The 57,671-nt window shown below is 41.0% G+C and carries 49 protein-coding genes (1 of these 49 only partly in view); 22 read left to right on the forward strand and 27 right to left on the reverse strand.

Translation table 11 applies throughout. The annotated features are described in order from the left end of the window. Together PHAL_RS0100415 and PHAL_RS0100420 are read left to right on the forward strand one after the other, a co-directional pair. Window positions 1-1,116: the 3' portion of a PepSY-associated TM helix domain-containing protein gene (locus PHAL_RS0100415; protein ID WP_016706417.1), read on the forward strand. The gene continues 492 nt to the left of window position 1, outside the view; only the last 1,116 of its 1,608 coding nucleotides appear in the window; its start codon lies off the left edge, out of view; it ends in the stop codon at window positions 1,114-1,116. Further along, a complete protein-coding gene (locus PHAL_RS0100420; protein ID WP_029215951.1) occupies window positions 1,116-1,451 on the forward strand; it encodes a DUF3325 domain-containing protein in 336 nt (111 codons plus the stop codon). Before PHAL_RS0100415 ends, PHAL_RS0100420 begins: the two co-directional genes overlap by 1 nt. A 253-nt stretch (window positions 1,452-1,704) precedes the next feature. On the opposite strand, the gene PHAL_RS0100425 is transcribed toward PHAL_RS0100420, so the two are convergent. Beyond that, window positions 1,705-2,241 (reverse strand): lipocalin family protein, encoded by a 537-nt coding sequence (locus PHAL_RS0100425; RefSeq protein WP_016706419.1) that lies wholly within the window; start codon window positions 2,239-2,241, stop codon window positions 1,705-1,707. A 122-nt stretch (window positions 2,242-2,363) separates the two neighbouring features. Between PHAL_RS0100425 and PHAL_RS0100430 the strand changes: the two genes are divergently transcribed. The 3 genes from PHAL_RS0100430 (at window position 2,364) to PHAL_RS0100440 (ending at window position 3,779) form a co-directional block, all read left to right on the forward strand. Beyond that, on the forward strand, window positions 2,364-2,813 hold the full coding sequence (locus tag PHAL_RS0100430; protein ID WP_016706420.1) for a YaiI/YqxD family protein: 450 nt from the start codon (window positions 2,364-2,366) through the stop codon (window positions 2,811-2,813). Next, window positions 2,813-3,340 (forward strand): DUF6942 family protein, encoded by a 528-nt coding sequence (locus tag PHAL_RS0100435; RefSeq protein ID WP_016706421.1) that lies wholly within the window; start codon window positions 2,813-2,815, stop codon window positions 3,338-3,340. The genes PHAL_RS0100430 and PHAL_RS0100435 overlap by 1 nt, the downstream gene beginning before the upstream one ends. A 70-nt stretch (window positions 3,341-3,410) precedes the next feature. Continuing rightward, on the forward strand, window positions 3,411-3,779 hold the full coding sequence (locus PHAL_RS0100440; protein WP_016706422.1) for a response regulator: 369 nt from the start codon (window positions 3,411-3,413) through the stop codon (window positions 3,777-3,779). Between the two features lie 17 nt (window positions 3,780-3,796). On the opposite strand, the gene PHAL_RS0100445 is transcribed toward PHAL_RS0100440, so the two are convergent. The 4 genes from PHAL_RS0100445 to PHAL_RS23515 all read right to left on the reverse strand — a co-directional run bounded on the left by PHAL_RS0100445 (window position 3,797) and on the right by PHAL_RS23515 (window position 9,085). Continuing rightward, entirely contained in the window at window positions 3,797-5,107 is a 1,311-nt protein-coding gene (locus PHAL_RS0100445; RefSeq protein ID WP_232321808.1) for a BamA/TamA family outer membrane protein, read from the reverse strand. 954 nt (window positions 5,108-6,061) lie between these two features. Beyond that, on the reverse strand, window positions 6,062-7,450 hold the full coding sequence (locus tag PHAL_RS0100455) for a HipA domain-containing protein (RefSeq protein ID WP_016706425.1): 1,389 nt from the start codon (window positions 7,448-7,450) through the stop codon (window positions 6,062-6,064). Beyond that, entirely contained in the window at window positions 7,434-7,754 is a 321-nt protein-coding gene (locus tag PHAL_RS0100460; RefSeq protein ID WP_029215953.1) for a helix-turn-helix domain-containing protein, read from the reverse strand. Before PHAL_RS0100460 ends, PHAL_RS0100455 begins: the two co-directional genes overlap by 17 nt. 620 nt (window positions 7,755-8,374) lie before the next feature. Next, entirely contained in the window at window positions 8,375-9,085 is a 711-nt protein-coding gene (locus PHAL_RS23515; protein WP_138973908.1) for a hypothetical protein, read from the reverse strand. Window positions 9,086-9,714: 629 nt separating this feature from the next. On the opposite strand from PHAL_RS23515, the gene PHAL_RS0100470 reads away from it, so the two are divergent. After that, window positions 9,715-12,867, forward strand: coding sequence for a DUF3427 domain-containing protein (locus PHAL_RS0100470; RefSeq protein ID WP_016706428.1), 3,153 nt, complete (start codon window positions 9,715-9,717; stop codon window positions 12,865-12,867). Between the two features lie 117 nt (window positions 12,868-12,984). Here PHAL_RS0100470 and PHAL_RS23520 read toward each other — a convergent pair whose 3' ends face one another. From PHAL_RS23520 to PHAL_RS0100490, 5 genes are all read right to left on the reverse strand, one after another. Further along, window positions 12,985-14,085 (reverse strand): DUF262 domain-containing protein, encoded by a 1,101-nt coding sequence (locus tag PHAL_RS23520; protein ID WP_016706429.1) that lies wholly within the window; start codon window positions 14,083-14,085, stop codon window positions 12,985-12,987. A 7-nt stretch (window positions 14,086-14,092) separates the two neighbouring features. Next, the gene (locus tag PHAL_RS0100480; protein WP_016706430.1) at window positions 14,093-14,725 is read right to left on the reverse strand and encodes a hypothetical protein; all 633 of its coding nucleotides are present in this window, start codon (window positions 14,723-14,725) and stop codon (window positions 14,093-14,095) included. 359 nt (window positions 14,726-15,084) lie between these two features. Continuing rightward, window positions 15,085-15,363 (reverse strand): hypothetical protein, encoded by a 279-nt coding sequence (locus tag PHAL_RS24070; protein ID WP_138973909.1) that lies wholly within the window; start codon window positions 15,361-15,363, stop codon window positions 15,085-15,087. Between the two features lie 132 nt (window positions 15,364-15,495). Further along, window positions 15,496-16,593, reverse strand: coding sequence for an HNH endonuclease (locus PHAL_RS0100485; protein ID WP_016706431.1), 1,098 nt, complete (start codon window positions 16,591-16,593; stop codon window positions 15,496-15,498). After that, entirely contained in the window at window positions 16,590-17,189 is a 600-nt protein-coding gene (locus PHAL_RS0100490) for a class I SAM-dependent methyltransferase (protein WP_016706432.1), read from the reverse strand. Before PHAL_RS0100490 ends, PHAL_RS0100485 begins: the two co-directional genes overlap by 4 nt. Before the next feature lie 649 nt (window positions 17,190-17,838). Here PHAL_RS0100490 and PHAL_RS0100495 point away from each other — a divergent pair. Both PHAL_RS0100495 and PHAL_RS0100500 read left to right on the forward strand, forming a co-directional pair. Further along, window positions 17,839-18,138 carry a helix-turn-helix domain-containing protein gene (locus PHAL_RS0100495; RefSeq protein WP_016706433.1) on the forward strand — a complete coding sequence of 100 codons (300 nt, stop codon included), beginning with the start codon at window positions 17,839-17,841 and terminating at the stop codon, window positions 18,136-18,138. Further along, on the forward strand, window positions 18,128-19,333 hold the full coding sequence (locus PHAL_RS0100500; RefSeq protein WP_016706434.1) for a type II toxin-antitoxin system HipA family toxin: 1,206 nt from the start codon (window positions 18,128-18,130) through the stop codon (window positions 19,331-19,333). The genes PHAL_RS0100495 and PHAL_RS0100500 overlap by 11 nt, the downstream gene beginning before the upstream one ends. A 243-nt stretch (window positions 19,334-19,576) precedes the next feature. Here the strand turns inward: PHAL_RS0100500 and hepT are convergent, their stop codons facing one another. Beyond that, entirely contained in the window at window positions 19,577-20,356 is a 780-nt protein-coding gene (gene hepT, locus PHAL_RS24450) for a type VII toxin-antitoxin system HepT family RNase toxin (RefSeq protein ID WP_016706435.1), read from the reverse strand. A 380-nt stretch (window positions 20,357-20,736) separates the two neighbouring features. On the opposite strand from hepT, the gene abiEi reads away from it, so the two are divergent. From abiEi to PHAL_RS0100535, 5 genes are all read left to right on the forward strand, one after another. Next, the gene (gene abiEi / locus PHAL_RS0100515) at window positions 20,737-21,261 is read left to right on the forward strand and encodes a type IV toxin-antitoxin system AbiEi family antitoxin (RefSeq protein ID WP_016706436.1); all 525 of its coding nucleotides are present in this window, start codon (window positions 20,737-20,739) and stop codon (window positions 21,259-21,261) included. After that, window positions 21,262-22,152 (forward strand): nucleotidyl transferase AbiEii/AbiGii toxin family protein, encoded by an 891-nt coding sequence (locus tag PHAL_RS0100520; protein ID WP_016706437.1) that lies wholly within the window; start codon window positions 21,262-21,264, stop codon window positions 22,150-22,152. 1,203 nt (window positions 22,153-23,355) lie between these two features. After that, a complete protein-coding gene (locus PHAL_RS0100525) occupies window positions 23,356-24,588 on the forward strand; it encodes an EAL domain-containing response regulator (RefSeq protein ID WP_016706438.1) in 1,233 nt (410 codons plus the stop codon). Beyond that, the gene (locus PHAL_RS0100530; protein ID WP_016706439.1) at window positions 24,585-26,204 is read left to right on the forward strand and encodes a response regulator; all 1,620 of its coding nucleotides are present in this window, start codon (window positions 24,585-24,587) and stop codon (window positions 26,202-26,204) included. Before PHAL_RS0100525 ends, PHAL_RS0100530 begins: the two co-directional genes overlap by 4 nt. Then, complete coding sequence (locus PHAL_RS0100535) at window positions 26,201-30,205, forward strand: ATP-binding protein (protein WP_016706440.1); 4,005 nt, start codon at window positions 26,201-26,203, stop codon at window positions 30,203-30,205. The genes PHAL_RS0100530 and PHAL_RS0100535 overlap by 4 nt, the downstream gene beginning before the upstream one ends. Before the next feature lie 95 nt (window positions 30,206-30,300). Here the strand turns inward: PHAL_RS0100535 and PHAL_RS0100540 are convergent, their stop codons facing one another. Further along, window positions 30,301-31,674, reverse strand: a complete 1,374-nt coding sequence (locus PHAL_RS0100540) for a GAF domain-containing sensor histidine kinase (protein WP_016706441.1) — start codon at window positions 31,672-31,674, stop codon at window positions 30,301-30,303. Window positions 31,675-32,021: 347 nt separating this feature from the next. Here PHAL_RS0100540 and PHAL_RS0100550 point away from each other — a divergent pair, with 347 nt between their 5' ends. Further along, entirely contained in the window at window positions 32,022-32,852 is an 831-nt protein-coding gene (locus PHAL_RS0100550; protein WP_085999738.1) for a tetratricopeptide repeat protein, read from the forward strand. A gap of 15 nt (window positions 32,853-32,867) precedes the next feature. Here PHAL_RS0100550 and PHAL_RS0100555 read toward each other — a convergent pair whose 3' ends face one another. The 5 genes from PHAL_RS0100555 to PHAL_RS0100580 all read right to left on the reverse strand — a co-directional run bounded on the left by PHAL_RS0100555 (window position 32,868) and on the right by PHAL_RS0100580 (window position 37,039). Further along, entirely contained in the window at window positions 32,868-33,188 is a 321-nt protein-coding gene (locus tag PHAL_RS0100555; protein WP_016706444.1) for a hypothetical protein, read from the reverse strand. A gap of 19 nt (window positions 33,189-33,207) precedes the next feature. Beyond that, entirely contained in the window at window positions 33,208-33,984 is a 777-nt protein-coding gene (locus tag PHAL_RS0100560) for a nuclear transport factor 2 family protein (protein ID WP_016706445.1), read from the reverse strand. 62 nt (window positions 33,985-34,046) lie between these two features. After that, window positions 34,047-34,787 (reverse strand): ferredoxin--NADP reductase, encoded by a 741-nt coding sequence (locus PHAL_RS0100565; RefSeq protein WP_016706446.1) that lies wholly within the window; start codon window positions 34,785-34,787, stop codon window positions 34,047-34,049. 318 nt (window positions 34,788-35,105) lie between these two features. Then, a complete protein-coding gene (gene deoD / locus PHAL_RS0100575; protein ID WP_016706448.1) occupies window positions 35,106-35,807 on the reverse strand; it encodes a purine-nucleoside phosphorylase in 702 nt (233 codons plus the stop codon). Next, a complete protein-coding gene (locus PHAL_RS0100580; protein WP_016706449.1) occupies window positions 35,807-37,039 on the reverse strand; it encodes a phosphopentomutase in 1,233 nt (410 codons plus the stop codon). The genes deoD and PHAL_RS0100580 overlap by 1 nt, the downstream gene beginning before the upstream one ends. 191 nt (window positions 37,040-37,230) lie before the next feature. On the opposite strand from PHAL_RS0100580, the gene udk reads away from it, so the two are divergent. The 3 genes from udk (at window position 37,231) to PHAL_RS0100595 (ending at window position 40,015) form a co-directional block, all read left to right on the forward strand. Further along, a complete protein-coding gene (gene udk, locus PHAL_RS0100585) occupies window positions 37,231-37,860 on the forward strand; it encodes a uridine kinase (RefSeq protein ID WP_016706450.1) in 630 nt (209 codons plus the stop codon). A 19-nt stretch (window positions 37,861-37,879) separates the two neighbouring features. Further along, the gene (locus tag PHAL_RS0100590; protein ID WP_016706451.1) at window positions 37,880-39,103 is read left to right on the forward strand and encodes a NupC/NupG family nucleoside CNT transporter; all 1,224 of its coding nucleotides are present in this window, start codon (window positions 37,880-37,882) and stop codon (window positions 39,101-39,103) included. A gap of 195 nt (window positions 39,104-39,298) precedes the next feature. After that, entirely contained in the window at window positions 39,299-40,015 is a 717-nt protein-coding gene (locus PHAL_RS0100595) for a substrate-binding periplasmic protein (RefSeq protein WP_016706452.1), read from the forward strand. Between the two features lie 12 nt (window positions 40,016-40,027). Here the strand turns inward: PHAL_RS0100595 and PHAL_RS0100600 are convergent, their stop codons facing one another. Next, window positions 40,028-40,726 carry a substrate-binding periplasmic protein gene (locus tag PHAL_RS0100600; protein ID WP_016706453.1) on the reverse strand — a complete coding sequence of 233 codons (699 nt, stop codon included), beginning with the start codon at window positions 40,724-40,726 and terminating at the stop codon, window positions 40,028-40,030. A 168-nt stretch (window positions 40,727-40,894) separates the two neighbouring features. Beyond that, the gene (locus PHAL_RS0100605) at window positions 40,895-41,104 is read right to left on the reverse strand and encodes a cold-shock protein (protein WP_016706454.1); all 210 of its coding nucleotides are present in this window, start codon (window positions 41,102-41,104) and stop codon (window positions 40,895-40,897) included. Between the two features lie 549 nt (window positions 41,105-41,653). Here PHAL_RS0100605 and PHAL_RS0100615 point away from each other — a divergent pair. Next, window positions 41,654-43,819, forward strand: a complete 2,166-nt coding sequence (locus PHAL_RS0100615) for a M3 family metallopeptidase (RefSeq protein ID WP_016706455.1) — start codon at window positions 41,654-41,656, stop codon at window positions 43,817-43,819. Between the two features lie 97 nt (window positions 43,820-43,916). On the opposite strand, the gene PHAL_RS0100620 is transcribed toward PHAL_RS0100615, so the two are convergent. From PHAL_RS0100620 to PHAL_RS0100645, 6 genes are all read right to left on the reverse strand, one after another. Beyond that, window positions 43,917-44,630, reverse strand: coding sequence for a M15 family metallopeptidase (locus PHAL_RS0100620; RefSeq protein ID WP_016706456.1), 714 nt, complete (start codon window positions 44,628-44,630; stop codon window positions 43,917-43,919). An 82-nt stretch (window positions 44,631-44,712) separates the two neighbouring features. Next, a complete protein-coding gene (locus PHAL_RS0100625; RefSeq protein WP_016706457.1) occupies window positions 44,713-45,774 on the reverse strand; it encodes a hemin-degrading factor in 1,062 nt (353 codons plus the stop codon). A 40-nt stretch (window positions 45,775-45,814) separates the two neighbouring features. Further along, entirely contained in the window at window positions 45,815-47,914 is a 2,100-nt protein-coding gene (locus tag PHAL_RS0100630) for a TonB-dependent receptor domain-containing protein (protein ID WP_016706458.1), read from the reverse strand. 121 nt (window positions 47,915-48,035) lie between these two features. Then, window positions 48,036-48,449, reverse strand: a complete 414-nt coding sequence (locus PHAL_RS0100635; RefSeq protein ID WP_016706459.1) for a biopolymer transporter ExbD — start codon at window positions 48,447-48,449, stop codon at window positions 48,036-48,038. Next, entirely contained in the window at window positions 48,442-48,987 is a 546-nt protein-coding gene (locus PHAL_RS0100640) for a MotA/TolQ/ExbB proton channel family protein (protein ID WP_016706460.1), read from the reverse strand. Before PHAL_RS0100640 ends, PHAL_RS0100635 begins: the two co-directional genes overlap by 8 nt. Window positions 48,988-49,011: 24 nt before the next feature. After that, window positions 49,012-49,665 (reverse strand): energy transducer TonB, encoded by a 654-nt coding sequence (locus tag PHAL_RS0100645; protein WP_158217497.1) that lies wholly within the window; start codon window positions 49,663-49,665, stop codon window positions 49,012-49,014. A gap of 145 nt (window positions 49,666-49,810) precedes the next feature. Between PHAL_RS0100645 and PHAL_RS0100650 the strand changes: the two genes are divergently transcribed. Genes PHAL_RS0100650 through PHAL_RS0100660 form a run of 3 tightly spaced genes read left to right on the forward strand, consistent with a single transcriptional unit; the run spans window position 49,811 to window position 52,590 of the window. After that, window positions 49,811-50,737 (forward strand): heme/hemin ABC transporter substrate-binding protein, encoded by a 927-nt coding sequence (locus tag PHAL_RS0100650; protein WP_016706462.1) that lies wholly within the window; start codon window positions 49,811-49,813, stop codon window positions 50,735-50,737. A gap of 2 nt (window positions 50,738-50,739) precedes the next feature. After that, entirely contained in the window at window positions 50,740-51,792 is a 1,053-nt protein-coding gene (locus PHAL_RS0100655) for a FecCD family ABC transporter permease (protein WP_016706463.1), read from the forward strand. Window positions 51,793-51,795: 3 nt separating this feature from the next. Further along, complete coding sequence (locus PHAL_RS0100660) at window positions 51,796-52,590, forward strand: heme ABC transporter ATP-binding protein (RefSeq protein WP_016706464.1); 795 nt, start codon at window positions 51,796-51,798, stop codon at window positions 52,588-52,590. A 72-nt stretch (window positions 52,591-52,662) separates the two neighbouring features. Here PHAL_RS0100660 and PHAL_RS23710 read toward each other — a convergent pair whose 3' ends face one another. Then, a complete protein-coding gene (locus tag PHAL_RS23710) occupies window positions 52,663-52,986 on the reverse strand; it encodes an energy transducer TonB (RefSeq protein ID WP_158217498.1) in 324 nt (107 codons plus the stop codon). 251 nt (window positions 52,987-53,237) lie between these two features. Between PHAL_RS23710 and PHAL_RS0100670 the strand changes: the two genes are divergently transcribed. Then, window positions 53,238-54,428 carry an acyltransferase family protein gene (locus tag PHAL_RS0100670; RefSeq protein ID WP_016706466.1) on the forward strand — a complete coding sequence of 397 codons (1,191 nt, stop codon included), beginning with the start codon at window positions 53,238-53,240 and terminating at the stop codon, window positions 54,426-54,428. A gap of 6 nt (window positions 54,429-54,434) precedes the next feature. On the opposite strand, the gene PHAL_RS0100675 is transcribed toward PHAL_RS0100670, so the two are convergent. Beyond that, a complete protein-coding gene (locus PHAL_RS0100675; RefSeq protein ID WP_016706467.1) occupies window positions 54,435-57,299 on the reverse strand; it encodes an FAD-binding and (Fe-S)-binding domain-containing protein in 2,865 nt (954 codons plus the stop codon). Window positions 57,300-57,671: the final 372 nt, after the last annotated feature.

Here is a 57,671-nt window from a genome sequence, read left to right on the forward strand (position 1 = left end):
GCGCTTATCTCGGGCGTGGTGATCCACAAACGTATTTTTAAGGATATGTTTAGCTTTCGTGCTAATAAAGGCAGCCGCAGTTGGTTAGATGGTCATAATGTATCCTCAGTTTTAGCGCTACCTTTTCATCTTATGATCACCTATACCGGATTGATAACACTAATATTTATGTTATTTCCATACCCTGCAATGACCGCCTACGAAGACGGTGTGCGCGGTTTATTCAATGACGTACTGCCAACCAATGTGCGCAGTAAAAGCAGTCCAGAGAGTGCGCCACTGACTGATATTGAGGGCGTTTTAGATCACGTTTATACTAACTGGCCTAATGCTGATTTAACGCAAATATCTATTCGTGACCCAAACAAAGCCTCAGCAACAATCACTGTGCGCGCTTCTACCGGCACACAGCTACGGGATCAAACTCCCACTTTATTATTCAATGGGGTTGATGGTAGCTTAATTGCAAAAAGTGCTGCCCAGCTGAGTAATACAGAAGTGTTTTACGATTCAATGACTGCACTGCACACAGGGCGTTTAGCCAACCCGCTACTGCGTTGGTTATACTTTTTATGTGGCATCGCCGGCTGCGTCATGATCGCAAGCGGCTGTATAATGTGGGCAAAACGTATTCGCAAGCGGATGAAAAAACAACAAACCGCATCGTTCGGTGTAAAGCTCGTTGAAGCTTTAAATCTCGCCACGTTAATGGGCCTACCACTAGCGACTTGCGCTTTCTTTATTGCCAATCGACTGATACCAATTAACACCGTAGAACGCGCTGATAAAGAGATTCTAGCGTTCTTTTTGACCTGGCTTGCTGTTGCGTTATTTGCCTTATTTAAACGCACCAAAGCGCAATGGCGACAACTTGCTTGGCTCAATGCTGTTGCCTGTATTGCGGTGGTACTCATCAATGCACTGACAACCGACGGTAATATAATCAGCTATTTTCAAAACGGCCAATGGGCACTGTTTAGCTTTGACTTATTATGTATCGTATTTGCTGGGTTATTTGTGGTTCAGGCCAAAAAAATACCTACTCAAATCCAGATTAATACACAGATGCAGGGTTCAAGGCGCTCAGCAAAAACTAAGTTACAGGAGCAATCATGATGCATGAGTTACTGCAATTTAGCCTATGTTTACTGGCATTTAATTGTTTTGCTTTAGCAAAGTTCAATCATTATCGAGAGGTATTTAAAACTCGCCCAAATGAAAAACAGAGTAAACAATTTTTACTTGCGGCTTGGATCAGTATTTTACTAAGTTTAGTATTGAGTGTGGCCCAACATAGCGGTTACGGTGCCTTGTTATTTTGTGGTTATATTGCTGTAAGCCTCTTAATTTTAATGATTTTTTATAGCTTCAAAGCATCATGGGTAAAAGTGATGAGTATGCTAAATATCAGCGTAATCATACTGAGTGGGCTATTTTTAAGCGTTTTTTAAGCTTAGTTAGTAAAATTATGATCTGAGCATAAAAAAAGGCAAACTAAATTAGTTTGCCTGCATAGCCAGTAATCTGGTTATAAAAAGTAGGGGGATACACATGTCTACAAATAGCTTAGGGCAGTTGCTACTCAAGCTATGTAGGTATCTTACTCATTTCATGTGTCATATTTATTACTGCAGCAATTTTTTATACACAAAGATTAATTAGCTGCAGTAACAACCACACAACATCTATAAAAATAATTTACAATCAATTGGTTGGGCTTTGCTTTACCATAATTAATTGTTCAGTATTAAATCCGCGTTGTTGTGCTGCGGCTTTAAAATCAGCTATACGTTGTTCACTCACTTGAGGTGTACGTGCTAACAACCACAAGTAATCTGTGTTATAACCAGACACATACGCGTACTGATAATCTTGCTGATCTAACCCAAACACCACATACGAGCTATAAAACGGCCCAAAAAACGACACTTTCAAATGCCCTTCATTATTACTGGCAACAAATTGTGCTTTACCTTGCGCCTCACTCCATTCATTATCTTGTGCATTAAAACCACGGTTTAATACCGTTACACTGCCATCTTCATTAATAACGTAATTTGCGGTGACGTTTTCTAAGCCGCGCTCAAAAGAGTGATCTAAACGAGCAATTTCATACCACTTTCCTTGATATTGCTCGAGTGAAAATGGGCTTACAGGGCTAACTTGCTCTGGCATACCAGTACACCCGCTCAACAAACTGCCAACAAATAAAGCAAAGCCAATAAAATAATGATTTTTCATAGTCGCATCCTTAATAGTTGATCTTTAGTTTACGTAATAACCAGCAAAAAAGTTCACTAAATACTAGTGGTTATAAAAGGCATAGGTTAGGATCATCTTTTTACTAACTAAGTGAGCTAATAATGAAGATATGGGTTGATGCCGATGCCTGCCCGGTGGTGATCAAAGAGATTTTATTTCGCGCCGCAGAGCGTACGCACACTGAGACCATTTTAGTTGCTAACCATGCAATGCGCATCCCACCCTCTAAATATATTAGCCGTTTGCAAGTATCATCAGGATTTGATGTTGCCGATAACGAAATAGTAAAACGCATAGCCGCCAATGATTTAGTGATCACCGGTGATATTCCGCTGGCCTCTGAAGTAATTGATAACGGCGCTCAAGCACTCAACCCGCGCGGCGAGTTGTATACCAGTGAAAACATTCGTTCATTGCTTAATGTACGTGACTTTATGGATACCATGCGCTCAAGTGGCGTTGAAATGGGGGGCGGTCCTCCACCATTAAGTCAAAGCGATCGCCAAAACTTCGCAAATAACTTAGATCGCATTTTAGCGAAAAATAAATAATGACAGAGCAATTTATAGGCTTTGGCGAGCAACCTTTCAAAGTCGCAGTTTACATTGCTAATACGCCGCCTATGGCAGAATATAACGACCTTTGTACCTTATCTCCGCTCGCCACAGGTCAGATCAACACAATCAACCAAGCATGCGGTAATGGCTGGCGTAAAGTCTTTAACGTGTATGCAAAAGTGCTGTTTGCGCTACCAAGTGAGTTTTATCAATTTGCAAAACTCGCCCCCACTTGGCAGCAATATCGTGATACTCACTTATTGCAAAGCAATAGCCAAACGGCTCTATTATTTAGCCCACCGCAACTGATAAATTCCACCACATTGCATATTATCGCTGGGCGGACCTATGCCAAAGCATTAATAAGCCAAGGGTTATTAACAGCACAATTGCAGTGGTTAGATGAAGAGTTTGCAATAGATAGAGCAAATAAATTAATTGTGTGCCCCTACTTTGACTATCGCCAACTGAGCAATATAAAAATAGCTCGGCTTAGCCAATTAGTTGCCGAGTGTTTTTAATAATATGGCGCAGTAACACTTTGTTAGCTAAGCTTAAAAAAGTTAACAAAGCTAGGATGATCTCCACACTATGAAAATACTCGTCGTTGACGATATGCCATTAATGCGCCATGTATTGATTAATATGCTCAGAACACTTAACTTTCCAGATCTAGTCGAAGCCACAGACGGCCTTCAGGCACTAACCTTCTTAAAAAACCAACATTTCGACTTGGTGATCACCGATTTACACATGCCCAAAATGGATGGGAAAACCTTACTCAACCGAATTCGTGATGATCAAGAGTTAACGGCGCTCCCCGTACTTATGGTAACCTGCGAAGACAATTCCGCAGCAATCAAAGAAATTATTGCCGCAAAAGTGACCGGTTTTATTATCAAACCCTTTAATTTAAACGTGTTAGATAACCAACTAAAAAAAGTTTTAAAGCAACAGTGAGCTCATCCACGCAGCCCTTAAAAAGGATGATCAATCATCACCCACATATTTGTGCCTTCGTCTGATACCGCTAAATCAGTTCGCACGACTAAACCTGCTAACATAGCTCGCAAACCAACACCGTAATCAAATTTAATGTCTTCGGTCAGCGTGCCAATATCATACTCAGGCGCAACTCGGCCAGCTTCAGCAAATGCTACCAATTGAAACCAATCTAGCTTTAAAAACTTCAGCCATTGTACATCTTCAATAGGATTATATTTAAGTGTGTGGCGATATTCTGCTGTGGTATAAATGGCTGCCTTGTCGTGAAAACGGTAAAAATCGTACCCTTTCATTCTTTTAAAGCCACCTAACGTAGCCCCTTCGTTATATGGTGCTGCATCGGTAATTACGGTTGAGCCATCGGCATTATTAAGCACATTCCAGCTAGGTGAATAGGCGGTCCAAAAGTTGACAGCTAATACCCGCTGGTGTGCATATTCAGTCTCGCCAAAAGAAAAGAACTTACTGGCGCTAAATTGCCATAAATTCCAATCATATTCTTCATCGCCCCAAGGTGATGACGTAGTGTAAGACACATACTGACGACTACCAAAACTGGGGTTAGTAGCAAAATCGGTATTGTCATACAACAAACCAAACTCCACCGCTGACATATCACCACTGAGCTGCTGCGATTCAAACTCAAAACTCTGAAAACGACTAAAGTAACGCGTGGTGGCAACCATCGCCCCTGACGTTAGCGGATTCCACTCTTTACCACCCGAAGGTTCAGAGACCAACATCCCGTTCTTTAACCTGTAATCAATTATGCCACTGTCTTTAGTGGCACCAAATGGCAGCGCATATTCAAGCTTCATATCAACCCAATTAGAATCGCCATCTGCTTCTAAATATTGCTCATTGCTTGATTCATTACTGCCAGGTGTTATTCCATCAGGGGCAACAGGTTGGCGAGCGCCGGTATAGGCACGTTGATCAGGAAAGTACGCAAACAAGCCATTGGCACTCAAATACCATCGTTCACTATTATTGATCCGGTAATTAAACACCCCAGCCCAAAAACCATGGCTTACATCCCCTTTAAATGCAGTAGCACCAATACTCATTTGATCTTGATGCCAACCTTTAAGCATTCCCCCTACCCCCAAATTAAAGCCCATGGTTTCGGTGCTAAAAAAGTACGGTAATATGAGGTTCTCTTGCACTTTATCGGGGGTTTCTTCACGGTTAACACTCGATTTAACTAGGCTGACATCAGCATGAGCCAATCCCATGGAACCGCTTAACAATAATAAAGCCACAACATTCAGTTTGTTTGCCACTGTAATTTTCCCTATCCCAGATCATCACTTTGGGTTGATTTTTATTCACCCAATTAAAGATACCAGCTAGTTACTAAACTGCAAAGTTGCTACTTATTGAATTACTTAAATATTGCTTAAATCATCATCGCACTGAAGCTAAGATAATAGCCACGTCTGAAAGCGCTGGACTGTTGCAGTCACCAACCACGGGGAGGTAAGGTTCGGGCTGCGGGATACGAGCGGCGAGCAAACCTTAGCTCTTCCTTGTAGGTCGTCATTTATGGCGACAATGTCTAATATTGAAAATTGACGCGCTAAAGCACAACCTACATTAAAAACTTTGTGTTTTCTTCTAAAGCGCAGCGCCTCATAAACTCTGTGGTGAATAAATTACTTAAGACCATTTTTGCACAAAGAGCAGTGAATGAGGGTAAATGAGAAGCCAAAAAGCTTCGGGTGACGAGCCACGAGCTGCGGGCTACTGATTAACCCTAGCTCCTAGTCACTTTCCTAACACCTAGCGACTTTAACCTTTTACCTACTCCACCGTAGGCGTTAAGCTTGCTGACGCATTTTACTTGATCACACCTGTAGGTCGTCATTTATGGCGACAATATCTAATATTGAAAATAGACGCGCTAAAGCACGACCTACTACTAGAACCGAGCAGCGGGCTTATTCCACGTAGGAACCAGCTTTAGCTGTGATTGTTTTAAAGTCTATTTTACCACCTAGCACACCGAGCGCTGTGCTACACCGAGTAGTTAATAGCGCGGGCGACTGGTCGCGAGCGGCAGGCTATGGATTTAGCCTAGTTCCTAGTCACTTTCCTAACACCTAGCGACTTTTTGCACAAAGAGCAGTGAATGAGGGTAAATGAGAAGCCAAAAAGCTGCGGGTGACGAGCGACGGGTTACAGATTAAACCTAGCCCCTAGAACCTTTTATTGCCTTTTACTTACAACGAATAAACTTAAATAAACGCTTTCATACTTGGTAACAGCTCAACCTGCTCACTCAGTTCGCCAGCTGCTTTATTAATAATATTAATACATAAACCAATGTGTTCTAGTTCACTATTAGACAAGTTATTTGCAATAGCAGTCGCTTTGGCCATATTTATTGCCCCTAATACTGACTGAATTGTTTGGCTCATCAGTAGCTGCATACGCGCAAGAGAAATATCAAACTCATCAGCAAAATCAGCTAACATATAAGCCGTTATTTCATTACTAAAATTACCCGCGCCTTGTGAATTATAGTCACCTAGCGACATTGCATAATTCCTTGAAATAGCTGGCTGTGAACCACCTTTTGCACAATCAATGCTCGTCTGTTCAATAATCGCTTCAATATTTACCAAATCGTAAAACGGTGCGAGCTCTAAGCCACTTTTACCAACAAAAAAACTAATGTTTTTGCCGTGAGCATCGTAATTACGCACTAAAATATTAAATGTCATCCAACGAATAAGTTGCGCCTGATACGCTTGCACATTCGCGGTTTCAATATTAAACAGCTTAGGAAAAGAAACACCATCTCGAATATAAATACCATCACCTTCATCACCGTGCTGGCGCTCGTATTTGTAAGAAGGCGGCAAATTAGTCGCTTGGCACCCATCAATAACATGACGACGTAAAACTCGGTTTTGCTCTTTAACAACACGCCTATCAAAACGATCAATAACAAAGGTTCGCACTTCACCATAGCTACGCAATTCAACGTCTGGCACATCAAGTCCTGCGCCTCTTGCCAGTAACATAGTAAATAACTCATTTACGGCAATGAAAGGCGCAGCACCCGTTTCAAACTTAAATATTTTATTAGAGCATAACAGGCCTTCACCAAACCCTAATCTTCCATCGATTTCGAGTAGATTAAGCTTATCTTGAACCCCAGCAACAGAGAGCCTCGTTCGTCCATCCCACAGTGTAATGGCCTCGCCTGCTTGCTTAAAACGGCTAAGCTTTTGACTTAACTCCTCATTAGTTATTTCGCGAAAAGAGGTTTGCTTTACAGCACTATTACTTGCCTTAAACGACAAAGCACCTGACGTCTCTTCCCCAATTACCTTTATTAAACCAAAAGTATTATTCTTAGAAATGGTCGTGCTACTGATGATCTCTTCAAGGCCTTTGCCTTCCGGCAATAAATTTTGCAAATAATTACGCACTGCACGAGAGTCAAAATCGCCATTGAGTGGCAAATGAGGTGAAACAGCAAAACCCTCGTTGCTCCAATTAGCCTCATAAGTAAATGAAATTTCATTTTCAGAGCCTACTGCTAATGTAATCTCAGCCACCTTTTGCGATTGACCGATAAACACATCTAAACTATTTAGGTTAGTACCACTGTTCATCGCTCACCTCTTCATTGCTGTGAGCTATATCATCACTAACAAGGCTAAACGACAACCCTAAATACTCCATAACTTTAAGTACATTATGCAGTTGCACGGTTACATCACCTTTTTCTATTTTTATTAAGGTTGGCTTAGAAATAGCAAGCGCTTGTGATACATCCATTAATGTCAGCTTCATTCCTGTGCGTTTTGCAGTAATGGCTTTAGCCAGCTGCATAGGCGAAAATGGCTTAGAAAGCTCAGGCATTTCAGTACGCTTAACAACTCTTCCGAGTGTTTTTTTGCTAAGGGTGTCACTCATATTTGGTCAACTATAATTTACTTATACAACCGATTTTAGGACACCTAAAGCAAAAGTCAACAATACTTTACTTTTAGATTAAAGCATAAATTAACCAGACCATAAGAAAGTTATATTTTACTTATGGATAGTTGAAATTTAATTAAACCCCATAAGTAAACTTAAATTGACTAGATAATAATAAAGCTGGCGAGTTGAAGTAGCAACGGGTGACGAGTCGCGAGCTATGGGCTGCGGAATAATCCTAGTATTTCCTTGTAGGTCGTCATTTATGGCGACAATGTCTAATGTTGAAAATTGACGCGCTAAAGCACGACCTACTTTCGAGGTACGGGCTTCGGCAATAACCCTAGCACCTAGTCACTTCCCTAGAGCCTAGCACCTTTTATATACCGTAGGCGTTAAGCTTGCTGACGCAAAAAGCGCAGCTTTTATATTGTAGGCGGGAGTTTACCTCGCGCTCTGGTTTTTAGTTGCAGATTTTGAGGGTGTCGCGTTGGCGACGGCAACCAAGGGGCGCTCTTTACTAATTTAAAGCGCCTAATAAGCTCTTTGAAAACTCGGCGCACTAAGTGTTTTACAAGCTCTGAGCGTGCAACTTGCTGTCATGCAAACCACGTTTAATCTTTAAACCAACGATAAAAACCAAACACAGCCAAAAATGCAACACAACCAACAATCACAAGTTGCCATATTTTATAGTTATGAGTTTTCTCTTGCTCAGGAGCGTGCGCAGTCAAACGGGTGTCTACTTTTGACACAGGGGTTAATGTCATAGAATGAGTAAGCAGCTTCGCTGGATTAGCATCCGCCTGAGGCATCACTACCTTAACGGGTTCAACATGCGTGCTTACTTTGTTTTGCGCATGCCACTGGTCTTCAAATTTAGTACGCTGCTCAGCTCGGTTTTCACTGCACCAAACAAAGTCAGTTTGTTGCAATTCATTAGCACGACAACGCTGAGGGTATTGGTAAAAATTGCTCCAGGCGAGCCGTTTCCGATCACTGTCATATGTTTTACTATAGACCGTTGAATCATGTACTTTTTTATTTAATAAATCATTTGCTGATGAATGAGAATAGCGAGGTGATGCAGAACTACTCCCTCGGCGCTTCGGGTTTTTACAATAACGCCCTAATTCTTTAAAGAGCTCAGTGGCACGCTGGCGTAACCGCTCACCTTCTCTTGCGCTATAGCTTGATCTCATTCTGTCACGAATATTTTCTCGCTCAGCCTCAATACGCTCACATTGTGCTTGTGAATATTGCTCTGCGGCCAATACGTCACAGCTCAGAATCCAGCAGATAGCCAATAAAATCCTTTTAATCATGTTTGCATCACTGTTGTTAAATTAGGGTTAGCGTACCATTTTTTATACTAACGGCAAGGTTTTCAATCAAAGAAGCCGATGCTTATTATTTGCCTCATGCAATGAAGCGAATAATAGCTTTAATTGCCTCATTTTGGACTTTGCGAGTTTGCGTATATCAAGCTGCGGGCTACTGATTAACCCTAGCTCCTAGTCACTTCCCTAGAGCCTAGCACCTTTACCACAGTAGGCGTTAAGCTTGCTGACGCGAAAAGCGTAGCTTTTAAATTGTAGCCAGGAGTTTATCTCGCGCTCTATTTTAAATTCCAATTTCTAGATATGTCGCGTTGGCGACGGCAACCAAAGAGAAGTAACCGCCGACTTCTCTTTGGAATCTCTCGGCGCCCCGAGCATTTTGCTACTTCCTCAAAGCCCAAATTGATATGAACGTAAACGCCGTGTAAGGCACATCCTTGTGCCAGTCACGGCTCTGATTGCATCCATGCAATCAATTACTCATCAATTGAGGTTTTTCGGGCAAAATGACGGGGAAATTATCTTCGCAGCTGCCTTCAATTCAACAGTAACTTAATGCTTGTTTACATTGCATTTTTTAGTAAACTGAATGCTCGCAAACAGGGAGCGATTTAATGCAGCAAATTGGTATTTACGAGCAGTTAATTACACAAGTAATCAAGCAGAACTTAAATCGTGATCAATTTTATGTCGGTGAGCGTCAACTAGAATCGGCTGAGGCTGCAACGTGGCTTTCGCGCTTTTTAGGTAAGCTGGTTGAACATGCAATTGATGCAATCCCTAATTCAGACGAGCGTTTGCAAGAGCAAATTAACCTCGCAAACAACCTTGTACTGTGGCTTAAAGATCATATTCGCGATGACGAGCTGATCAACGAAAACCTCATCGATAGCCAAGGGCGTATTCTCACCGCGTTGTTTAATACCCAAAACCCTATTGCGGCAAACCTTAAAGATTACTCCAAAGATATATTCCCGCTAACAGGACTTACCCAAAGTGAATTATTTAGCGGCGCGAATGCGGGCATATCGCTCGAAACTGAGCTAAAGCGCGAGATTAAATCGGCTGATACAATTTACTGGCTTGTCTCATTTATAAAATGGACAGGGCTACGCATATTTAAAAATGAGCTTGAAGCCTTTACTAAAAGCGGTAATAAACTCAAAGTGATTACTACCTCGTACATGGGCGCAACGGATGCGAAAGCCGTGGAGTTTTTAGCAAGCCTACCAAATACAGAAGTAAAGCTAAGCTACAATAATCAGCAAGAGCGCTTACACGCAAAGTCATACTTGTTTATGCGTAATACGGGGTTTCATACTGGTTATATTGGCTCGTCTAATTTATCGCATTCGGCGCTTACCAGTGGCCTTGAGTGGAATTTAAAAATTACCGCACAAGAGATCCCGCATATTATAGCCAAAACCAAAAGCACTTTTGAAACCTACTGGGAATCAAAAGACTTCGAGCTGTTTACAGGCGCAATTGAGTGTAAAGAAAAGCTCATAAATTCACTTAACGAGCAACGCGGTAACGGCCAAGCAAGTAACCAGTTTTATTTTGATATAACCCCTAAAACCCATCAGCTCGCTATTTTAGAAAAACTAAGCGTAGAGCGTAGCGTCCATAACCGCTTTAAAAATTTAGTGGTCGCCGCAACGGGCACAGGTAAAACCATAATATCAGCGTTCGACTTTAAAACCGTTTACGATAAAAACCCAAACGCCCATTTTTTGTTTGTAGCCCACCGTGAAGAAATACTCAAACAAGCGCAAAGTGCTTACCGTGGTGTGCTCAAAAATAACGACTTTGGCGAGTTGTGGGTGGGTAACTACAAACCACAACGTTACAACCAATTATTTGCGTCAATCCAAACACTGAATAGCCAAATTGAATCGCTCAACTTAACAAGTGATTACTACGACTACATTGTGATAGATGAAGTGCATCACGTAAGCGCCGCCAGTTATCGCGCTATTTTAAATCACTTTTCGCCCACAATATTACTTGGCTTAACCGCTACACCAGAGCGCCAAGATGGGGCTAATATACTCGATGACTTTTGCGGTGTAATCGCCGCGGAAATTCGCTTGCCAGAGGCAATAAATCAGCGCCATTTATGCCCGTTTCAATACTTTGGATTAGATGACGACACCGACTTAAGCCAAATAACATGGCGTGGTGGCCGTTACGATATAAGCGAGCTAAGTAACCTCTATACAGGGGAGAACAACCGCGCTAATAAGATTATATCCAGCCTTGCAGATATAGTAACTAACGTTCAAGCAATTAAAGCGTTGGCATTTTGCGTAGGCCAAAAACACGCAGAGTTTATGGCCTCTAAGTTTAACTTAGCGGGTATAAACGCCGATGTGCTAACTAGCAAAAACACTAATGAACGCGCGCTCAAACAGCAAGCACTGCGCCAAGGCGAAATACAAATACTCTGCGTGGTTGATATTTTTAACGAAGGTGTCGATATTCCAGAGGTCGATACCCTGCTATTTTTACGCCCAACAGAAAGCCTAACGCTGTTTTTACAGCAACTAGGCCGTGGCCTGCGCCTGCCAGATAATAGCCAAAAGCAGTGCTGCACCGTACTCGACTTTGTAGGCAATGCCCGCCCAGAATACGATTTTTCCAGTAAATTCCGCGCACTCATTGGTAAAAGTAATCAGCCAATAAAAACCGAGATTGAAAACAACTTCCCGCATTTACCACTGGGTTGTCGTATAGAGCTACAAAAGCGCACACAGCAAACAATATTAAAAAATATTCAGCACGCTATAAACACTAAACGCCGTTTACAGCAGCTTATAAATAGCTATTCGCAACATACCAATGACGCGCTTACGCTAAGCAATTTTTTACGTATAAACCCACAAGTCACGCTTGAAGATATATACAAACCAAAAGCCGGTAGGCTCGGCGGCTGGCACTGGCTTAAAGGTGATGAAATTCTAGCAGAGCAAGCCGACATTTACGCCGCATATTACCGCGCAATCAACACCCAGTTACTGAGCTGCGACTCGCTCAGCTACTTATGCTTTTTACGTGATTTATGTAACAACAACTTTAGCTTTACCCCAACTCCACAAAACCACCAGTACGCGCTTATGGCGCATTACAACTTTTGGGATAGCACAGGCACGAGTTTAGGTTTTAAAACGCTTGAGCAAAGCTTACAAGCTCTTAAACACAAAGAGTTACAGCAGGAGCTTGCACAAGTGATTTCGCTGTTAATAAACCGCATTCATCAACAAGAAAGCGATTTAGCGTGCCTACCAAACCACGCTATAAAATTACACAGTCGCTACACACGCCAGCAAATACTCGCCGCGTTTGGCGCACACTCGTTTGATAAAAAATCGACCGCCCGCGAAGGCGTTTTAGAATTTAAAAATCAAAACCTAGAGCTACTATTCGTCACGCTCAACAAATGCGAAAAAACCTATTCCCCCACAACGCTATATCACGATTATGCAATCAGCCCCACCCTGTTTCATTGGCAAACGCAAAACAGCGCCCGCCCTGAACACGGCCGTGGCCTTAGTTATATTGAACACCAGCAAACAGGCAAAACCATCCTGTTATTTGTACGCGAACAAGGCAAAGACGAAAACGGCCGAACCATGGGGTTTGTAAACTACGGCGAGGTTAAATACCAAAGCCACAACGGCAGCCAGCCGATGAATATAACGTGGGAATTAACCAACCCCATGCCAAGCGAAATGTGGCACGAGGCTGGAAAATTAGCGGTTGGATGAAGTTCTTATACTTATAACAAAACAGTAAATTAAATTACTTCTCCACTACAAAGGAGTAAATTGCCAGGTTAGAATCAAAAACGCTAACTGACTATTTTATTATCCCGACAAAGGTAGTTATGTATTTATTTTAGTTTCATCTAGAAACTGCTTAACTAGTTTTCCACGATGATTTCTAGCGCTTTTTTCATTGATAGCTTCTTTCGCATATTCAAAATATTTTTTCTCATCTTCAGTCATTGCATCAGTTTCAATGCCAGCAAAATACTTTTTACTTTTTAATTCTAGAGTTTCTAATTTTCTTTTTAACTCAATAAGGTCAAATTGCTCAGCGCGAATTCCTGAGAATTCAATAAGTAAAGTGAAAGCGTTGGCTTTTGAAAACCAATAACTTCCTTTTCGAAAATCAATAGCATTGAACATATTTATACTATTCTTTAAAGATTCTTCTACCGAATGTTGCCTATCAAAGTTCGAATTGAACGTTTCAATATATTCTGAAACCTTAGTATTTCGATTAAAATATTCTGATTCAACCAATGTCGTGATTAGTGTCATCACAAATTGAAGGTTATTCATTCTTTTAATATCATTCTCTGAAAAAACACTTGAATGTGTAAAAAACTCTAAAAACTTAGCTCTATCTCTATCTTCAATGATTGTATCTGTTTCGTCACTTGTAGGATTGAAGTCTTCATCAATAAGCTGTTTGCAAAACACTACAAACTCGCTGTCACCGTATTGAGCATTTAATTTCTCTACTGCATTCAATGAGTATTCAGTGTTGTTAATGCGCATGAAAATATCTTTTATGATTTCCATATCAACGTTCTTTAAATCACGCACTGAAACAAAGTAATTTAAGAACAATTTTTTTTCATCGGTAGAAAGTTCTGAAAAAGACTTAACTTTATTTTGTTTTTTAAAGTCACCAACACCTTTTATGTAGTCAACAAGAGTAGACAAGCGTTGTTGCCCATCCACAACGATTTCTGATGACGTAATATTAGTTACATCCATTTCAGAGCTTGCAATATACACTTCTGGAAATGGATAGTTTTTTAATACTGTTTCAATAAAATGAAATTTATGCTGTTTTTTCCAAACTAACTTCCTTTGGAAGTCAGGGGATAATGTTAGTGAGTTTGATTCAACTTTATTGTATAGCTCAATAATTTTGACGTTTGTCGAGGGGATACTTTCTAATAAATCATTCATAATATTTTTACGCTATTAAGTTAAGAGCAAGGGTATGCACGTTATTTCTATGATATTTTTCAAAAAAATACCAAGACTTAAATATGCCTATATTAACATCTCTGTTGTACTTAAGTGATAAAGCAGTCTTAACTTCATCTATTTCGGCAGTTATCACATAACTATCAGGTAAAAACTTTGGATTCAGCCAACCTTTTAGAATGTATTTCGAGAAACTGTTCCTATTTTTGTATGCTGTTGAATAGCAGTCTGTATGATCATAAAGATTCACTAATTGTTCATCAAATAACTGGCTTGAAACTATTGCCACGTCTAAATCTGATTTGTTCACTTCTCTGTCAAGATCATAATCTTGGTCGAAGAGTTTAAATTCATATAATCCAGGAAGATCTTTATTAGGCTTTATACTAAAACCTAACTTCCCAGAACCAACGACTGCAATATCTCTTATATGAACATTTAAACTATCTGCAATCATTTTTTTAAATTTGAATTCTTCATACTCGTCATAATATAAATCAAAAAAGTAACAGCCCCCGTCAATTAAATGTTTTTGAACAACTTCATCAGGACTTTTTGTTTGACAATCTAGCTTAAACTGTTTTAACTCATCAACTTCTGTTTTTTTTTCTTTATTCATATAAAATTAAGCTTTTGTTTATCATAAATTTATAGCAGCTAAACTTTCCCAAATTCGGTGTTTTATAACATTCCAAAACAGCATATATAATCTACTCGAATAATTTCTTTATAGTAAACATCTAAAAAATCTAGAAATAATTCACTATCATTTAGCTATAATGCTTTGATTTATAGGTTTTATTAAACCTATAAAACTAATTAGTGTAAGTTTTTATTCCTTTCTGTAAATTGTGTAAGCTCATATGGAACCTATTTAAATCTTAAGCATTTATATTAAGCGCGTAATGAGATTCGATAGTGTCACTTTTTGCATCAGCGCATATAACTCAAATTCGCAAGGCAAACTCCCACCTGCATTCATAACCACCAATCTACCAATATACTCCAACTCCCCGTGATCACACCTGAAACTGAGTTAATGATGAGTAATTTACAGCATGGATGCTGTAAAAAGCGTAGTTTGGCCATGGATGGCCTATCTACGCTGGTTACGTTCACATTATTAACGATGTTGAAGATCAAGTGTGATCCTCGGGGCGCCGTGGGGTTCCAAGGGGCGGTCGGCGGCAGCCGCCCCTTGGTTGCCATCGCCAACGCGATAAAACCTCGAATAGAGGTTTTTAATCCCTTTCCCATAACAGAACCATGTAATTAAATACATTGACGCGCTAAAGCACGACCTAAAATTTAAAAGCGCGATATAAAATCGAGCCTACGGCACGACCTACAATTTAAAAGCTGCGCTTTTCGCGCGAGTAAGCTTCATGCTTACGCGTCATACCTCGGCTTACCTTCCGCCACTAAACTAAGCTCGGCATTGCTATTAAGATATAAACCCACATCAGCGGCGTGTTCAAAGCTGTCTTTTGCTAACCACAACTTAGCGCTGTTCGCCTGTGCCACCTGATACGCCCAATCACTTACCGAGCGTGATTTATCTGCATCACAATTAAAATAATCACTGAGTTCACGGGTTATGTGCTGGCTATTCAAAACCAAGTTTTGTTCTTGCCAGCGTTCGCGGTGCAACTGCGCGGCTAAAAAGTCGCGTTTGCTGTTATTACACGTGCTGTGCGCGGCCACAAAGTTGTGGCCTAAATCATTCGCGTAGCGGGCAAACGGAATAAAGTGATCAACTTCGGTTTTGTTATTCAACGGCTTTTGGCAATAAAAACAATTACCATGTTGCAGCTCGATTAATACAGGTTTGGCTTTGCTCAGGGCGTTACGGTCAAAGCCAAATAAAAAATCATGCAGTTGGCTTTGCGGACCGATTAACGCTTGGTTATGTTTAATACTCTGAATTTTTTGCAGCCACGCATTTTTAGCCAAATACACCACCAAATCATAAAAGCGCCGAAAACAGCTAGCGATGCCAGCATTGAGGGTAATGTATTTAGTGCTATTGGTATGCGGGTATAAAAAGCATTCGGCTTGTTTTGCGAGTATTTGTAAGCGCCACAACGGGCCAGTTTTAAGTGTGGCCATCGCAGCGTTAAAAGTTGGCTTATAGAGCACGCTTTGTTTTAATGCGCGTAAGTTACGAATATTGTTTTGCTGGCACTCATATAACACCGAAATCACTTTAGATTGCGCACCTGTATTTTGCTTCAATAACGCACTTTCGCCTGTTTGCTCTGAGGCAAACGGCACCGCGTGATGCCAATAAAGCTCAATAAGCTTGTCAGCCAAGGTAGCTAAATCTATTTTCAGCTCTGCTTGATCTGATATCAGCGGCCGTTCTACACATACATCAGCCAGTGCATGCAGCAACGCAAACTTATATGTTGCACTGAAATCTCCTTCCACCAGCATACGCTGAATGTAGGCGATAAAGTCGAGTTGCTGCTGCATTGCACCAATCATAAAATCGGCACAGCTTTAATTAAGGCATTGAGCCACACTTCACTTTCACGCTCAGGGCGCTGGTCGACCGTTTGCCAGTGCTTTAGTATTTTAAGCTCAGTGTGATGGGTAATAAGCGCGGTTAAGCCCGCTTCATTTAAATCAGTAAATTCGCGACCATTATGTACCCGCTCAGTGTCGCCATATTTAAACGACACATACAAAACCCCGTTTGCTTTAAGCGCGTGTTGTAGGTTTAAAAATACCTGCGGGAGTTCATTTTTTGGCACGTGCAATAAACTGGCACAACACCAAATACCATCGTATTGATTACTGTAATCAAGCTGCTGAAAGGTTTTAACTTCGACTGGTTGTTGTAAGTGAGTGCTTGCAATTTTTGCAAGTTCTGCACTTGCGTCAAAGGCACTTACTGTAAAGCCTTGTTGTTTAAAATACGCAGCATCGCGGGCAGAGCCGCAGCCAGCATCTAAAATATGGCCATGTTTAGGAATAAGCGGTAAAAACTCACTATAAAGCGCCGACATATCAACATGAAGCGTTGAGTCGCTAAAGCTTTGTGCGTTTTGATTGTAGTAACTGAGTGTTTTATTTGACACTAAATCTACCGCTCCATGGTTAATTAATAATACTTAACTACTAGCTTGTTAAGCGTTGATTAAGTTTATCCCTAAGCTAACATGAAAATGTATTAAAAACATAGGGTTTTCCGATGAGTACCAAGTACATAGCTGCTAATTAGCTAAAATTAAGAATTTAGTCTTGGTTATATTTATTCAACGAAGGTGCTAGGTGTGTAAAGGTACTAGGAGCTAGCGAAGTGACTAGGTTCTAGGATTATTGCCGAAGCCCGTCGCCCAAAGTCGCCACGTCGCTTTTGTCTTCTCATTTACCCTCATTGTCTGCTCTTTGTGCAAAATGGTTTTATTAATGTTTTCTCGGTGTAGCGCAGCTTCGGTGAGCTCTGTGGTAAAATTGGTTTTAAAACAATCACAATAAAGACCGCGTCAGCAAGCTTAACGCCTACGGTGATAAAGACGCTAGGGGCTAGGGTGAATCCGCAGCCCGCGGCACGTAGCTCATTGCCCGAAGCATGTTTATATGTCGCGAGGTAAACTCGCTGCTACCACTTTTAGAGAGCTCTGCTCATTTACTCTCATTCTCTGCTCTTTTTAAATCACCTTGCAAATACATCAAATACCGCTAAACTAATCATTAACAACCTAATGACTGCGTAGGTAATCATTTATGAGATCTGAACAAGCATTAAAACTGGCACAGCGGTTGGGTGACCTAATCCGCCAGCACCGCACTTTGCATTACACTCAGAGCACTTTTGCCAAGATGATTGGTGTGTCGCGCTCAACTGTACAAAAGCTTGAACAAGGTGAAGTTGTTAAAAGCGATATATTGCTTGAAGCATTAGTCGTTTTGCAACTACAAGGGTCGCTGCTCGATGAAATAAACGAGCTGGCCGCTGATGTTGGTGGGTACAATGCACGGCAACGTAAAGCTCATAAAGCGCAGGTGATTAACGATGACTTCTGAATGCTATGTATTTATAGATGGGCTAGAAAGCACACCCGTGATCTGTGGCTTTTTTAAGTTAGATACTAAAACTGGTCGTGGTGAGTTTAACTATGGTAAAAGTTATCTTACTCGCACTGATGCCTTTGCACTTGACCCAATCCATCTACCTTTACAACCAGGTATAGTCAGCTATAGCGCAAATAAAGGTGTATTTGGGGTGCTAAGTGATGCTGGTGCTGATTCGTGGGGGCGTAAGCTCATTTTATCGCTGCATAATACCAAACCACAAAACGAGTTGGAGTTTTTACTTGCAGGCTCTGGTTATGGTGTTGGCGCACTAGTATTTAGTTTATCGCGTAGTGCATCGAAGCATAAAACCAATAAAAACACCTTGGCTGACTTAGCTTTGCTGGATCAAGCAAAAGATGATCTTTTAGCTAATAAAGCTATTTCAAATGAGGCTAAAAAGGCCTTTGAGTTTGGCCAAAGTATGGGCGGCGCACGGCCCAAAACCTCAGTGCAAATTGGCAATAAACTTTATTTAGCAAAATTTAATCGTCATGATGATTTATTCAATTTAGTACGCGCTGAACACGCAGCTATGTGTATGGCTAAAGAATTAGGCATTCGCACTGCGAATACTCAAATTCATGAAACAGAAAACGGTGATGTACTCCTTGTGGAGCGCTTTGATGTAAGCGCGGGCTTACCTACTCATCACTTTTTAAGCGCTAATAGCTTACTACAAAAATCTAAAGTGGCTATGAGTGATTTAGCGACTTATTATTCGTATGGTGAATTGGCTGAGTTTATTCGTCACCATACTGGTGAATTTGCCAATGATGCAACTGAGCTTTACAAACGAATGGTGTTTAATGTGATGATTGGCAATACTGACGATCACAGCCGTAATCATGCGTTTTTGTACCATTTTGCAAATAAAACTTGGCGTATGAGCCCAGCTTACGACATCACCCCAATCAATAACTCAAAACAACATGGTATTGGGCTTGGAGATGATGGCCGATACGCCAGTATCGATAATTTGTTATCACAAGCAAAACGCTTTGGTTTAACGAGGACAAAAGCGACAAAAATAATCAGCCAAATAAAAGACTACACGCGACAATGGCCAAGCCACTTTAAGCACTTTGCTGATATTAGCGATATAGATATACAACGCTTAGAAAGTGTTATACCAGATATAGAATAGAAAGGCGCTAGGTTATAGGGTTAATTCGTAGCCCGTAGCTTTTGTCTTCTCATTTACCCTCATTCTCTGCTCATTGTGCAAATTGTTTTTAAGTGATTTATTCACCACAGAGGTTATGAGACGCTGCGCTGATGAGGTGAAAGGTTCAAGGAAAGGTACTAGATTCTAGGATTATCACGTAGCTCGTCGCTCGAAACCCGTAGTACAACGCCCGAAACTCGATTCCCGCAGCATCTTATCATTTCAATTGGCTAATTCGGCAATGGCCCGTAAGCTAAACTCATGCATAGTTACATAATGTTGTTTTTTGATAATCGTTTTTACTATGTCTTGATCTATATTCAAATAATCATGCACAAGAGCGTTGCGCAAACCAATTATTTTACGCCATGAAAGTAACTCTGTATCTGTTAATGCACCGAGTTGCGTTAACTCACTAAATGTTTGATATGCGTTACTGCTGGTACTGCTTTTATGCTTTTTAAGCCAATGTTTTGCCAAACCAATACTGACTTCGGTCATCAACTGTAACAAACGCTCTGCGGCACGATAGTCTCTATTATTAAGTTGTTCTATTTGGCTTAATTCATTGAGTTCTTGCATATATTCGTCGATATGCCGGGTTACTTCACTAATGCCATTCTTACTCGCTATCGCCTCAAACTCAAATTGGCTATAAATACGCTGCTGCTCTTTCATTGCTCTCAAACTATTTTTGCCTAAAATGGCATGCCCGTATTCGACTACATTGAATGCAAGGTAACTTGGGATCAAGTTTATATCAACAATTGAAATAAGCTGTCCATTCAAGCTAAGTGCATTGCTAATTTCAAGCTCGAGTTCTTTTGGTCGAAGCCGCTTATCAAATGAACTTAACTCAAAGTTTTTAAAAGCGATAGCAAGATCTATATCGCTATGGGGTTGCGCCGTGCCTTTGGCGTGGGAGCCGTATAACCAAACAACATCAATATCGCTATTTTGCTGCAAATATTTAATTATTTTTTGAAAAATATCAGTTCCCACAATACAAAACCATTAATAAAACGCAGGGATAATCATAACCTATCAGTTTTACAGTGAACACAAAAACTGATAATTCACTTTTTGGTTTAAAGCAGTCACAGGCAAGAGAAAGGCGCTAGGTTCTAGGAAAGTGACTAGGTACTAGGATTGCTCCGTAGCTCGGTTCCAGTAGTAGGTCGTGCTTTAGCGCGTCTATTTTCAATGATAGGTATTGTCGCCATAAATGACGACCTACAAGTGTGCTCAAGTAAAACGCGCCAGCAATGGGTGATATAAGGTGACAATACAAGTCAAACTAGAGTTAATCTAAACTCTAGTTTGCTTCAATTAAACTTGAGGTCTACAATTAATAACATAAAAGGTATTAAATTGTAGACCAAATGAATAAATCAGACACATTACTAGCAGTATTTGCTAACTCTGTAAAAGCAGGTGGCGGTATTCATACCAGTGCAGAACTGGCTTTTATGATGGCTATAAAACCCACACCAGCATTTACTAAGTTTTTAACTGATAATGTTAATAAAGGGCTGTTAAGAAGAGTCTGCAATGGTATTTTTGAAAGCACGCTTACGCCACCCGACCCAACCACCGCCATTTATAAAATAGTTAAAAAGCTACGTGGCGATGTTTTAAATTACATTAGTTTGGAAAGCCAACTCAGCTACACGGGCGATATTTCGCAAATATTATTTGATAGGTTAACGGTAATAACGAAAGGCCGTAGTGGTACTTTTTATACTCCGTATGGCGTTATTGAACTCACCCATACAAAAAAGCCAATTGATAAATTTTCGAAAAATCTATATTTCGATAAAAGCATCAATATGTATAGAGCAAATACACTACAAGCTATTGCAGATCTAAAAGCCTGTAATCGCAACGTACACATGCTGGAGAACTAAATGCTAACAGAATATATACGCCAAATCATAGCTGCGAATCCAGAGTACGCTGGCGTCACGCCAGTGATTGAAAAAGAAATTCTTCATCACGACATTATGGCTGCAATGGTAAAACAAGGTGTTATGCCTTCGCTTACTTTTATAGGTGGCACTTCACTTCGTTTGTGCCATAACAGTTCTAGGTTATCTGAAGACTTAGACTTTAATGGAGGGCACAACTTCAAGCCGAGCGACTTCAATGGTTTAGAAGTTGAAATTCAAAAATATATACAAAATAAATATGAGGTGCAGGTATGGGTAAATAAACCAGCCGAAGATAATCAAGCTAATACTTCGTCTTGGAAAATAAGTATCGAAAAAGAAAGTAATCGTCCTGATCTTCCCAGGCAAAAAATGCATATAGTTATTTGTGCTATCCCGTCATTTGATATCGAAAAAAGACCATTAATAAATCATTATAATATTGTCGTGCCAACAGAAGGTTTACTGATCCCTGTACAATCATTAACGGAAACTCTCGCGGACAAGTTTATTGCTTTAGCCTACCGTGCTAGGCGAATTAAACCTCGCGACGTATGGGATATAGTATGGATAAAACAAAGGGGTGTTGCAGTGTCCAGCCAACTTATCAATAAAAAGCTTGTGGCAAGGGGGAAAACCAACGAAGACTTTATTGAGGCACTGACTATTCAATTAGACAAGCTAAAGCATGACAATGAGGTACGTAAAGACTTCAATATAGAAATGGGCCGTTTCATTCCAAATCAAATTAAAGAAAGAACTATCGATAACCCTGATTATTGGCTATATGTGCAATCAGAAATTAACACTATGTCACTCGCTATTATTAATAAGAATATTAAAAAAAGTAAGTTTGATATGGGGCATTAATCTTAAGGTTCACAAAAAAACACCTGTAAGGTAATGTTTTGTAGACTAAAAGAAGCTAGGTTTTAGGAAAGTGACTAGGCGCTAGGATTAATTCGTACCTCGTCGCCGCAGCGTTTTTCTTCACTTTGTTTTAAGCGATCTATTCACAAAGAGGTCAAGAGACGCTGCGCTGATGAGGAAAACACAAAGGCGCTAATCTAGGTCGTGCTTTAGCGCGTCTATTTTCAATGGTAGATATTGTCGCCATAAATGACGACCTACAAAGAAATGCCAGGATTATTCCACAGCCTGTCGCACGGTGCACGCAATAAAAAAGCGTCAGCAAGCTTAACGCCTACGGTGGTGCAAGGGGGTTAATCCGTAGCCCGTGGCTCACCGCTTTTGTCTTCTCTTTGTGCAAATTGTTTTTAAGTAACTTATTCACAAAGAGGTCAAGAGGCGCTCCGCTGATGAGGAAAACACAAAGGCGCTAATGTAGGTCGTGCTTTAGCGCGTCAATTTCAACATTAGACATTGTCGCCATAAATGACGACCTACAGGTGTGATCAAGTAAAACGCGTCAGCAAGCTTAACGCCTACGGTGGTGCAAGGGGGTTAATCCGTAGCCCGCGGCTCACCGCTTTTGTCTTCTCTTTGTGCAAATTGTTTTTAAGTGATCTATTCACAAAGAGGTCAAGAGGCGCTGCGCTGATGAGGAAAACACAAAGGCGCTAATGTAGGTCGTGCTTTAGCGCGTCTATTTTCAACATTAGACATTGTCGCCATAAATGACGACCTACAAGATGTGATCAAGTAAAACGCGTCAGCAAGCTTAACGCCTACGGGGGGCAAGGGGGTTAACCCGTAGCCCGCCGCTCGAAGCTCGTACCTCGCGGCCCGCCGCTGTTCGCATTCCTACCCTAAAACGAATGGTTTTTCAAACATGCTAAATTAACAATGGCGAGTACTTGATCGTATTTAAAACAACCAAAACCAATGCTTTTTCCTTTATGAACAAAGGATTAATAAGCCTTTATTGCGATCTTTATATTCACGTTAACTGTCATCTGTTCACCTTTTGAGCGCTAAAATTGTACAACTGTTATTTTCGGTTACAAAACGGTTCACCGTGGTCACACAACAGACCTTCAAAATTGATCCAGATCAAATAATATGCGCCACCGGTGGTTAAAATATCGCCTCTTAAAAATCTGGAGCGTAATTATGTTCGATTCTTCTATGCATATTCTCATTGTAGACGACCACGCATTTGTGCGTCGTGCGCTTACTTCGATGATCAACCAACTGGGTGATCATCAAGTGACTCATGCCAATGATGGTGATGAGGCCTTAAAGTTAATCAACACATTAACGCCCGATATTATTATTTGTGATTTAGCGATGCCGAATATGGATGGCTTAGCGTTACTTAGGCAGTTAAGCGCGCAAAAGTTTGCGGGTAGCGTTATTTTGTCTAGTGCGTCTGATGCAAGTTTATTGCGCGCAGCGGCCAATTTAGTGAATGCCTTTGGCCTTAATTTGCTAGGGATCATGCCTAAACCTAGCTCCCATAGTCAGTTAAGCCATTTTTTTAACGCACATCAAAACCGTTTTATTCAGCCAACTAAGCAATCAACTATTAAAGTGGATACTCAAAAAGGCGTATTGCAACAGGCGCTTGCGCAAGGGCAGTTTATAGCGGTATACCAGCCACAGGTTGATTTTAAATCAGGTGACTGTATTGGCCTGGAAGCGCTATGTCGTTGGCAACACCCTGAATTAGGCTTGTTATCCCCCTACTTTTTTATCGATCAAATAGAAGATGCAGGGCTAATGCCGGCGCTAACGCTGAGCATTATTGAACAAAGCGTTACTATGCTTGAACAATTACCCGCTGAATTTAGTAATACAAAGTTATCGATTAACTTAACCCCTTCGTGCTTATCAAACGAAACCGTGAGCCATATTTTAGCTGATCAACCCTTGATGGCCCTTGCGCAACGTAAACGTATTTCTCTTGAGGTAACCGAACAAACTGAATTATTAAGTGATAGCTTATCGCTTGAGCTGTTGTCTCGCTTACGCATGAATGGCTTTAATTTATCAGTTGATGACTTTGGTACTGGTTACTCATCATTGCAGCAATTAAGTCAGTATCCGTTTAATGAAATTAAGCTCGATCGTAGCTTTGTAACTGACGCACTAAACGACCCACAATCTGGCGCTATTGTTGAAATGGCCATTCAGTTAGCAAAAAAACTCCACATGAAAGTGGTGGTTGAAGGGGTCGAAACGTTTGCGCAATGGCAACATATGCAATTACTAGGCGCCGATACCTGCCAAGGTTTTTACTGCGCTAAACCAATGCATTCCACGCAACTAGCAACGTGGAATGCCCGCTGGCAATCACAATATCAAGCTATTAAAGTAAACGCTGATGAGGCATTACGCGCTTGAACTTTTTAACTGATAAGCGCATTTTGGTGATTGATGATAGCAGTTTAATTTTATCGGCTATTCGCTTAATGCTCGTTAATAAAGGCGCTTTAGCAAAGAATGTAATGTTAGCTAAAGACGCTAAAACCACCATTAGCGCATGTCAAAATCGCCGCTTTGACTTTATTTTATTTGATTACAATTTAGGCCAAGGCGCGGATGGATTACAGCTTTTAGCGCATTTAAGAATGGCCAAACTGATAGCTAAAGAGTGCGTTGTTTTTATTGTTACTGCAGAGCAATCTCGTCAAGTAGTGCATGGGTTTAGTGAATGGAAACCGGATGGGTATTTGGTTAAACCTTTTAATATTAATAACATGCTGCCACGAATGATTGCCTGTTATCGTAAAAAGTACGCTTTAATTGAACTTGAAAGCTGTTACTTAAAACACGGGTTTGAACGCGCTAAAAGTAGACTCTCTCGCTATACTGCATTGAACTACTATAACGAACTTGAACATGCTCTACTCACCTGGGATGAGCAAACAGCCAAGCTATGCCATAAGCTCAAAACACTCGTTGCGCAAGGCGATGATAATGCACGGCTAAATTACGCAAGCTGTTTACTTAATGATGGCAATAGTACTGATGCCGTTAATGTAATAAAGCCACTACTGGCCATCAAACGTTATCAATTAAGTGCATTAGATGTATGCGTCAGTGCCAGTTTAGGCCAAGGCCAGCTTCAGCAAGCGTATGATTACTTAGCACAAATGAACTTAATTGCCCCCGATAACCCACAGCGTTTATTAATGCAGTTTAATCTTGCGGTCATTTTAAATAATACTGACAATATGCAGCAAGCGGTAGCGCGTTATCAAAAAACCTCGCAGCACCTAAGTTGGTTAAATGTAGATTGCCAATTTAATGTATTACGCTGTTTATTAGCCCGTATCGAAAGCTTAAATGAAGGACGCTACGGCAGTGACTTTAAACGTCTCGAAACGAATTATTTGCACACGCGGTTAAAGATTCTACAAAACCCGCGAGCTGTTCAATTACACGAAATAAAAGACATTCTTGATGCGCGTTTTGCGTTATGTACAGGTGATCGCCAAGCTGCCATGCAGATTGTAAAAAAATACAGCGAATACGCAAATTATGTGGAGCTACCATTTTATTGCCAACTCGATATTGTGCACTTATACCGTCGTTTAGCCCTGCCCCTTCCTGACTTTATCAATAGTTTAAATAAAGATGAGTATAGCCAACATTTACTACTGCAAAATACGCTGCAATATGCTCACGCTTATCAACTCCATGTTGATGCTCAGATCAGGAAAATAAAAAGCGCTGAAAACAACGGTTTTTACATGCAAGCGGTCTGTATGAGTATTGCAGCCATTGATGACTTAGGAATAAACATTGAGCTCGCGCAATTACTATTACGCGGTTTTACTAAAGCAATTCCCATTAATGTTACTCCAATGCGGCTAAGGCAGTATTATTTATTAGCCAAACACAGCCTCACCCTCAATAAAAGCCAAGTTACTAATAGCGAGCTATATTATAAGTATTGTCGTTTTATTGAGTCCACAGTGAGCTTCTTAAACACCCAGCCAAAGGTAGCCGTATGATTTTTCAATATCGCTTAAAAGTTATCGCACTGCTAACGTGCTGTTTTTTAGTGTGCTGGCTTTTAAGTTTTAATGCCTTTGCTGATAGCGCTAAAAATCTCCCTGAGTCGCAGGTTACTGCGAGCAAAAAAATCTTGCTGGTCGGCGCTTTAAAGGGCAACTCTATTCCTTACTTTGCGGTGAAAGAAAACAATAAAGTGGGCGGTATTTATCCTGAGTACATCGAGCATTTGGCAAGTACTTTAAACTTACAAATACACTATCAATTTTATAACTCGGTAGCACAGCTAGAAGATGCCGCAAAACAAGGGCGTGTTGATATAGCATTAGGCTTACAAGTGACTGACGCGCGCAAAGATTACTTAACGCTCAGTAAAATAATTATGACGGTGCCACGTACGGTGTTAATAGCAAAAGAGATTGAAGCGTCACCATTTCAACTTAACGCAAACCCAGCTGTTAACCTCGCACTGTTTAAATATGATGTTGATAAAGAATATATTAAGCAGCTATTTCCTGATATTAAAAAGGTCGAAATAAAACAACAGCAAGATCTTGCACCAGCGTTTCACTATGGTCTGGTTAACGCCCATTTTGGTGACTCTTTATCTAACCAGTATTTAGCATCAAAATTAGCTATTAATAAATTTAGTATCGTTTCGCTGGATCATACCGCTAATAAAGTGTTTCATATTCCGCTAATTAGCAAAAATAGTACGCTTAATAACGCCATCAACAAGCTTATAGAAAACACAGATCCAATCACAGTATCAGCGATTGTTGCTCACGCGAGTCAGTGGCAACACTATACCAAAAAACCAGTTATGGTTATTAACCCACAACAACAAGACTGGTTAAAGCAGCATCAAGTGATTCGCTACACTACGTTACCTCAATGGCACACCATTACCATGTATGATCAATCAGGTAAGCCTAAAGGCTTGTCTATTGATGTGTTAAACCGTATCGCGGAAAAACTGGGGGTCACCTTAGAATACGTACCAACTCACTCCAGAGAAGAAGCACTAGCGCTACTAAAAACCGGTGATGTTGACTTGGTTCCTGCAGTATTGCGTTTGCAAAGTCGCAACGACATCATGAGTTTTTCGCAGCCTTATTTAAGTACACCTTGGAGTATGGTTGGACGTAAAGACTCGCAACTAGACGTAACTTTACTGCGCCAAGGAAAGTACAAAATAGCCTCGCCAAACAGCGATTATGCTCGCGCCATTATTTTAGATTACTTTCCAAATAGTGAGTTAATTATGCAAAGTAATATAGAAGAAAGCTTTGCGTTGTTAGATGAAAAAGAAGTCGATGCTGTATTTACAACCCTAGCAGCGTCACAGTCTTGGATTGAACATGGGGGCAATCATCATTACAAGCTGATACACGATTTTTTAGTAAATAATAATATAGACATACAACTAGGTGTAAGTAAGCACTCACAAGAGTTACTTGGTTTAGTTAATAATGGCCTTGATGCAATAGGCTATGATCAACTCGATAGCCTTGCCCGTAGCTGGGTGGAGCTTAATCCAAATCAAGGTGTAAATATTAAACAAATCATTTTTTACAGCTTGCTTGCATGTGCCTTATTTTTATTAGTCGTAGTTGGTTTTTTATATTGGAATAATAAGCTGCGTCAAGAAGTCAGGTTTCGCCGTAATGCGCAACAACGTGCATTACAAGCAGAGCAAAAGCTTACCTCTATAGCCAATGCTATTCCTGGTGCTGTGGTGCAATTTAAAATTGTTAATAAGCAGCTTATATTTACCTATGCCAGTAAGGGGATTGAAAGGTTTACTCCGTTTAAACGAATAAACTTATCAACTGAAGAGGCGGTGAATTTAACAGATGAAGACTTTCTAGCTTTGATCTCGAAAGACCAAGTAGACCAGCTTATCAATGCAGCTACTCAGGCGCTAAATGATAACCAGGGGATTGATTTTGAATGTGAATTAAATGCGCCCTATCGTAATTGGTTAAACTTGGTGGCATTTCCTGCTTATCAAGGTGATGATTGTGTCTGGAGCGGTGTATTACTTGAGATCAATCAACGTAAAGAGCAAGAGATTGCTCTCAGCGAAGAAAAAACCAAAGCGGAGCAAGCAGCCCTTGCTAAATCACGCTTTTTAGCAATGATGAGTCACGAAATTAGAACACCTCTAAGTGGTGTGATCACTACTACTGAGTTATTGTCACAATCAGCCTTGGATTATCAGCAACGCGATGACGTGAATACCATTGCTACATCAGCGAATAATTTACTGCATATTCTCAATGATGTGCTCGATCATACAAAAATGGAAGAGCAACAGTTTGCCATCGAAAAAATAGAGTGTGATTTACTCGATATTGTTGAAAACGCGGTGCGGGCTCATGTCGCAAACACACAAGCTAAAAACTTAACCATGCGTGTTGATTTTGATCCCCAGTTACAACGCTTTATTGAAACCGATCCCGTCAGGTTGCAACAGGTGCTATCTAATTTACTCAGTAACGCAGTGAAGTTTACTGAGCAAGGCAAAATAACTATCAGCGTTAATGCTTTGCATAACGTGGGGAATGTTCAACACGTTGAGTTTAAAGTGACTGATGCAGGATTAGGTATTGCCATTGAAAATCAAAGCAAGCTGTTTACTCCTTTTATGCAAGCTGAAAGCTCAACTAATCGTCAATACGGTGGAACCGGGTTAGGACTGTCAATTTGCCAAATGCTGGTAAATCGTCTTGGTGGGGAAATCACCTTACACAGTGATTTAGGTAAAGGTAGTGAGTTTAGTTTTGTGATCCCCCTTGAGTGTTATAAAACCGCAGAGTTACCGACAACACCGGTTGAAAAATCATTATTACTCTTGGATGACGGCAGCGAATGTATTGCTCAAGTGATCAATTATTTAAAACGATGGGGTATTGCGTTTATTCATGAACCAAACCACAGTAATCCTGAGTCTTGGTTAAACCCACATAATTACACAAATTGTATGGTTATTTTTCATCAACAACTAAGCAATATTTCACACCTTAAAACCAGCGATGCAAGTAATGTATGGGTTAAGCTGTGCATGGCGGCAAATAATGAACTTGATGCAGACTTATTTATACCGAGCAATCCTTTGTTAGTGTCTCCTTTACTTAATCTGATCGCCAAAGCCAATGACAGTCAATTAATGGATACTGTCCATCAAGAACAAAACCACGAAATTATTCTCCAAAGCAGGGAGCAGGCTATCAGCAGCGGTCGGCTAATTTTAGTGGCTGAAGATCACCCAACCAACCGACAAGTGATCAAACGCCAACTTGAAACCTTAGGCTATCAAGCTGACTATGTTGAAAACGGCGTACAAGCCCTGCAAGCAATTACTGAACAACATTACAATTTGTTGATCACCGATTGCCACATGCCAGAGCTCGATGGCTATGGGTTAACCCGCGCTCTGCGTGAGCAAGGAAATAACATGCCAATCATTGCCTTTACCGCCAATGCGCTCACTGGCGAAGCGCAGCGTTGCTTAGACATAGGAATGAACGGCTATATAAGTAAGCCGGTCAGCCAAAGTGTATTGCAAGCTAAGCTAAACAAGTATTTACCGACGCTGAGCCAGATAACCATACCTGTCAGCTCTGTGCAAAATAACTTACCCATAAACACGCATCATAAGGCCACTGAAATGCATTTTAATATTCTAGAACTACAAACTATGTTTGGTTCTAAAGAGTCTGTGTTGGAGTTGCTTGCAGAGTTTATTGACAGTTTAAAGGCTGATATCAGCGAGCTGAGTGACGCATATGCACAGCTTGATTTTACACAGCTCAATACAATTGCGCATCGCTTAAAAGGCGCGGCTCAAATGGTCATGGCAAACGCATTAAGTGAACTTGCAAGCACCTTAGAAAATGCAGCCAAACAGCAGCAAGCTGCTTTGTGTAAACTAAAAATAACCGCCCTTAATGATTGCCTAAAACAATATGAAAACTCATTAAACACATTGTTTTGATGACCCTGTCACCAGAATATTTACCCAACGAATGGAGTGCTTTTTATCAACAAATTGTTTAACAACCACGCTAAGTGAATATTTTTTATATAAAATCAGCTCAAAGTTAACGGAAAAGTAAACGTCACTGTAATACCCTGCTGAGGCTCGCTATTTGCTTTTACATCGCCTTGTAGGGCTTGGGTTGCAAGGTTATAAACAATGGCCATACCTAAACCACTGCCGCCATTACCTCGGGTGGTGGTAAAAAAAGGATCAAATACATTCTGTAACACGCTTTTAGTCATCCCATGGCCGTTATCACGATAACGTAATGTGTAGGTATTTTGCTGCGTATCTACCTGTACTGTGATGTTTATCTGATTATCTTTACGGTCTTTAAAGCCATGTACGCAACTGTTACTTACTAAATTCATTAAAATTTGACTTAAAGCCCCTGAAACGGTGACTATGCTAAGTGTTTCATCGCACTCAATGGTGGTGTTAACTTGATGGCTTCGGGTTAATGGCGTAAGACTATGTACGGTATTAGCTAAGTAATCATTTAAGATCACTGTGCTAATATCAAGAGAGGATTGATCAACGGCAGTTTGCTTAAAATTACAGATCAGAGCTGCGGCCCTATCTAAGTTGCTACTTGAAATCCTTAAACACTCATCTATATGCGTAAGAAACGCCACTAAGCTATTTTTCGATAGCGTATTATTTTCCAGCTGTTGTGTCAGTCGCTTTAGGTTATCAGTTGCCGAACTATTGGCTGTTACGGCAACACCAATGGGCGTATTTACTTCATGAGCAACGCCTGCAACAAGGTTCCCTAATGCTGCCATTTTTTCTGATTCGATGAGTTTTTCTTGCGTTCCGGTTAATGCTTCTAAGGTTTTTTGTAGGGTATTTGTACGCTCAACTACACGCTCTTCTAGGTAACGATTTGCAGCTTCTAACTCTTGCTTGACTAATCTGCTTTCTTGCGCCGAAAGTGCCCGACCATAAAGATCAGCCAAACCCGAAAGAAACGTACATTCGTCATCATCCCATTGTCTAAAACTGCCAATATGCTCACAACAAAAAATACCTATCATTTTGCCTTTAAAACGCAGAGGAGCATCCAGCATGGAGTGAATACCTAGTGGGGTTAAGTAGTGCTCAGAGAATTCGTATGTTGCCGGATCGGTATGCGCGTTATTGGCAATTATCACTCGTTGTGTATCTAACGCCCTGAAATAAGAAGGAAAACTAGCGCGCGTTAAAATCAACGTTTGAGCTGGTTCAGTGTTCGTTTTATCTAACAGTAATTGGCAATGGCATTCACTATTATCGCTATTTAACAACCATATGCTGGCACGTGTCGTATTAAGACCATCGATAATAGCTTTTACAATCAATTGCTCGGCAAGCTCTATATATCCATCGTCTAAAATTGCCGATGTAGACACCTTATAAAGTAATTGCACAAGCTGTTGCCGCATTGATGAAACTTCCCAAACGATTATCGTAAGTTTAGTTTAGCTTATTAAATTAATTTCTACCTCTGCATTTATAAAGCTTTAAATATTAAGACATTGTTCAGATAGGTTTGGTTATTATAAAGCCACACTCCTGTTGATACCCCTAACGACTTTATGTTGTTTAAGCAGTTTGACCAGCTCACCCTTGAGCTGGTTTTTTTTGCCCGCGTTTTGCCTAGTGCCAACTTAGCTAGCATGTTACAGTTTATCTCATTCAAACAGCATTTAAATATCAACTAGGCAGCACAATGCATCATTATTTATTATCCGCTTTACTTGTTATTGCTACTTTAGTGACAGCCCCAATAATGGCCCAGGAGTCTCGCTCTGAGCCTAGCCAGCAACAGCAACAACAAGCACTCGAAGAATTGCAAGAGCCAATGTATAAGCCATTGATGGAGCGCTATATTCTTGATGAACTTAAAGCGGTACGTCAAGATCAGCAAAAACTACGCGAAGATGTCACAAAACAAGTAACACATACCCAACTCGATACCGCCGATCGCGCGCTAACTTACACAACCGACACCATTAACAATGTGTTTTTTATTATCACGATCACCGCATCAATTTTAGTACTTGTGGGCTGGAATTCATTGCGTGATGTAAAGAATAAAGTAGAAGATATCGTTAATAGTCGCGTTAGCGCAATTACAATGGAATACGAAGAGCGCTTAAATATACTTGAAGAAAAACTGCGTGTTCGCTCTGAAGAAATCTTAAGTAATCAGCAAAAAATATCGGTCACTAACGAAGTTCACTCACTGTGGATGCGCGCAAACTTAGAAAGCGATATTGCGAATAAGATTGAGATTTTCGATGAAATATTAAAACGAAAACCTGAAGATGTTGAAGCTATCGCCTATAAGGCCGATGCACTGTTAGAGTTAAACCAAACAGCAAAAGCGATTGCGCTGTGTAATCAAGCGTTAGATATTGATAGTGATTATGGCTATGCGTATTGGCAACGTGCCTGTGCCTACGCTCTAACTCACAAACATGCTGATGCATTAGCAGATATAAAAATGTCGTTGGAATATTCACCCAATTTACGCAACGAGCTGTTACATGAAAGTGCGTTTGCCAGTTTGCACGACAATAACAGTTTTAATGCGATTGTCGCTGGCGACAAAAATTAATTGAGCCTGTGCGGCTCAACGTTCTAAGAAATTTTCGATTGCTTGAGTGAGTAACTCGTCGAGTTGCTCTTCAAACTCATCTTTTGTGGTATCGAAATGAGTTAAGTACGTGTGAGCCTGTGATTCAGACAATAGTCGAGTATTTATACTGTATTGACGTTCCGCCTTACTTTTATCAAAGCGTGGCGTAAACTGATAGTGTGCAAAATAAGGGGCGGCAAGTTGTTGGTTTGCATATACACAAAAATGTTCAATCATTTGCGCACCACTAGGGCCAAGGCAACCAGGCTCAACACGATAAAGTAAATAAAGTTTTTTATCGTCACTTAGCTGCATTTATATCCCCTCATTGTTGTTATCTAAAAAACAACACCTTGGTAATTTTACCATTTTCAACTTGATAGCTAGAGATCAACTCTGAGCGTTTATCAATTACGTTCGGATCGGTTGAACAGGTTTCTGATAACTCATGATCAATAACTATATTACCGTGTACGATACGCTTTATAGGTGATGATTTGATACACTTTAATTTTTTAAACACGATCCCATAACGGGCAATGAGTTTTTCTTTCCCTTTAAAGAGTAACTCATTTGGAAAAGCATAAAACTCAACATTTTCATCATACATGCTGATAAATGCGTCAATATTTCTGGCGTTATAGGCCTTAATTAACTGCTCGATAACCGCTAATGATTCTCGTGACTGTTTTGCTTTTACTTGTTGTTTTAAAGTGAGCGCTTCTTTAGCTTGCGTAACGGCTTGCTCCGCTTGGGCTACCGCAACGGCCTTTTCTTGCTGAGTTTTAGGAATATCTGCAGGTTTTGCCGCTTCAGTGCCAAGTACCTTGCTGGTATCAACCACTTCAATCATGTTTGCTTTATTTGGATCAACCACCACAGGCTGGGTAGACTCAATATGGCTAGGCGCTGGCTGAGCGGCATTTTCAGGCGTTAATGTAATAACAGCAGGGCTATCTTGTAATTCACTTTCAACAGCTTGCTCTTTAGCAGCAGTAGCGTCATTCGTTTTGACGACAACAGCTTGTGACTGGGAGTCAACTGTTTCAACTTCAGTTGCGAATAATTGCCATGAAAATAACAAACTAACGACAAAAAATAACGGTTTCATACTGTTCCTGAGTAATTTAAGAAACGCTAAAATAACAAAATTTAGCGTTTCGCGATAGTTATTTACCAATATTGCTCAACGGTAATTTGCCCAGGCTCTCTACGGCGATTACGGGTATAACCTCGCTCAGTTAATAATGCTGATGTGTCTTTAACCATATCTGGATTTCCACAGATCATAAATTGAGCATTTTGTGGTGTGACTGCACTTTGGCAATGTGTGAACAAACTGCCATCAGCAATGCCACTGGTGATACGCCCATTTAAGCCGATAATCGCCGGCTCTCGACTCACTACGGGTAAGTAATGTAATTGCGCATACTGCTGCTGTAACTGAGCTATTTTATCTTGATAACTTAAGTCTGCATTCAAACGCACACCATGCACTAAAGTAATGTGTTTAAACTGCTGCCATACATCGCCTTGTTCTAAAATAGATAAAAACGGGCCGATTGCAGTGCCAGTACTAAGCATAAATAATTGCTCACTTGTAGGGACTTCATCCAAGGTAAAAAAGCCACTGGCGCGTCGCTCTATTAAAACGGTATCGCCAGGGGTTAATTTAGCAAGTTGTTGCGATAACAATCCATCAGCAACATTTATAAGGTAAAACTCTAAGTCAGCTGAATCAGGGGAATTCACATACGAATAAGCTCGCGCAATGCGTTTATCGTCCATCATCATCGACAGCTTAGTAAACTGCCCTGCTTTAAATGGCTCAACATCGGCGTTAACAATCAAGCTAAATAAGGTGTCTGTCCACCAAACAATATCTTTAACCTTCGCCTCAACCCAATTAGACACAACCACACTCCTTTCGTTATTGCTTTATATAACAGTGGCAAAGGAACAAAGGGGTGTCAATGTTTGAGCGGTCAGCGGTCAGCGGTCAGCGGTCAAAAAATAAAAAATCATTAATTTCTGTCAAGTTCTTAATGCTATCAAGCCTGCGAATTATTGATCGTATTAAAATCTGATGGCTGAAAGCTGATAGCTTACGGCTTGTTTTCATAAAAAAAGCCGCCTAGGGTTACTAGGCGGCTTTGGAGGTTAGTCTCACTGTATTTGGGCGTGTCTCCAAACGAGTGAATACGTTACCAAGGAACTTTTTACATTGTTTAGTTACACTGACTCTAGAGCAATCTTCACCATTTCGTTAAAGGTGCTTTGACGCTCTTCGCTGGGTGTTGCTTCACCGGTGATCACGTGATCACTTACAGTGAAAAGTGCCATTGCCTTTGCGCCATATTCGGCGGCAACGCCATATAAACCAGCGGTTTCCATATCAACCGCTAACATACCTAGTTTATCGAGTTCTTGATAAAAGGTGTTATCAGCCTGATAGAAAGTGTCGGTGGTAAATACATTACCTACTTTTGCTTTAATACCTAACTCTTTTGCAGCATTAACGCCGTTTACTAGTAGGTCAAAATCAGCAATTGCAGAGAAGTCATAACCACGTACGCGAGCACGATTTACGTTAGAGTCAGTGCTGGCGCCTTGGGCAAAAATGACATCGCGAATTTTAATATCGCTGCCAATACCGCCACAGGTGCCGATACGAATAAGGTTTTTAACGCCGTAACTAACAATCAATTCACGGGCATAAATTGACATAGATGGAATCCCCATCCCAGAGCCCATAATACTTACAGGCTTACCTTTGTAGGTTCCGGTAAAGCCATACATATTACGAACGCCTGTTACTTTAACTGCGTCATCAAGAAAGTTTTCTGCAATATATTGCGCGCGTAGTGGATCGCCTGGCATTAATACCGTTTGCGCGAAATCACCGTTGTTCGCTTCGATATGCGGAGTACTCATTATTCGTTTCCTTTTACAATTGGTGCTGTTAGCTTGTTAATAAAGCCATCACCATAGTCAAGTGCAGGTAAGTTAAACCACTGGGCAAGGGTTTGACCTATGTCTGCAAAGCTAGCACGTTCACCAAGCGGGGTATTTTCAAGCCCAGCTCGATAAGCAAGTACAGGTACATATTCACGGGTGTGCTCAGTGCCCGGGAATGTTGGATCACAACCGTGATCCGCTGTAATAATTAGTACGTCGTCTGGTTTAAGCTGCTTAAGAATTGTTGGTAAATAATCATCAAACTCTTTCAGTGCTTTTGCATACCCTACTGGGTTACGACGGTGGCCAAACTTCTCATCAAAATCAACGAGGTTGGTAAATATCAAACTATGATCAGGCGCTGACGCCATCACCTCAGAAGTTTTTTCAAGTAAGTTTTGTAAGCCAGGGGCTTTGTGCTTCTGGGTAATGCCTTGGTGTGCATAAATATCTGCAATTTTACCAATGCTTATTACTTCGCCGCCATCTTCTGCTAGTTTATCTAGCAAGGTTGGCGCTGGCGGTAGCACTGAATAATCACGACGGTTGCCTGTTCTGGCAAAATCCTGATTAGTCGAACCCAAAAATGGCCGCGCAATCACTCGTCCTATGTTCATTTCATCAAGCAGCGCCCGTGTGATTTCGCAGACCTGATAAAGTTTTTCTAGACCGAAAGTTTGTTCATGCGCGGCTATTTGAAACACGCTATCAGCTGAGGTGTAACAGATTGGTTTACCTGTTTTTACGTGCTCTTCACCTAGCTGTTCTAAAATGGTTGTTCCTGAAGCATGACAGTTACCTAAAATGCCAGGAATTCCCGTACGAGCAATTAACTCGTCAATAAATTCTTGCGGAAAACAAGGTTGTGTATCAGGGAAGTATCCCCAATCAAATAACACCGGCACACCGGCCATTTCCCAATGACCTGATGGTGTGTCTTTACCACTTGAAAGCTCTTTAGCATAACCCCAAGCCGCGATCGGCGTTTGGCGATCGCTAACTAGGCAAGGTTCATTGCCTGCAGCTTCACATGCATCAACTAATCCGAGTAAAGATAAGTTAGGCAGTGAAAGTGGTGAGCCTGTTTCGTCTGAGTATGCTTTTAGCAGATGTGCAAACGTATTCGCGCCTACGTCACCAAACTTGTCAGCGTCAGGGGCTGCACCTATGCCTAGGCTATCTGCCATCAATATAATTGCTCTTGCCATACTCACCTCGTCTGTCCAATGTGGCTACTTTATATTCTTGTGCTTTTTAACGTACAGGACATAAGTCCTGTTTCATAAAACCTAAACATTATAAATTTCACTCCTTAAAACGAAGCAAGAGAGATTATTCGTGTCTTTTTTGCTATTGTGATCTACCAACAATGTATCCTTCTGTGTGGATGAGAACTTTAGTGACACGAACAATAATAGCCATTGCTGGCGCTTCTGCGTCGGGAAAATCTCTTTTTAGCCAAACTATTTATAATGAATTGGTTAACGAGCTTGAACCAGGCGCTATCGCCGTGATCGAAGAAGATGCGTATTACAAAGATCAATCGCACTTGCCATTTGATCACCGTACGCAAACAAACTACGACCACCCTGATGCGTTTGAACATGAGTTAATGTACAAGCATTTGACTCAATTACGCAGCGGTGAAGCGGTAGAAGTACCGACCTATGATTATGCTCAGCATACTCGCAGTGATAAAACACGCACTGTGATGCCTGCTGAAATTCTTATAGTGGAAGGCATTTTATTGCTTAGCGATAAAGCGCTACGTAAAGAATTTGATATTAAAGTGTTTATTGATACACCTCTTGATATTTGCCTAATGCGCCGTATGCAACGTGATATGGAGCAGCGAGGCAGAACATTACAGTCCGTTGTTGAGCAGTATCAAGCAACTGTGAGACCCATGTTTTATCAGTTTATTGAGCCTTCAAAGCACAACGCTGATTTAGTGGTTACACGCGGTGGTATGAATCGTGTTGCGATTGATATAATTAAAAGTAAAATAAAATATTTACTGCAAAAATAACAACGGGAAATAACTAAACATGACAACATTTATGAGCTTAGTCGGCATGTGCGTGCTGCTAGGCATTGCTTTTGCGGCATCGACTAACCGCAAAGCGATTAGTTTACGAACGGTTGGTATTGCGTTTGCCATGCAATTTATTATTGGTGGATTTGTGCTGTTTTTTGAAACAGGTAAAAACGCCTTAGTGAGCATGTCAAAAGCGGTATCATCGGTAATTGGTTTTGCAAATGACGGAATATCGTTTTTATTCGGTTCACTTGCCAGCCAAGATACCTTAGGGTTTATTTTTGCCGTACAAGTTTTGCCCGTGATTGTGTTTTTCTCTGCGTTAGTTGCAGTGCTTTATCACATTGGCATTATGGATTGGATTATTAAAATCCTCGGCGGTGGCTTACAAAAGCTATTAAAAACCTCGCGCACAGAGTCGCTTTCAGCGACCGCCAATATTTTTGTTGGTCAGACTGAAGCGCCGCTGATTGTAAAACCATTTATAGCCACCATGACTAAGTCAGAGTTGTTTGCCGTGATGGTGGGTGGCTTAGCCACTGTAGCAGGCTCGGTAATGGCCGGTTACGTTATTATTGGCGTAGAGCTTAAATATTTAATTGCTGCCAGTTTTATGGCCGCACCGGGTGGTTTTTTAATGGCCAAGATGATTGTGCCAGAGACCGAGACCCCAAAAGATACATTAGCGGATCTTGAAGAAAGTGAAGACAAGCCTGTTAATGTGATAGATGCAGCAGCATCAGGCGCCGCCAACGGTATGCATTTAGCGCTCAATGTCGGTGCAATGTTATTAGCGTTTGTTGCTTTAATCGCGCTTTTAAACGGTTTATTAGGTGGTATTGGTGGCTGGTTTGATTATCCAACACTGACACTACAAGAGATTTTAGGTTATATATTTGCACCGGTTGCCTGGTTACTTGGCGTACCGTGGAATGAAGCAATTATAGCCGGCAGCTTTATTGGTCAAAAATTAGTAGTGAATGAATTTGTTGCTTATTTAGACTTTATAAATTATCGCGATACGTTAAGTGCGCACACACAAGCGATTGTCACATTCGCGTTATGTGGGTTTGCTAACTTATCATCGATAGCCATTTTACTAGGTGGATTAGGCGGTATGGCGCCTAGTCGGCGAAAGGATATCGCACGCTTAGGGCTCAGAGCAGTGTTAGCAGGATCTATGGCTAACCTTATGAGCGCCGCAATTGCAGGTTTTTTCCTCTCGCTAGCTTAGAAACTTTGAGATGAGCCTTAGTTGCAAAACAATAGGATAGCCCTTTAAGGGGTTAAAGAGCTATCTTACTTGAACGATACTTCACCAAGGGCCGCAAGGCCCTTTTATCGTTTAAGCAGTTAAATTTATTAATTTCATCACCCTTTCCTTTGCTATTGTTATACTTAATACTCTTGAGCTTACTTGGGTAAATAAATGCGACTACTTATCAGCTTTCTACTCATCATCAGCGTTCATAGTGTTGCACAGCCAAACTTAACCGTTGTTACAGAGCTATCACCACCGAATCAAATGCTGTTAAATAATCAGGTAACCGGTCACAGCACTCAACTAGTGAAAATGATACTCTCGCAAGCGCAACTTGATGCAGCAATCAGTATGTATCCGTGGGCACGTGCCTACAAAATGGCAAGCCATAACAGTAATACACTCATTTATAGTATGGCGCGTACACCTGAGCGTGAAGCGCTATTTCATTGGATAGGCCCAGTTGCACAGTTTAATATGGGTTTTGTTAAGCTAACCGAACGCACTGATATAAACGTTGAAAGCACTGATCAGGCTAAGCAATATAAAATTGCTGCACAACGCCATGACCTTGCATCTGACATATTGAAAAAGCGCGGCTTCGAGCTGATCCAGACCACTGACATTCAAAAGTCATATCAGTTATTACTGGCAAAAAAAGTGGATTTAGTGATCGATGATGCCAACTATATTGCTGCAATGAGTGAACAATTAGCGACTAACGCAAATGCCCTAACATTTGTTCATGCTATTGAGGGGTTAACGGTAGAGGGATACTTAGCAGCAAACATAAATACTGATGAGAAAGTGGTAGCAGAATTACAACAAGCTTTTTTAAAAATTAAGCACACACCACAATACCAGCAATTGATGAACAGTAACTAGCTCTATGCAAGCTTACTTCATATACCGGTTGCGGTAGAGCGCCAAATTATCTTGCTCTTTGAGTAGTTTTAGTTGTTGGTTAAAACGTTCAACAATTTCAATAGGTACTGCTTTATTAAACACTAAATAGTTGCCTTTTACTGCATCCACTGGCAGCTCCACAAGTTTCACCACCTCTTTGCCACCGTGGCCGAACTGCTGTAATTGATAGTCTAACGTTAATTCAGAGCCAAGCATTAGATCAATTTTGTTTTTAAAAAAAAGGTTCATATACTCATAATGATGCGCAACTTTTAGGAGGTTTTTGTTTTCTTTAAAGCCAATCGCCTCCACGAGCTCTTCATAAACATTACCTCTCACCACGCCTAAACTATAGTCACTAACATGAGTAAGATTAGTTGGATTGATATGTGTATTGCCAGTAAGACGATAAAAAAATGTCCGTGAAGAAACCAGCGGGCCAACCCAATAAAACAACGCTTCTCGCTCAGCACTGCGTGCAGTTGACACTAAACCTGAAAACGAATTTTGCTGTACTAAACTATAGGCTCGTGACCAAGGCAGCAATTCAAACTTACACTCTACTTGCGCGCGTTCACACAATGTACGGGTAATATCTAAGTTGATCCCTTGTAACTGTCCTTTATTAGAAAAGTTATAAGGTGGGAATTGCTCAGTATAAATAGTAATAAGTGGTTTCGCGCTGCACAAAGCCGAAAAAACTAAATTAACTACAAGAAAAATAAGTCGGAAGATAACCTGTCTCACTACAGGTGAATGATAATAGTTAAATATAGGGGGAAGGAGTTATTACGTCAATTTTCAGGCACAAAAAAGCAAGCCGTAGCTTGCTCTTTTTATTCTACCTAGAAGGTAAAATTAAACTGGAGTGATGTTCTCAGCTTGTGGACCTTTTTGACCTTGTGAAAGAGTGAACTCTACACGTTGGCCTTCAGCTAAAGTTTTGAAACCTTCGCTTTTGATTGCTGAGAAGTGAGCGAATACGTCTGGGCCATTTTCTTGCTCGATGAAACCAAAACCTTTAGACTCGTTGAACCACTTAACTGTACCTGATACGATGTTAGACATAGTAATATCCTGATATAAAAATAAAATAAATTGCTCATAAGAGCGGGTGTAGCAAAAAATGAGATGGTACTTTAAAAACTTCAGGACGGTACTACAAGTATTACTTATACAACATCGAAATGGAGATTTATAGCTTACATGCTTTCTTTCTAGCTGCGGCCCACTATATAGAGTTAATTGGCTATGTCAACTTCTTTATGATTTATTTCAATTTACTTTTTATAGATTAATCGCCTCAGCTCTTTGGCTAATACCACACAATACAACGATAGAGTTCATGCCACAAAAACACTATTCAACAGTCAGACTGTTATTCAATTTCGTCACTTATCGCAGCCACTAATCAGCTTATCGCAACCGATGAGGTGATTAGCCGTTATCCGCAGTATGCTAGACTTATTAAACATCTCGTGATATCAAATCCATCTCAGTCTGCTGTCATTTGTTATAAAATTTCATTAATCTAACAGCAAGCACTGTGTTAGTTAACTGAGCACTCACAACGATATCAAAACCATTTAATTTTTAAAAACTGACAAGAGAAAAACAATGAAACACTTACTCGCAACCGCGATCAGTTCAGCGTTATTACTAACAGCCTGTTCTGAACCTCAAACAACAACCACTAATACTCAAACAGAACAAACAGCAACGGCCGCACAAGTACAGCCAGCTAATCCACTGTTCGTAAAAAGCGCATTACAATACGAAACGCCTGACTTTAATGCGATTAAAGACGAGCACTTTATGCCTGCATTCAATAAAGGCATGACAGAGCAAATGGCAGAAGTACAAGCGATCATCAATAACTCTGCAAAACCGGACTTTAGTAATACCATTGTTGCACTTGAAAAAAGCGGTGAATTATTAACGCGCACACGCAGTATTTTTTATAATCTAGCTGGCAGTGATTCAAACCCTGCACGTCGTGAAATACAAAAAGAACTTGCGCCTAAAATGGCAGCGCACAACGATAATATCTTTTTAAATAAAGCATTATTTGAAAAAGTCGCAGCAATTCATGCTGAGTCAGATACACTCGCACTGAGCGCTGAAGAAACCCGCTTACTCGATGTTTATTACAAACGTTTTGTACGCGCAGGTGCGCAATTAAACGAAGAGCAAAAACAACAAATTCGTGATATCAATACCAAGCACTCAAGCTTAACCACGCAGTTCTCACAAAACTTATTAGCACTTACTAAGAGTAATGTTGTATTAGTTGCAGATAAAGCGCAGCTAGAAGGTTTACCTGCGGGTCAAATTGAGCAATTAGCAAACGCAGCAACAGAAGCTGGCCACCCAGGTCAATACCTAATAAAAATCACCAATACAACGCGCCAACCAATTTTAGCGGCGCTTAAAAACCGTGAATTACGTGAAAAAGTATGGCGCGCATCTGCTGAGCGTGCACTTTCTGGCGAAAATAGTAACCGCGAAATAGTGGCTGAACTTGCTCAGCTACGTGCTCAAAAAGCAAAATTACTTGGTTACGACAGTTGGGCAGCATTTGGTTTAGAGTCACAAATGGCCAAGAAGCCTGAAGCCGTATTCGATATGTTTGCCAGCATGATCCCTGCGTTAATGCAAAACGTCAATGCTGAAGCTGCAGCAATTCAAGCTAAAATCGATGCCTCTGGTGAGCAGTTTAAACTTCAACCATGGGACTGGTTATTCTATGCTGAGCAAGTACGTAAAGATAAGTACAACTTAGACGAAAATGCAGTAAAAGAATACTTTGAGTTTAACCGTGTGTTAGAAGACGGTGTGTTTTTCACTATGAACCGCTTATACGGTATTACTTTCAAGCCACGTAATGACTTACCGGTATATCACCCTGACGTAAAAGCCTATGAGCTATTTGATGCTGATGGCAAAAGCTTAGCAATTTTCTTTGCTGATTACTTTGCGCGTGAAGGTAAGCGCGGTGGTGCATGGATGAGTTCGTTTGTTAAACAATCTGGGTTAAAAGAGCAAAAGCCTGTGGTTGTAAATGTAATGAACATTCAAAAAGGCGCCAGTGGTGAGCCAACGCTGATTAGTTATGACGAAGCTACCACCATTTTCCACGAATTAGGGCATGGCTTACATGGTATGTTTTCTAACGTAAAATACCCGACTCTATCGGGCACGTCGGTATCACGTGATTTCGTTGAGTTCCCATCGACGTTTGAAGAAGATTGGGCTATGTACCCTGAAGTTATCGCTAACTATGCAAAACACCATGAAACAGGTGAGCCAATTCCTGATGAATTACTCACTAAAGTCATTCAATCTCGTAGTTTTAACCAAGGTTTCGATACGTTAGAGTACGTTGCTGCAGCTCTTTTAGATATGGAATGGCACTCACTCCCTGCTGATGCCCCTTTACAAGATATCGAGAAGTTTGAGCAACAAGCGCTAACCAAGCATGGGGTGAACGTACCATTTATACCACCACGTTATAAATCAGCGTTCTTCTCACACTCAATGGGTGGCGGTTACTCTGCGGGCTACTACGCATATATGTGGAGTGAGATCTTAGCGGCTGACGCCTTTGCATACGTGCAAGAGCAAGGCGGTTTAACCCGTAAAATGGGTGATAAATACCGTAAAGAAATCTTAGAGGTTGGTAACTCACGTGATCTAATGGAATCGTTTAAAGCGTTCCGCGGTCAAGAGCCTGATACCTCTGCATTATTAAAACGTCGTGGTTTGAAAGCGACCGTTCAATAGTAGATAATAACAAGGGGAAAGTGCATGCACTTTCCCCTTGGTTGCTAATTGGATTTAGTTACGAGTTGAACTTTGCTTTTCAGCTCGCTTATTTTCTTCATTGCACCACAAAATCAAAGTAAGTATTTGGGTAGGCTTGCGGTTTATAAGTAAAGTGCCACCACTCCATTGAGTAGGGTGAAAACCCTGCGGCAATCATAATATTTTTTAATTTATAGCGATTAGCTTTTTGTTCTTCTGTAATACGCGGATCGTCTGTATTTGAGAGCGGATCGAACATATCAAATAATGATCCCATGTGCAGCTCTTCACCCTTTGCATCAGTTAAAGTGAGATCTATGGTTGAGCCTCGGCTGTGTCCTGATTTCGCGGCGATGTAGCCACCGAGTAGCTGATCTTTCCCTAAGTTAGGGTAATACGCCGCTTTGGTTTTGGTATCGGCTTCGTCATTTACCCAACGCACAAAATGATCAACAGCACGCTGTGGTCGATAACAATCGTAGATTTTAAAATTGTATCCCGCTTTTTGTGCCTGAGTGTGCGCTTTTGCAAGGCCTGCTGCGGCAGTTTTATGCAGTAAGCATTTAGCGGCTTGATAACCTGTGATAGGTTCACCAACAAAATTTTGCCCGCTAAAATAACGAATGTCGAATAAAGCGGTCGGTATTAAAGTAGCAACGTCAACAAACTCACAGCGGTCATATTGGTCGACGCTGCTAAGCGGATTATGTGGCTCATTCGCTATTGCGACATTACTTAAAGCGCATACTCCAAGCAATGACACAACTTTAAAACTAATATTTAACAGCATTGTATTGGCTTTTATAATTAAAACTGGTTGTTAATATTACATAATTAAAAACTATTGCCAATAAATTATTCCTACGCAGAGATTATGCGTAAGCCGCAATTTCCTGCTCACGTAACCTGTTGCACAGTGCCACCCATTGCCATGATTGCACTTTACCTTCTGTACGTCGGCCAAATAACGTCATTGTGGTATTACCATGACTGTCAAAAAATTCAATTGAGTGAACTTCTGTAGCACCGCTATCCGTTGGCTTTTTAACCACAAATGCTCGACTAAACTGGTCGGTTAGCAGGTGTAAATTAAAGCCATTATCAAGGACGTTATACCATTTACCTACTTGTTTTAAGTGCTGTAATTTACCTGAGTAAATTTGTACTGCGCCATGGTTATTAACAAAAATCATTAACTCACTTTGTTGATCACGAACGGTTTCAAACACCTCGGTCAAGCAATCAGGCGATACTTCTTGCGCCCATTGCTTTCCTGCTATTTCCAGTCCTTGTGTGCGACTAACGGCGAATTTAGTTAATAAGGCTGGAAATTGATGTACATCTTGTAAATTTTTCCACCCTTCCCGAAAGCCTTGAATATCTATCTCGGGCAGCGGTTTATATTCATTAACAGTAATCTCTGGCGCTAGAATAACTAACTCGGTGCTTTGCTTTGCCGATTTATAACGCGTTACTAACTGCTCAAATGCTGCCATATCTGTTTGCTCTGTAGTAAACACTTTATGGACTGCAGTGCCATGCTGATCAAAAAACTGGATGCTGCTGTACTTAGGGTTAGTCTGTACAGCAAATGCGCTATGCCATTTAGAGATAAATAAGCGTAAATCTATGCCACCGGGATTAATAGCAATAGCTGTTTTAATGCCATTGCGTTCTGAGCAATAGATTTTTTCATAGCAACCTGAGATTTCGCTTACTATATGGGCGCTACGAGTCAGTGCCATAACATGTTGCAGCTTTTTAAACCCTTTTAAAATACCTTCAAGGTGTGTGATATTAAGTTGTGTAACACCATCACCAACCTGCGCAGCAATTAATTGTGCTTCCGTTATTTGTAATTGCTTTGCGGCATCAACGGCACGAATAGTTGGTTCTTGCATTAATAACTGGCGGTAATTTTTTAATATATTCATAGTATGCTCCTAGGCTATGAGCAGACTCATAGCCAAGTTATTAAAATTTAAAGCTCAATTGTGTTTTGATATTGCGGCCCACGCCGTAATCACCAATTGCACCGCCGGTGCCTGCCATCACTTGGTATTCTTTATCAAATAAGTTATCGACAGCTAAACGAGCATTCCAGTTGTCATTAATATCCCAGCTCGCATTCAGGCCCACTAAGGTATAACTGGCTTGTTCGGTTTCTTGATATGAACTGCTAGCACTGTCATACGCAAGAAGCGTTCGAGCAGCAACATCTTGAATGCTAATGCCAGTTCTCAACGCATCATCAAAAAACATCAACTCGCCACTAACTGACAGCTTGTTTGCCGGTAAGTACCAAAGCGGCTCACCGTTTTTGTCTTCGCCTGAAATCTCACTGTATGAAATATTCACGTAACCCACTCTGTGGGCATAGTTCACCTCTAGTTCAAAGCCATCACGATCATTTTCACCACTGTTGTTATAACGTGGTGCTGGGGCTGGGTTGGTCACTGAGCTTGTGTTTGACTGTATTTCGTCATCAACCTGAGTATCAAAATAAATGACACGGCCAGTTAATGAATCAACGTCTGAAAACACATTGCGAGTTTGATAGCTCATACCAATTTCTTGGTTTTGGCTATTTTCGGTTTCTAACTCAAGATTTGGATTACGACTATTGTACAAGTCGTATAATTCATCAATTAATGGCGCTCTAAAACCTTCTTGATAGCTGGCAAACAAGGCAAATTGCTCTGTGAATTGATAATTGGCAGTAAACGCTGGGACGACTTTTGAATGCTCTACTTTTGTGTCTAATTCTGGGTAACGACTATCAAACATTTCTGTCGGCGTAGTACGGTACTTTTCGTATCTAACTCCACCAGTTAACGTTAATGCCTGCCATGTAAATTCATCTTGAATGTACACACCAAGACGTTTTTGTTCGCCACCAGGTTGCGACCCCATTTCGCTATACGTCAGGTCGCTTGCGTACTCTAAACACGCGTATGTTTGCGGATTGTATTCTACACACGGATAGCTTTGCTTCTCACCTAGGCGCTCTTTATTTGAGTATTGCACCCCATAAGTGAGCGCATGCATACCCAGCACGCTAGTATTCATAATATCTAGGGTGTTTATATTGTACTCGTAGTGAGATTCAACACCAATGTAATCCTCAAGCATTCCTTGGCCATCGCTTTCGGTAACATGGCTTTGGGTATTCCCTAGCCGTACCGTTAAATCAACGTATGGGTTATTGGCGGGGTTTAATTCATAGCTCAGGTTAGTCACTGATTGCTTAACAACACGGTATACCGTCCCCCATGCACCGGGATCGGTAGTATTAAATTCAGTACGCTGAGCATCTTCACTTTGCGTGTACGACAACCCAAATAACGAATTTTCCGTTAAGTAATATTCGCCTTTGAGCAAGATAGATTCTGCTTCGATCGCCGAGTTTTCAAGTGTTTGTCCATTTGAAAGTTCAAAATCATCACTTTCACGTTTTACATACGATGCCAATAAATCCAGTGACTCTGTCGGGCGAGCATAAGCGTATACAGTGCCATTATTTTCATTATTGTTACCATGATGGCCTAACTTAACTTTAGCCCCTGCAGTTTGCTCGGGTGCTAAAAAATCGCTGGCATCTTTGAGTTCCATTTCGACCACACCACCGAGTGCTCCACCACCATGTAGTACAGTACTTGGACCACGTTTAATGCTTACTGAGCGGTAGAGCTCTGCATCACCGAAGAAACTCCCCATACGGTATTTTTCAAATGTTTGAATGGCGCCATCAACGCTCACTAAAACATCTTCGGCGTCGTTAAAACCACGGACACTAAATTTTTGTCCGCCACTGCGAGGCCCACCAGTGGCTGTTACATTAGGGACTGCTATTAAACTATCGAATACAGTGGTTGATAAAAGCTGCTCAATGTTCTCACTGGTGATCACATTGACGGCTTGTGCAGAGTTTAGCGCGGTTTTCTGTGTTCGCGTGGCCGTCACTGTAATTGCATCAAGTGATGTTGTGAGTAGAGGTTGATCGGCTGAGGTTGTTTCGGCCATAACAGGTAATGATACACTGGCAAGGCATAGAGCCAGTTTTGAAAGGCGCATGTGTCGCTCCATATAGTATTTTAATTATAAAAATACGCTTGGTTTAGCCCCTACATCACCAATGCGTACCAACTTTAAGCAACGGCACTATAGCAAAAACAATATTAAATGATAATCATTTTTATTCGTCTTCTATTAATATATTTGCAATTTTATGATCTTCTTTAGAAAGTGCCGCCAATAACTTAACCAAGTCACCACTGGGAACTTGTTGATCAATAGCAAGATAAACACCTTGTTGGGATTTTTTTTCGCGTAAGGCGTCTACCACTTCATTAAGAGAGCCAAATGGCTGCTTTGCTAAAGCATAAATAAGCTGTTGATCAGTGTATTTAACACTCAGCACGATTGCTTTTTGTTGCTCAAGTGGAGCTTGGTTATCACTACCCACTTCAGGGAGCGCCACGTCCAACATTTCTAATTTAACTGCAGCGGTTAGCAGTAAAAATACTAATAATATAAACAATACATCTATTAATGCTGTCAGATCAGGCATTAGCGGGCTGTTACTGGGTTTTTGTGGTAACTCAAGCATTAGCAGCTTCATCAAAACATAGTTGGTAATTTAGGTGGTTAATGATCCGAGTTAAATCGGTTTGCATTCGTTCTAATACGGTATTAAATACGCCACTTAGCAATAAACATGGGATCGCTATCATAAGTCCTGCCATCGTAGAGTACATAGCTTCCCATAGCCCATCAGCAAGTAATGCTGGAGTTACCGCTTGCTGAGTTTGCGCTATTTTTCTAAACATCAGCACTAACCCCCACACGGTACCCAACAGCCCCATTAATGGGCTTAACGTACCTAATAGGCTTAATATAGTTAGCCTTTTACGCCAGCTTGCTAAACAATCTTGTAGGTATAATTGGCACCACTGTTCACGCTGCTCTGGTTGCGTCTTTTTCTGCAACTGTTGGTTAAAGTCGCTGTTCTGCTGTTTTATTTGTTGTAAATGCACCCAACCCAAACTAAATGAGGTAATACGCTCCAGTACAATGGCTAAAGCCAATACTGATACCCCAAATAATGGCCAGGCCATTATGCCTACAGCAGTAAATAGATCTTGCATATTTTTCTCTCTTTTATTGATGCGCTATGAACGCAAAGAAAACTCTATCGGCACACTAAAACGTGCTTTTACGCTATGATTAGCACGCATTACGGGGTGAAACTGCCACAATGATGCATTGCTCAATGCTGCTTTATCCAGCTCGGTGAAACCGCTACTTTTTAACACTCTCAAATTAGTTATTAGGCCATGCTCATCCAGCTCAATTTGCAATATTGTTACCCCTTGATAACCGCGTCGTTTAGCTCGCAATGGATAATTAAGCGCAGGTCGTGGGGCTTTAAATAGCGGTAATGTCTGTACTTCAACAATTTGATTTTTTAATGAGTGCTGCGCTGCAATCACAGGCGCACTTGAAGCCGGCGCTGGTTTCACTACTTGCTGTTGTTCAGGAGCTACTTTAGTGACTTGATCTGATACTTTTGCTCGTTTGGTTATTTCAGGTTCTTTTGGTAGCGGTTTTGGCTTTGGCTCTGTTACTGGCGCTAACTTGGTAACATGAGGCTGGTTTGATTCTGCCTTCATACGTACTTTTTTCGCATTAAACTGTGTACTGGGCGTGTCTTGGCTCTCGATTATCGGCTTTGGCTTACGTGCCACTTGCTGCGGGGCGTATGGCTGTGAGGTAATGATCTTTACCGCTATCCGTTGTGCAGGCTGAGTCTGGTTAAATTGCATCTGCAAAAAAGCCAGTGGATGATACAACAACCACGCTAAATGGCAGCCAATAGATAGTATAAGGAAAATAATAATTTTCATATCTTTTAAATGCAAATGCGAACTGTTAATATTTACATTAAATAATATCAACATTGGAATAGTTATGAAACCCCTCTGCACTTTTTTAATTACGACTACGCTTATTGTCAGCTCATTTTTTAGTGCTGCAGCGCAACTTGATGGCCCACAACGTGTTGTGGTTTCGGGAGGTTCAATCACAGAGATCATTTATGCGCTGGATGAACAGCAACGTATCATTGGGGTAGATAGCACCAGCGTCTATCCAGCCTCAGCCACAGAAAAACCACAAATCGGTTACGTGCGCAGAATAAGCGCCGAGGGTATCTTGTCGTTAAACCCTGATTTAGTGCTGGGTGAATCAGACACTGGCCCTAAAAAAGTTGTCGAACAATTAAAACAAACAGGTATTAATTTACAAATTTTAGATGCGCACGATAATTTCTTAGGCATTGAAAACAAGATTAAAAAAATTGCCCAGCTATTAAACGTGCCAACTAAAGGAGAGCAGTTAGCGCAATCATTACAAATTGACCGTAATGCGCTTGCCTATCTCCTTCAGCAGGCCAGTACTAAACCTAAGGTGTTGTTTGTGCTTAGCGTGCGCAGTGGTCAGCCTATTGTTGCTGGGGCTGATACATCTGCGAATGAACTGATCAGCGCGGCAGGTGGTATTAACTTAGCTGCATCAGAAATCACTAATTGGAAGCCACTGTCGAGTGAAGCGGCATCAGCGCTCAATCCTGACGTAATTATCACGATGGGCCGCCATGGTGATGATCCACTGCCTAAAATAGAAAAGCTCGCCCATTTTAAATATTCAAACGCTGTCAAAAATGGCCAAGTTTATAGCTTTGACGGCAGTTACTTACTGGGCATGGGCCCGCGTACACCGCAAGCAGTTGTTGAATTAGCTCATACGTTTTACCCGCAAGCACAGTTACCGTCAGGCTATCAATTTCGGTTTTTACAAACGGCCCAAAACGTGACTAAAAAGCAAGGCGAACTGTAACTATGTTGGCACTTGGTAGTACTTTAATCACTCAACAACAGCAGCGCCGCTTTGCCATCCCCGCGTTATTTATTGCCTGTATTGTGATGTTCTTTATTGCGTTGAGTAAAGGTGGAGTCACAATCAGCATTAGTGAAATTATTGCGATTATTAATCAAACCGCTGAAGATCAACTTAAACACGCCATTATTTGGCAAATACGTTTACCGCGTATTGTGCTCGCCATGATAGTAGGAGCAGGTTTAGCGGCATGTGGGGCTGCTATGCAGGCAATATTTAGAAATCCACTAGCAGATCCCGGATTAATTGGTGTATCAAGTGGTGCCGCGCTTGGCGCTGTAGCTACTATCGTACTCGGTACTAGCATATTTGCTAATTTTAGTGACAGTTTTGGTATTTATGCCGTGCCTGTTGGCGCCTTTTTAGGGTGTATTGGTGTCTGTGTATTTATTTATCGTCTAAGTGCACACAGTGGTCAATTTACTATTATTAGTTTATTACTCGCTGGTATTGCTGTAAACGCAATTGTCGGTTCATTGATTGGTGTTTTAACTTTAATAAGCAATGATCAACAATTACGTGATTTAACATTTTGGAGTATGGGCTCACTGGCAGGTAATCACTTTACGATGATGACACCTACTCTGTGTATTATCATCGCTTGCTGTATCGGTTTACTCCGCTTAGCAAAACCACTTAATTTATATTTATTAGGTGAAGCACAAGCAAAGCATTTAGGTATTAATGTCACTAAATTAAAAAAGCAGGTGTTTATTTACACTGCTCTTTGTACCGGCGCGGCTGTAGCCATTACCGGGATCATTGGTTTTGTAGGCTTTATTGTGCCGCATATTGTGCGTTTAATATTAGGCCCGGATCACCGCTATTTAATGCCTGCCAGCATTCTAGGTGGCGCATTAATGCTCGGGTTAGCTGATTTATTTGCCCGCACAGTAATACTCCCTGCAGAAGTGCCAATAGGCCTGATCACTAGCGCCATTGGCGGGCCATTCTTTTTAATCATGTTATTAAAAACTTACCAACAACGAGGATAAGTCATGTTAACGGGCAACCAACTTAGTGCCACTGTAGGCCAGAAAGTGCTGTTAGATAATGTTGATTTTGTTGTAAAACCCTATGAAGTGGTGGTGATCATCGGTCCTAACGGCGCAGGTAAATCGTCACTCCTCAAAGCGCTATGTGGTGATATTCCTTTATCACATGGGACTGTGAGTATAAATCAACGCGCTTTAGCAGAGTATACAATCACAGAGCTTGCTACGCTCAGGGCAGTATTGACACAAAATTATGAATTAGACTTTCCATTTACCGTTAATGAAGTTGTTGATATGGCTCACTTTGCACATCAAGAGCAGCAAAGTTCGTTAGCATTAAAGCGATTTTCTCATAATGCTATGCAAGCTTTGGGGATTAGTCATTTAGCGCAGCAGTGTTTTACTCGACTGTCTGGCGGGGAAAAACAGCGTACCCAACTTGCTCGGGTGCTATGTCAATTACAACCGAGTTTAGTTAATCAACAAAGTGCTTATTTACTTATTGATGAGCCAACCTCCAGCTTGGATTTATATCATCAGTATGAGGTAATGAACCAAGCACGCTTGGTTGCCGAGCAAGGAGCGGGAGTAGTCGCTGTTGTGCATGATTTATCCCTTGCAGCAAGTTTTGCTGATCGGATTTATATGCTTAATGAAGGGCGCGTTGTCGCTGCGGGTTCGCCACAACAAGTACTCACTCAGGCACGCTTAAATGAAGTGTATAAAATTGACGCTAAATTACAAACGAACTTAGACAATGTATTGCCACATATCATCATCACTAAACAGGTAAGTTAGCTGGAAAACCTAAGTGTAGAGTTAATTATTCAAGCCTGTAGCTACTTGGTATCACTGTAGGCTTGGTACTTTTTAAACTGCACAATTCATCTTTGACTGTGTAATACATTGTTGTTGGGCTTGCTCTTCGCTATCCCCCCCTATACAAAAGTCTAGCCGAATGACTTTATGTTCAAGCGCAGCTTGTTGTCCTTCTGCAACTTGCCAGTGCCAACTTTTCAGTAATTTCTTAGTTTCTTTTGCTAAACCTCGACTTGGCACCGCTGCCATTAGTTCAATGTTATTCATATCACCATGTTGATCAACGTCAAAACTGTAAACCACACACCCCCTTACGCCACTTTTCGCAAGCGCGATAGGATACTTAGGAGTATTTTGGTTAGCACGTACCCACACTGTATGATTTTTTAATGGCTTTAGTGGCGTAACTTGTACATCAGCATAAATTGTTTTTGCTACCGTCAGTGGGCTTACTAATAGTATAGTAAAGCTAAGCCACCTAGTGAATATTTTTTAATCATTATCAATCCTTTATATGAAAACCAATATAAGGTACTTACTATTCTAACAAAAAGCGATGACTAACAGCTTGCTTAAAAGGAATAAATTATTACAATAAGGCAACTTTAATTGAAATAATAATAACTATGTTGCCCAATCATTGCCAAACAATATTAAATAAATTACCAAGCCATCGCCTGCTTGCTCTAGACGTACTGCGGGGGATCACAATCGCCGCGATGATTTTAGTTAATAACCCCGGAAGTTGGTCATACATGTACTGGCCGCTTAAACATGCGCATTGGCATGGCCTTACACCGACTGATTTAATTTTCCCATTTTTTATTTTTATTGTTGGGATATCGATCACACTATCAGTATCTGCAATGCGTGCAAAAGGCGTAAGTCAATACAGTATACTAAAATCAGGTATGATACGAACAGTAAAGCTAATTGCATTAGGCTGGTTCTTGGCACTGTTTTATTATAATTTTCGCGATCCTAATTTTAGCTGGGTAGATGAGCGGTTATTAGGTATCAGAGTGATGGGTGTGTTGCAGCGAATTGGCCTAGTTTATATTATCGCATTAACTTGTTATCTTTATTTAAAACCAAAGCATATTACTTTTACCTTTGTTAGCTTACTAACCGGTTACAGTGCCTTGATGATGTATACACCTTACTCATTGCCTAATGGTGAAATAGTGCAAGGACTTTGGTTATACGGCAATAATCTCAGTGCTTGGTTTGATAATCTATTGCTCGGAGCTAAACATGTTTATTATGGCAACGCGCAACCATTTGCTTTTGATCCAGAAGGCCTACTTTCAACATTACCAGCCATTGCTACAGCGTTATCAGGGGTACTCTGCGGATGCTATTTAAGGGCTGAGAAAAATCTTAATAAACAAATCAAAGTATTTATCATTGTGGCAATGGTAGCCATTATTTGCGGGTACTCACTTTCATCTATAACCCCTATAAACAAGGCTCTATGGACTCCTAGTTATGTAATGATAAGCTCAGGACTGGCGATGTTATGCTATGCGCTCTGTAGTTATATTCTCGATATCCGTAAAATTCGCTTATGGAGTGCGCCATTCTTAGTATTTGGCGCAAATGCGATTTTATTCTTTATGTTTGCCGGTGTAAGTGCGCGTATTCTTATTATGATCCCCATTGGCGACAGTAACTTAAAAGGCGTTATTTATACAAATTTGCTACAGCCTATGATGGGTAATTACTTAGGCTCATTTGCTTTTTCGCTGTTGTTTTTACTTATCTCATATTTAGTCATGTTTGCATGCTATAAACGCGGCATCTTTTGGAAAGTATAAGCCTCTCTAGGAGGCTTCTTGACTCACTTTATCTAACAAATACAGTACTGATTGATAATTCACGCCACTATGTTGAGTTAAACCAATTTCACAGCTGCGACTATTAGAGATCCCCATATCACAATTTGCAGGTACTTGGCTGCTTAATGTTTTTAATGCATTGGCATTAAGCTCTGGTAAGTTAAAGCCTTTGTCACCGGCAAAACCACAGCATTCTATATCCGCTGGAATGATCACTTTATTACTGCATGTCTTAGCAACATCAACAAGCAGTTGCTCACTACCTCGGCGTTTACTGCTACAAGTAACGTGTAACATCACAGGCTCTGATTGCGCTGTTACGGTGAGTTTAGGAAGTAAGTATTGATATGCAAATTCTGCGCTTTCAAGCACAGTTAAACCACGCTGTTGCGCAACTATCGAGGTGGTGAGGGCACATGGGCTTGCGTCAAAAATAATCGGATAACGACCATTTTCAGACAGTTGCTCTGCAACTGCTAATAACTGCTCTGCTTTGCTAGACGCTTGTTCGGGTAGCCCTTTGCTGGCAAATGGCATACCACAACATAGTTCATTAACTTGCGCAGGTAGTAATAGCTCAATCCCTGCCTTATTAGCTAAACTGTGCATAACTTGCATGATTGAGCGTTGATCTTTCGCAGTTTCATCTGCTGCGAAAACACGACTGGCACAACTGGGCAAGTAGACGACTTTATCAAGCTGCGAGGGGGTTATATTGTTACGATTGATTGGCTGTTCACCTCGCGGCCAAGCTGAATAGTACAGGGGAGTACCCAGCAGCTTGTTAGCTGGTTTACTTAAATTACGCAGCATTGGCGCACCAACTATTTTACGTATTGCAGCCATACTGGTTAAGCCAAAGCGTGCAGTACTAGCTAGTACTGCAAAGTGTTTTACCGCAAAATTGGCAACATGGTGTGCCATTTTATTATTCGTTAACTGCGTTGCTCGTAACGACTTAATAAATTCGCCAGTGTTAATCCCAACTGGGCACTTCATGCCGCATAATCCGGTCGCCGCGCAACTATCGATGCCTAAATACTGAAAATCATTTTCAATACTTTTTAACTGCCGATTAAGTTGCTGCTTAGCGCTTAGATCATCGGTTTTCGCTAATGTATTCACTAACTCTGTACGACGTCGCCATAAAGTGATCCGCTGGCGTGGAGTAAGTGTTAATCCTTTTGATGGGCACACGGTTTCGCAAAAACCACATTCAATACATTTATCGATGATGTCGTCACTACTGGGCATAGTTTTCAAATGCTGAATATGACAATTCTCATCCGCATTGATGATCACCCCAGGGTTTAAAATATGCTCTTTATCAAATAATTGCTTTATACGCTGCATTATAGCAAAACCATCAGCGCCCCACTCTGTCGCAACAAACGGTGCCATGTTACGTCCAGTGCCGTGCTCTGCTTTTAGTGAGCCATTAAGTTCAACAGCAACCAACTGCGATACATCCTGCATAAATTGTTCATACCGTGCTACCTGCGCGGGAGTGTCAAAGGCTTGAGTAAATACAAAGTGCAAGTTTCCGGCGAGGGCATGGCCAAAAATAATCGCTTCATCGTAGCCATATTGATCAAATAATTGATGCAGTGCATGCACGCCTTGCGCTAACACATCCAGCTCAAACGCAACATCTTCAATAATCACCGTGGTGCCATTTTCACGCACCGCGCCCACGGCCGGAAATGTGCCTTTTCGAATATTCCACAATAAGGCATTGCGTTTCACATCCGTTGAAAACGCCATTGTTGCTAATTGATGGGTGCTAAATTCGGCTACTAATTCATCAACTTGTTGTTGCAAATTAACTAACTTAGCAGCATTTTCAGCGCGTACTTCAATGAGTAATGCCGCGCTCTCCGCCGGATAGCTGTGTACTTCTTTAGGCATAATGTCATGGTGAGCAACCGATACTAGCGAGCGCTTATCCAGTAGTTCAACAGCCGCAACATCTAAGTCAGCAAGTTGCTTTACCAACTCACAGACTTGGCTTATATCATCAAAAATGATAAACGCACTGCTTTTATGGGCATGTTCTACGACGGTATGATAGGTAATATCGGCGATAAACCCGAGCGTTCCTTCGGAGCCAATCATTAAATGTTTTATAATTTCAATGGGATCTTGGTAATCAATTAACGCATTTAAGCCATAACCCGTAGTATTTTTTAACCGGTATTTATGCGCAATACGCTGCGCTAACTGAGGATTATTAGTGACCTGCTGGGCTAGGTCGACAATGTCTCTAATAAATTGCTGATGGGTTTGTAAAAAATTATTACGACTTTGCTCACAACGGGTATCGAGCACACTTCCGTCAGCGAAGATTAAGGTCATGTCTTTTACTGTGTGGTAACTGTTTTGAGCTACTCCGCAACACATACCTGAAGAGTTGTTAGCTGCCATTCCGGCAATTTTACAACTATTGATGGAGGCGGGATCAGGGCCAATTTTGCGACCAAATGGCGCTAATAACTGATTAACTCGAGCGCCTATAATTGCAGGTTCTAAGCGGATGCTGTGACCTTGGTTTTCAATTTCATAGCCTGACCATGAATCAGCGAGCAGTACTAAAACTGAGTCTGTAATCGCTTGGCCCGACAAGCTAGTACCGGCAGCACGAAATGTAATCGGGATTTTATATGACGCAGCGGCACTAATAACCTGTTGCGCTTGTTGTTGATCAGCAACCAGCACGATTAACTTTGGTACTAAGCGGTAAAAACTGGCATCAGTACCAAAAGCATAGCGCCTAGCGTAATCTTCAATAAATGCAGATGCTGGCAGCTTTTCACTGAGTTGTTGTTGAAATAGTGTCAATGCCGTTGCCATTGCTTCGCCCCTTTGCATACAAGTTAGTTGACTCACTTGGCGACCCACCAAGTAACATGGAATATATTATTACTTGAAACATGGGCGAATTACCATTAATAAAAAAACATATAAGCGTGTTTTTCTATCTTAATAACGATTAATTCTTAATAATTACGTAGGGATCAAGCAATACTGTAATTCGTCTGTGGTTTTTGCAGTTTAGAAAAAAAACCGTTAGGGTGATAAAAATAAGTTGTCTTTTAGTCCGAAATGGCATTACCATCAGGAATAAAATATTCACAATCAAAATAAGCAATTCAGCTTTGGAGCCTACTGTGTTAAATAAGTTTGCCATATCATCAATTATCTTTGGATTAGGGTGTTTATTAC

Source organism: Pseudoalteromonas haloplanktis ATCC 14393, assembly GCF_000238355.1.
Lineage (GTDB): Bacteria > Pseudomonadota > Gammaproteobacteria > Enterobacterales > Alteromonadaceae > Pseudoalteromonas > Pseudoalteromonas haloplanktis.

Coding starts and splice junctions, on each gene's coding strand:
- PHAL_RS23520 (WP_016706429.1), bottom strand. CDS start 14,085: ATGAATGATTTATTAGAAAGTATCCCCTCGACAAACGTCAAAATTATT.
- PHAL_RS0100535 (WP_016706440.1), top strand. CDS start 26,201: ATGATTTTTCAATATCGCTTAAAAGTTATCGCACTGCTAACGTGCTGT.
- PHAL_RS0100630 (WP_016706458.1), bottom strand. CDS start 47,914: ATGCGCCTTTCAAAACTGGCTCTATGCCTTGCCAGTGTATCATTACCT.
- PHAL_RS0100675 (WP_016706467.1), bottom strand. CDS start 57,299: ATGGCAACGGCATTGACACTATTTCAACAACAACTCAGTGAAAAGCTG.
- PHAL_RS0100580 (WP_016706449.1), bottom strand. CDS start 37,039: ATGGCAAGAGCAATTATATTGATGGCAGATAGCCTAGGCATAGGTGCA.
- PHAL_RS0100420 (WP_029215951.1), top strand. CDS start 1,116: ATGCATGAGTTACTGCAATTTAGCCTATGTTTACTGGCATTTAATTGT.
- PHAL_RS0100520 (WP_016706437.1), top strand. CDS start 21,262: ATGCTAACAGAATATATACGCCAAATCATAGCTGCGAATCCAGAGTAC.
- PHAL_RS0100425 (WP_016706419.1), bottom strand. CDS start 2,241: ATGAAAAATCATTATTTTATTGGCTTTGCTTTATTTGTTGGCAGTTTG.
- PHAL_RS0100615 (WP_016706455.1), top strand. CDS start 41,654: ATGAAACACTTACTCGCAACCGCGATCAGTTCAGCGTTATTACTAACA.
- PHAL_RS0100605 (WP_016706454.1), bottom strand. CDS start 41,104: ATGTCTAACATCGTATCAGGTACAGTTAAGTGGTTCAACGAGTCTAAA.
- PHAL_RS0100440 (WP_016706422.1), top strand. CDS start 3,411: ATGAAAATACTCGTCGTTGACGATATGCCATTAATGCGCCATGTATTG.
- PHAL_RS0100455 (WP_016706425.1), bottom strand. CDS start 7,450: ATGAACAGTGGTACTAACCTAAATAGTTTAGATGTGTTTATCGGTCAA.
- PHAL_RS24070 (WP_138973909.1), bottom strand. CDS start 15,363: ATGGGAAAGGGATTAAAAACCTCTATTCGAGGTTTTATCGCGTTGGCG.
- PHAL_RS0100660 (WP_016706464.1), top strand. CDS start 51,796: ATGTTAACGGGCAACCAACTTAGTGCCACTGTAGGCCAGAAAGTGCTG.
- PHAL_RS0100620 (WP_016706456.1), bottom strand. CDS start 44,630: ATGCTGTTAAATATTAGTTTTAAAGTTGTGTCATTGCTTGGAGTATGC.
- PHAL_RS0100540 (WP_016706441.1), bottom strand. CDS start 31,674: ATGCGGCAACAGCTTGTGCAATTACTTTATAAGGTGTCTACATCGGCA.
- PHAL_RS0100670 (WP_016706466.1), top strand. CDS start 53,238: ATGTTGCCCAATCATTGCCAAACAATATTAAATAAATTACCAAGCCAT.
- PHAL_RS0100590 (WP_016706451.1), top strand. CDS start 37,880: ATGACAACATTTATGAGCTTAGTCGGCATGTGCGTGCTGCTAGGCATT.
- PHAL_RS0100485 (WP_016706431.1), bottom strand. CDS start 16,593: ATGATTGGTGCAATGCAGCAGCAACTCGACTTTATCGCCTACATTCAG.
- PHAL_RS0100460 (WP_029215953.1), bottom strand. CDS start 7,754: ATGAGTGACACCCTTAGCAAAAAAACACTCGGAAGAGTTGTTAAGCGT.
- PHAL_RS0100435 (WP_016706421.1), top strand. CDS start 2,813: ATGACAGAGCAATTTATAGGCTTTGGCGAGCAACCTTTCAAAGTCGCA.
- PHAL_RS0100645 (WP_158217497.1), bottom strand. CDS start 49,665: ATGCAATTTAACCAGACTCAGCCTGCACAACGGATAGCGGTAAAGATC.
- PHAL_RS0100470 (WP_016706428.1), top strand. CDS start 9,715: ATGCAGCAAATTGGTATTTACGAGCAGTTAATTACACAAGTAATCAAG.
- PHAL_RS23515 (WP_138973908.1), bottom strand. CDS start 9,085: ATGATTAAAAGGATTTTATTGGCTATCTGCTGGATTCTGAGCTGTGAC.
- abiEi (WP_016706436.1), top strand. CDS start 20,737: ATGAATAAATCAGACACATTACTAGCAGTATTTGCTAACTCTGTAAAA.
- PHAL_RS0100635 (WP_016706459.1), bottom strand. CDS start 48,449: ATGCTTGAGTTACCACAAAAACCCAGTAACAGCCCGCTAATGCCTGAT.
- PHAL_RS0100495 (WP_016706433.1), top strand. CDS start 17,839: ATGAGATCTGAACAAGCATTAAAACTGGCACAGCGGTTGGGTGACCTA.
- PHAL_RS0100555 (WP_016706444.1), bottom strand. CDS start 33,188: ATGCAGCTAAGTGACGATAAAAAACTTTATTTACTTTATCGTGTTGAG.
- PHAL_RS0100500 (WP_016706434.1), top strand. CDS start 18,128: ATGACTTCTGAATGCTATGTATTTATAGATGGGCTAGAAAGCACACCC.
- PHAL_RS0100640 (WP_016706460.1), bottom strand. CDS start 48,987: ATGCAAGATCTATTTACTGCTGTAGGCATAATGGCCTGGCCATTATTT.
- PHAL_RS0100480 (WP_016706430.1), bottom strand. CDS start 14,725: ATGAATAAAGAAAAAAAAACAGAAGTTGATGAGTTAAAACAGTTTAAG.
- PHAL_RS0100550 (WP_085999738.1), top strand. CDS start 32,022: ATGGCCCAGGAGTCTCGCTCTGAGCCTAGCCAGCAACAGCAACAACAA.
- PHAL_RS0100655 (WP_016706463.1), top strand. CDS start 50,740: ATGTTGGCACTTGGTAGTACTTTAATCACTCAACAACAGCAGCGCCGC.
- PHAL_RS0100595 (WP_016706452.1), top strand. CDS start 39,299: ATGCGACTACTTATCAGCTTTCTACTCATCATCAGCGTTCATAGTGTT.
- PHAL_RS0100560 (WP_016706445.1), bottom strand. CDS start 33,984: ATGAAACCGTTATTTTTTGTCGTTAGTTTGTTATTTTCATGGCAATTA.
- deoD (WP_016706448.1), bottom strand. CDS start 35,807: ATGAGTACTCCGCATATCGAAGCGAACAACGGTGATTTCGCGCAAACG.
- PHAL_RS0100625 (WP_016706457.1), bottom strand. CDS start 45,774: ATGAATATATTAAAAAATTACCGCCAGTTATTAATGCAAGAACCAACT.
- PHAL_RS0100525 (WP_016706438.1), top strand. CDS start 23,356: ATGTTCGATTCTTCTATGCATATTCTCATTGTAGACGACCACGCATTT.
- PHAL_RS0100650 (WP_016706462.1), top strand. CDS start 49,811: ATGAAACCCCTCTGCACTTTTTTAATTACGACTACGCTTATTGTCAGC.
- PHAL_RS0100430 (WP_016706420.1), top strand. CDS start 2,364: ATGAAGATATGGGTTGATGCCGATGCCTGCCCGGTGGTGATCAAAGAG.